Below are 57,671 nucleotides of genomic sequence, written 5' to 3' on the forward strand. Positions count from 1 at the left end.
GATTGGGAGAATGTTCCAGCGAAATATCATAATAATTTTCTTTTAATACTTTAATAACGAACGTTCATTCGATAAAATAAAGAGTATGAGGTGAAACCATGAAATTGAAAAAAGGCCTTCAAGAAATATTAGAGGAATTAAAAATAAATCATCAATTTAAAGAAAATATTGTCACCTGGAAGACCATTGAAGAAAAGCCAGCAACGATGATGCCATTTCCGGAGGACTTACATCCGTTGTTAAAAAGAGCTCTTCAAAATAAGGGAATTGAACAATTGTATACACATCAACAATCGGCATATGAGAAAATTATCAAAGGAAATAGTATCGTGGCGGTAACACCGACTGCCTCAGGAAAGACACTTTGCTATAATCTGCCAGTTTTACAAACTATTCTCGCTAATCCTGAATCAAGGGCCCTGTATATGTTTCCAACGAAAGCACTTGCCCAAGATCAAAAGAGTGAGATAAACGAGATCATTCAAGCTGCGGGCGTTGATATTAACAGCTATACGTATGATGGGGATACACCCGCAAATATTCGGCAAAGGGTAAGGCAGGCGGGGCATGTAGTGATTACAAACCCGGACATGCTACACTCTGCTATTCTGCCACACCATACAAAATGGGTATCCTTGTTTGAAAATCTTAAATTTGTGGTGATTGATGAACTTCATACCTACCGCGGCGTGTTTGGCAGCCATGTAGCCAATGTCATAAGAAGGCTAAAACGGATTTGCCATTATTACGGTAGTAATCCCGTGTTTATTTGTACATCGGCAACGATTGCAAATCCCTTAGAGCATGCGGAAATATTAACAGAAGAAAGAATGAGTTTAATTGATAATAACGGTGCACCGAGTGGGACGAAACATTTTCTCTTCTATAATCCGCCAATCGTCAATAAGCCGTTAAATATCAGAAGAAGTGCCACTCTTGAAGTTCGAAAAATTGCGGGGGAACTATTAAGAAATAAAATTCAAACAATTGTTTTTGCCAGAAGCAGGGTGAGAGTTGAAATTATCCTGACTTACCTTCAGGAATTGGTGAAAAATAAGTTAGGTGCGAAATCAATCATGGGATATCGCGGAGGATACCTGCCAACAGAACGAAGAAAAATTGAAAAGGGTCTGCGTTCTGGAGAGATCTATGGGGTTGTCAGTACGAATGCCCTTGAGTTAGGTGTTGACATAGGTCAGCTTCAGGTTTGCATCATGACAGGGTATCCGGGGACTATTTCAAGTGCCTGGCAGCAAGCCGGGAGGGCCGGAAGAAGGCATGGGGAGGCACTTGTCATTATGGTGGCAAGTTCGAGTCCGCTGGATCAATATATTATTCAAAACCCGGAATATTTTTTTAATAAAAGTCCTGAAACTGCGAGGATTAATCCCGATAATTTGATTATTCTAATCGATCATATGAAATGTGCCGCCTATGAGCTCCCATTTAAGGAGGGAGAGGAATTTGGAACTGTCGGAACGAAGGAATTACTGGAGTATTTAGCAGAAGAACGAGTTCTTTATCGAAATGGAGATAAATGGTATTGGATGAACGATTCTTTTCCGGCGCATAACATTAGTTTACGATCTGCCTCACAGGAAAATGTTATTATTGTTGACCAATCAGATGTAGCAAATGTAAAAGTTATTGGAGAAATGGATCGTTTTTCTGCAATGACGCTACTCCATGATGAGGCCATTTATTTACATCAAGGTACCCAATTCCAGGTCGAGAAGCTTGATTGGGAGGAGAAAAAGGCATTTGTCAGGGAAGTTGATGTTGACTATTACACTGATGCTAATTTAGCTGTCCAATTAAAAGTATTAGAGGAAGACAAGCTTCAAACAAGTGATGAAGCTGAAATCGGCTATGGAGACGTAAGTGTCAGGGCGATGGCAACCATTTTTAAAAAGATTAAATTTGAAACGCATGAAAATATCGGATCAGGACCGATTCATCTTCCAGAAGAGGAACTTCATACGAACGCAGCATGGATTTCATTAAATAAGCCGTTAACAGAACTGGGTCATGAACGGTTGGAACAGGGACTTGTTGGAACAGCACACGCCTTAAATCATATCGCACCGTTATTCGTGATGGCAGACCCGCAGGATATTCATGTTATCCCGCAAGTGAAAGCAGATCATAATGAAAAGCCAACTATCTTTTTTTATGATCGATATCCTGGTGGAATTGGATTAAGTGAAAAAATTCATAGCGGAATGCCAACGGTGTTTGTCGAAACGAAAAAAATGATACATCACTGTCAGTGTGAGACGGGATGTCCTTCATGCATTGGAGCAGATACAGTTAGTGAAACCGCAAAATTGGATGTCTTAAAAATAATTGATGCATTTTTACACTCTTCCAATCAGGATAAGGAAGTGCGGCATGTCGTTAAAAAGTAAGCTAGATCGCCTAAAGTCTCATATATCCAGTGGAAGCACTCCAGAAAAAAGGGATCAACCTTCTGTGACGCCGGGTATGGAGGTGCCTTTTCGTGAAAAATGGGAGCAGGAAAATGTTTATCCCTTTTTTATCGATGACCATTATTGCTTAATAAGGGAAGTGAAATATCCACTCTCACACCAGCACGGGAATTATTGCTTTCGGGATTTTCTAACCGCTGTAGATTTGTGGAATCACCAGCCACTCAGTCACCCTTTATCGGCAAAAGGTCATCAAGCTGAGGAATTGTTCTTTTTTGACACAGAAACTACGGGGCTCGGCGGCGGGGTTGGAAATACAATTTTTATTCTGGGATATGCCAGTGTTTTCGGTGATCATTTGGTCCTAAGACAGCACATCCTCCCGCATCCAGGCGGGGAAGTTCCTTTATATCAAAGTTTTTTAGAAAAAGTGAATTATCGTACGCTTGTCACTTATAATGGAAAATCATTTGATTGGCCCCAAGTGAAAACAAGACATACTCTTATAAGAGAGCATGTTCCAAAGCTGCCTGAATTTGGACATTTTGATCTTTTTCATGCAGCAAGAAGACTTTGGAAGCATAAATTAGACCGGATGAAGCTGGCAATTGTCGAGAAAGAAGTATTAGGGGTGGAAAGAATCGATGATATTCCAGGATTTTTGGCTCCTATGATTTATTTTGATTTTATTGAAAGTAAAAAGCCTGATGGCATGCTGGGTTTGCTTAAACATAATGAAATCGACATTTTATCACTCGTTACACTATATAGCCATTTAACCTTTCAACTTTACGGGATTGATCATAATCAAACTAGAGCAGAAACGTATGAAGTTGGTCGCTGGTTTGCCACATTAGGAGAGAATAAAGAAGCAGAACAAGTATTAAGCAAACTGACAAACGGCAGAGACATGACATCCTATCAGGCAAAGTATATTTTGGCATTTCAGCAAAAAAAAGAGCAGAATTGGGAAAGCGCACGGACATTGTTCCTTGAAATGATCGATTGTGGTGAGACACAGATGCGGGTAGAAGCTTTATTAGAACTGGCAAAAATTCATGAACATCGACTTATAGATTATAAGCTTGCTATAGTTTATTGTCAGAAGGCGATAGAACAAATAACACAATCTAAAACCACGGCTAAATGGAAAAGGCACATTACCTTAGAGCAGTTTGAAAAAAGGCTAAAACGGTTAGAACGAAAATATGTCACAAAATCTTAATAATTTTATGATGAAATCCAGTAATTCCATATTGTTTATCCTACATGAAAAATGTAAAATGAGAAATTGAGTTGCGGAAAAGCGATCATTAAAACCTTATGGAGCTGGTATTGTGTATAAAACGATTTTATTTTTATTTTTTATTGTCGTCTGTCTGACAGCCGTCGTTTTTACAAGCTTAAAAGATAGCTTTTATTCGATGCTGTAAGAAAATCAGGCGAAAGTTTTTGACCCTAAATCGTATATTGAATGAAAAATAGGTATTTTCCTTAGTACAAGAGTAACTCCCTTATCATAGGCTGTTAATGTAAACAGAATATTTGGAGGGAGAGTATAATATGTTTCTAGGAACTAATTTTGCACCGCCAGTCGTCCACCCGACACAGCAGATAGTGAATCACACCTTTTCAACAACGGTGGTGCCGCATATTCATCCAGTACACACCACAACGGTGAATCATCATATGTTCCAGCATAAACATTTTTGCCCGCAAACAGCTTCATGCTGTGAGGAGACGTGTAATCAGCACATTAACTGCTGTAACCCATGTCAGGGGGCAATGCCAATGCCAGCTTCTAATGCCATGCCGGGACCTAATGCCATGCCGGGATTTGGAGCAGGCGGTCCAGGGTTTGGAATGGGAGGCCCAGGTTTCGCACCGGGACCATTTATGGGACCTAGACCTTAAGTTAGGTTTATGTGGTTTGCAAGGGCTCTTTAGCCCTTGCTTTTTATTGTTGTTTACTTTTATGATATGCTTTTTTAAAAAAAATGTTTGTCCATTTTAAAAATATTTTTTAGTTAAGGGGAACATTCTTGAGAAAAGTGCTGGCCATTTCAGGTTATAAACCATTTGAATTAGGCATTTTTAAAAAAGATCATCCATCAGCTTTATTTATTAAGGCTGCACTAAAGAAATCATTATTGCCTATGATAGAAGAAGGTTTAGAATGGGTATTGATTAGCGGACAATTAGGAGTTGAACTTTGGGCTGCGGAGGTTGTATTTCATTTGCAGATTGAATTTCCTGAATTGAAGCTAGCGGTCATCACTCCGTTTCTTGACCAAGAGGCATCCTGGAATGAAAATAACAAGGAATGGTACGAGTCTATTCTTGCTGGTGCAGATTACATAGACTCCGTTTCGAAAAAAGGGTATGAGAAGCCATGGCAGTTTCGTTTGAAAAATCAATTCTTTATCGATAAGAGCGATGGACTCCTTCTTCTGTACGATCATGAAAAGGAAGGAAGTCCGAAATATCTATACGAAATGGCTGTCCAACAGCAAAGAAAAAAGTCATATCCGATTGAGTTGATTACATTTTATGATTTACAAATGATTGTGGAAGAAGAACAAAATAAATGGTCTGATTTTTAAAGCATGATGAAGCCGTATATTTTTTAAAACAAAAGAAATTGACAAAAGGAATAATTTTTGAAAAAATAATAGGTAATGATTGGCTAAACTTGAGGTGATTTGAATGTTGGCTGATAAAGTGAAATTAACAGCTAAGGATATTTTAGAAAAAGAGTTTAAGACTGGCGTAAGAGGGTATAAACAAGAAGATGTCGATAAATTCTTGGATTTAATCATTAAAGATTATGAAACGTTCCATCAAGAAATTGATGATCTGCAGCAAGAGAACCTTAGACTTCGTAAACAGCTTGAGGAGTCATCGAAGAGACAACCGGTGGCACAACCTGCAGGAACGACAAATTTTGATATTTTAAAACGATTGTCTAATCTTGAAAAGCACGTTTTTGGCAGTAAATTATACGATTGACAGATTGTACCGGTACTTCCTAATAAAAACTATTGAATAAACAGCAGGAAATACATATAATAGAAAAGTATCATTAATGACGTTCGGGTAATCGCTGCAATGAGCTTATATGCAAATTGTTGAGGAAAGTCCATGCTCGCACGGGCTGCGATGTCCGTAGTGTTCGTGCCTAGCGAAATCATAAGCTAGGGCAGTTGGGTTTAAATCCAGCTGACGGCCGGGAAAATACCTAAGTTCTTTTAGAATAGGGTATGAATACCTGTAAAAGTGCCACAGTGACGTAGCCTTTCTAGAAATGGAAAGGGTGGAACGGGTAAACCCCACGAGCGAGAAACCCAAATAATGGTAGGGGCATCTTCTCTGAGGAATTGAACGAGGGGAAGGACAGATTCCAATCGGAATCTGTAGATAGATGATTACCACCTAAGTACGAGGCGTTATTGCCGTTTGCAGTACTCTGGTACAGAACATGGCTTACAGAACGTTATTAATGGGATACTATGCTAGGATATGTAACGGCTCTCCTGATAGGGGAGCTTTTTTATTGGTCATAATTGCATCCCAAGGATGATTTTTGTCCATAATGGTAGCGAATATTCCTTTACAAAGGGAAACGAAAATATACATAACTTAATAGTAAAGGGTGAAGAAATGGGAAATTATCAAATAATTGCTACAGCAGCAATGGGGCTTGAGGCCTTGGTGGCAAAAGAGGTAAGGTCATTAGGATATGAATGTGAAGTTGAGAATGGCAAGGTTACCTATACAGGGGACGAAACTGCTATTGCCCGCAGTAATTTGTGGCTTCGAACCGCTGACAGAATAAAAATCAAGGTGGGCGAATTCAAAGCATATACCTTTGATGAATTATTTGAAAAGACAAAAGCACTGCCCTGGGAAGAATTCCTCCCTGAAGATGCTGAATTTCCTGTCATCGGGAAATCTGTAAAATCAACACTTTTTAGTGTGTCGGACTGCCAAGCAATCGTCAAAAAGGCAGTTGTGGAACGCCTGAAAAAACAGTATAAGCGGAGTACCTGGTTTGAGGAAACGGGTGCCCTTTATCGGATTGAAGTCGCCTTATTAAAGGATCTTGCCACTATCACCATTGATACAAGTGGTCAGGGGCTTCATAAACGTGGCTACCGTATTGACCAAGGTGAAGCTCCTCTAAAGGAAACACTCGCGGCTGCGCTCGTAATGTTAACCAATTGGAAGGCTGACAGTCCATTTATCGACCCATTCTGCGGCTCAGGAACGATTCCGATTGAAGCGGCAATGATCGGCCAAAATATTGCACCTGGTTTTAACCGGGAATTTGTATCAGAGGGCTGGAATTGGATTCACCAATCCGTTTGGGATGAGGCTAGGAATGAAGCCGAAGATTTAGCGAATTACGACCAACCTTTAGACATTACCGGCTCTGATATTGATCACCGGATGGTAAAAATTGCCCAAGAGAATGCTTTCGAGGCTGGTTTTGCTGATATCATTCAGTTTAAGCAAATGCAAGTCAGAGACATTTCAACAAACAAAGAATTTGGTGTCATTGTTGGAAACCCTCCTTACGGAGAAAGACTAGGGGATAAGAAGGCTGTTGAGCAAATGTATAAGGAAATGGGGCAAGCATTCAGTAAGCTTGACACCTGGTCGATTTATATCATGACTTCGAATGAAGGTTTTGAACAGCTGTACGGTAAACCCGCAACAAAGAAACGTAAACTGTTTAATGGATTTATCCGAACTGATTTATATCAATATTGGGGAAAAAGACCTCCACGTCAAAGTAATTAAACAATTAGATATAAAGGAACTTAGGATATAGTTTAGCGTTATTTTGACGCTATTTTTTTTAGGGGAGGGACTAACATGCAAAACCGGATGCCGTTTGAAGTTTCCAAAACTGAATCCTTTTATGATAAATTGGCTGAATGGATTGGTGATCTATTTTATGATATTTTGCCAGAGGCTGGATTTGAACTAAGGGATGAACAAATTTATATGGCTTTTCAATTGGAAAAGGCCTTCAAGGATAAACAAATAATGTTCGCGGAAGCAGGCGTTGGAACAGGGAAAACGATTGTATACCTGCTCTATTCTATCATGTATGCAAGGTATACAAATAGGCCCGCAGTAATCGCCTGTGCGGACGAAACGCTTATCGAGCAGCTTGTGAAAAAAGAAGGCGATATTGCTAAGCTTGAAAAGGTTTTGGAGTTAAATATCGATGTTCGTCTGGCAAAATCACGAGATCAGTATTTGTGTCTTAAGAAGCTTGACCAGGTTCGGAATCAAGACTTTTCAGATGAGATATCCGATATTTATCAAAAATTGCCGGATTTTATCCATATGGGTGGTTCGATGCAATCTTTTGAAAAGTACGGTGATAGACGTGATTATCCTCATTTAACGGATGAATTATGGAGTAATCTCAATTGGGATCCTCTTCAAGATTGTTTCTCCTGTGATAAACGCCATCGCTGTGGATTGACACTACACCGGGAATTTTACCGGCATTCGACTGATTTAATTATTTGTTCCCATGACTTTTACATGGAGCATATTTGGACGAAGGAATCAAGAAGGCGTGAAGGGCAGCTGCCGCTTTTACCTGAGCATTCTTCCGTTGTATTTGACGAGGGTCATCTTCTTGAATATGCAGCGCAAAAAGCGTTAAGTTACCGTTTTACCGATTATACGTTGGATACACTGCTTACAAGGTTAATGGAAAATGAAGTTCGTGAAAAAACATTGTACACGATCGAAGACGCTCTTCAAGACAATGAAGCGTTTTTTGACACTATTTCACAATTCTCCTTACAGCAAAAAGGTTCTGAAAAACAAATCATTACGAAGCATCCTCTGGTATTAAAGACCTGCAGGAAGCTACTCTCAACACTGCAAACTTTGGAAGAGGAGCTTGTTTTTGAAAGTGAATTATATGTCATTAATGAATATGATTTAAAAATTGTGGAGGAATATTTGGAGCAAATTACCTACTCCTTATCACTTTTCCTTCAAGAAGTGAACGGGATTACCTGGTTTGAAGAAGGCGGCGGAGAACGGACACTAGTTATCATGCCAAAAATGGTCGAAGAAGTGATGCGTGAAGAAGTGTTCTCACAGAAAAAACCGTTTATCTTCTCATCAGCAACACTGTCGAATCAAAAATCCTTTGATTATATTGCAAATAGCCTTGGGGTGAAGGATTACCTATCCTTTACGGTGGCCTCACCATTTGCCTATGAAGAAAAGATGGATGTCTTCCTCCCGAGGTTTCCAAAAGGCAGCATGGAAGAAAAAATTCATTATCTGATAAAAATGGTACAGCAATCAGAAGGACGGGCCTTAATTCTGTTAAATAATAAGGAAGAACTGTCACAGCTTAAAAAGCAGTTGGCAGGGGGCATTTCCTATCCCATTTATTTTGAGGGGGACGAGGAGATTAGCACCCTCGTTTCGAAGTTTCAAAATGAGGAGCATGCGATTCTATGTTCCATGCATCTCTGGGAAGGCCTAGATATTCCAGGAAGATCACTTGAAAATGTCTTGATTTTTTCACTTCCTTTCCCGCCAAACGATCCGGTTTTTACGGCAAAGAGAGAAGGGGTAGACAATCCATTCTTAGAGGTAGATTTACCGTATATGCTTCTCAGGCTGCGTCAGGGCATAGGACGATTAATTCGGAGTGAACATGACCGGGGAATGGTTCATATCATGTTGGATGAGGAAATCGATTCTTTTGTATTACAAAGTGTTACAGAAGCACTGCCAACGACGGCCAAAGATGCATAAAAAAGGAAGCCTTCCGTTTTTAGAGGGCTTCCTGCTTTTTTGTCTAGCTTCACCTTATCAGATTAACGCATTCCTAAATAACTTTTTCCTTCTGCCGACATTTTGTCAGGTGACCAAGCAGGCTCCCAGACTAGATTTACCTCAACATTTCTTGTTTCTTCAATTCCTTCGACACAATAGCGAACCCCTTTTGTAATGCTGTCATGAAGTGGACATCCAGGTGTTGTCAGGGTCATGGTAATGGAAACATCGTTATCATCCGTAATCCCAATACCATAAATTAAGCCTAAATCCACCACGTTAATATTTAATTCCGGGTCATAAACACTTTTTAATTCTTCAAGGATTTTTTCTTCTAAATTCATGATTAACACCTCATTATTTTTTTAGAACGCTTAAGATACTAATGGCAATTATGATAAACATGACAGATAGTATGAACTGTCCGATATTAAAGAGCAGTGCAATCTTCAAGGCCAAGGCAGAAAACACAATGAGAACCGCCGCAATAAAGATCGAGAGGACGGGGGTTATTATTTTTTCATTCATCATCTCTTTCAATGTTGGAACCTTTGCTTTTCCAATATCATTACTGTATTTATACGTCCACCATAAAAATGGAACGATTTTATACAAATACCCGACAATACTTAGGACAATCCAAAGTAAAAGATAAAGGTAGACGAGTGGGCCAACAAATGAACTAAAATGTTGAAACCACACTAAAATAAATGCCGCCAAATGGATGACAGTACCTAACACAATGGCAATCAAAGAAAACGTGAACGGTTTATCCAGCTTTTTCTTTAATCTTTTTTTGATGATGATCCTTATATGCCAACTAAAAATGGAGAATCCTGCAAAAAGTAAAAAGAAACCAAGCTTCAACAAGATACTGCTATCCGTAAAGAATGAAATTAATGAAGTAACAAGACCGGCAACATAAAACCCATATACATATCTTGCGTGTACCATTGGGAATCCATGGGACAAAGAAAACATCGGTACCATCTTATAGGAAAATCCAAAAATTAACAGAGTAAACCAGCCAGTAATCCCCATCAATAAATGACTTTTAAAGATAGATTGATAATACTCTGCACCTATCCCTGTTTTTAAGCAATAGACCAATGTAATCCCTAATGAAATCGTCATGAACAAACAAATCAATGCCGTTCCTACAAAGGCGGTCAATATAGTTGGTTTGGATTGCGCCTTTAGTGTCATAAACATTTGAACTAAAAACATTAATATACCAATAAGGGTAAGGATACCAGGAATGAATGCATTTTGTGGTGACCAATAGAGCATTCCTGAGAATGTCGCAATGCCAATGGCTGTTACAAAAAATTGGACAAACCCGAATTTCTCATTCCATATTTTCGTTAGGAACGCTACCGGAACAAGCTGATACATCGCACCCATTGCTACCATTAACGCCCAGCCCAGCACTAATAAATGGGCTGAAGACCAGATTTGAGGAATTCTAAAACTTCCATCTGCCATCAATTGTCCATTTACCAGTAATAGAATTTGTGAAAGAACCAGTGCTATTACACTAAAAAAGATAAATGAAAAAGGCAGTTTAATATTTGTTTCACTCCCCATACTTTGAGGAACCATAATAGTACACCTTCTTAGCGAAAGATCTCAATTTTAAAGCTTCCATCGTTTTGTGGTTCTGTACGCTGTTTGTAACCTAATTCCTCTAGCTGTTCATATAGGAACATCGGTCTTCTATCATTGATGATCGTCAATACCTCATTTTCCCCAAGGGTCTCTAGGGCGGCTAAAGTTCTCATCATCGGCTGTGGCGGCTCTAATCCGCGATTATCTAATATCACCTTAGGTCATCCTTTCTTTGTAAATGTTACTTTCCAATGCTTCTTTTCAAGTTCTTCTTCCTCGTGGGTAAAGCCCTTTGCCTTTAAAACGGCGAATAGGGGAACAGGCTTAAACGGAGCATGAAGAATAAAAATATCATTCTCCTTACATTCCTTTACAGCTTCCATAATCCTTTGAAACGGTTCAATTTTATTTTTTAAATCCTCACGTACATCTATTTCAATGATTCTTTGTTCCATTTGCTTAACAGCTCCTTCTATTTTTAGTCGAAAAAAATTTATTAATAGAATAACTCTTGTTGCAATGCCTCACGGTTGATTAAATAAAAACCCTCATCATCTTGAATCACAAATTCCTTCTTTTTAACATGATTCATCGTTCTGCTCACAGTTTCCCTTGAAGTGCCAATCATATTAGCTAATTCCCGGTTGGTGAACTGGGTTGTCAACTTGTAACATTCTCCCACCTTTTCACCATTTGATTTACATAGCCTAATAAGAAGTAAAATAATTTGTTCATATGTGTTATGAAGAACTTGTGCTTCCAATCTTCCTTGAAGGTCAACAATTTTTTCTCCCAATACTTTAAAAAGCTTGATGCAGAGTTCCGGATAGGAAATAAGGATATTTTCAAATTTGTCAATCGGAATGACAATGAGAATAGCATCTTCCGTCACCTCGGCATGCGCTGGAAAATTCCCTTGTCTAAAAAAACCAGCATGTGGGAACATTTCTCCTGGTTCAAGGATGGAAATTAATTGCTCTTTGCCCGATTGATCGGTTTTGTAAATTTTGATTTTCCCACTATGAATAAAGAATACGCGGTCAAGCCTGTCTTCCTGCATAAAAACATACATCTTATGTTTATAGAAGCGGGTTTGTGCAATTTTTACGATTGGATCAAGCTCTTCAGCAGATAATTCCTTGAAGATTGGGACATCGGACAATCGTTTTACTATGTCCTCCTGCTTCATTAACATCACCTTCATATTATTAATTCAATTTAGTAATATTGTAGCAATGATTTCTCAAAGATTATGTGACCACAATCATAGTAGGTTAAAATTTTTTCTTTGCAACAAACTTTATGGAGTGTAACGCTTGTAGTTTTGAAGATTAATAACAAATTTCCTGCTTTAAAGCGATTCGATTGACTAAATATAAACTTTTAGTACTTGAGATGATATAGTTTTTCTTTTTTAAATGATTAATCGTTCTGCTGACAGTCTCTCTGGAAGTACCAATCATATTTGCCAGTTCTTTATTTGTAAAATGGGTTGTCAGCAGGTATTGTTCTCCTATTTTTATTCCATTTGATTTACAAAGCCTAATGAGTAATAAAATAATTTGTTCATATGTGTTATGGAGAACTTGTTCTTCTAATCTTTTTTGTAAATCATTTACGTTTTCTCCCATCAATTTAAAGAGTCTAGCACAAAGGTCAGGGATTGTAAGAAGGATTTCCTCAAATTGAGCTCGTGGAAACGTAATGATCCTTGCATCCTCCATTACTTCTGCGTGTGTCTCATGCTTTCCATCCTTGAAAAATACTGTTTGTGGAAACATATCCCCTGATTCTAGAATGTATAAAATCTGTTCCTTCCCGGATAAATCAGTCTTACATATTTTGACTTTTCCGCTATCAAGGAAGAATAATTTATCTTGAGAATCATTCTGCATATAAACGTACATTTTTTGTTTATAAAAGCGAGCCTGGATAATTTCTAAGAATGGTTCCAAATCATGATCCGACAAATCCTTAAATAACTTGAAATGTGACAACTTCATTTCAATTTCTACTTTTTTCATTTCATCACCTTCGTTTAAAAAATCCTACTTATAGAAATTTTAACAATGCCATCATTAGAAAAAATTGACCTATGTCAAGAAATGAATCTCTTAAATAAATCTTTTATTTTGTGATAAAAGTCACACCGATTTGATGAAATGCTTCACTGTGTGATGAAGTGAACAAAGATAAGATAACTAATGTAACAAAATAAGAAAGGATGAATGTAGCATGGAAATACAACATGGGACGTCGACCAATAAAGTGTTGAAGACCAATAAAAATGGACTCTTAAAATCCGTTCTAATTGCAACCATTTTAATTACCTTCACGGTTTTACTAGTTGGCGGCTATTGGATATTTAAAGAACAAGCACCAAGACCCGTGGAGGTTACGAATGAAAAAGGTGATGTTCTGTTTACGAAAGCTTCCATTATGGGGGGGCAGGCTGTTTTTCAAAAGTACGGTTTAATGGATTACGGCACCGTTTTAGGACATGGATCCTATATGGGACCTGATTATACAGCTGAATCTCTTAAGCTTTATACAGAAGGTATGCAGGATTTTAAAGCGAAAGACAAGTATGGAAAAGATTTTTCAACTTTAAATGAAGATGAAAAAATTGTTATTAAAAATAATGTTATTAAAGAAATGAAAAAAAATCGCTATGACAGTGATAAAGATACAATGGTACTAACGGATGCTCAAGCATTTGGCCTTCAAAGGGTAAGAGCGCATTATAAGGAAATTTTTACGAAGGGTGACGATTGGGGATTAAAGGCAAATCTTATTAAGGAAAGCGATTTGCCGAAAACAGGCCGTGCGTATGTTGCAAAAGGTGATCAAATTACACAAATATCTGATTTCTTTTTCTGGACAGCTTGGCTTTCTAGTACAGTCCGTAAAGGAGATAACATCACCTATACAAATAACTGGCCTTACTATGAGGATGCAGGCAACCATTTATCCTTCTCTGCAGTATGGTGGAGTGGTGCAAGTATCACCATTTTTGTTTTAGTGTTGGGAATTATTTTATTTGTTTTCTATCGCTATCAATTTAGCATGCAAGAGGCATATAAAGAAGGAAATTTCCCGCGAATTGATCTACGAAAAATGCCAGTGACCAATTCTCAGGTTAAGAGCGGAAAATATTTTGTGATCGTTTCGGCCTTATTTCTTGTCCAGTGTATGTTTGGGGCATTACTAGCACATTATTACATAGAACCAGATAGTTTCTTTGGAATAAAGTGGATTCATGATATTCTTCCGTTCAATATTACAAAAGGGTATCATTTGCAGCTTGCTATTTTCTGGATTGCGACAGCGTGGCTTGGGATGGGTATATACATTGCTCCACTTGTCGGTGGCTATGAGCCCAAAAAACAAGGCTTACTCGTCGATATTTTATTCTGGGCATTGGTGGTCCTTGTGGTCGGAAGTATGGTTGGTGAGTGGCTTGGAGCTAACGGCTACTTAGGAAACAATTGGTTCCTATTCGGACACTCTGGATGGGAATATATCGAACTTGGACGCATTTGGCAGCTGATCCTGATTGCCGGTATGTTCATATGGCTGTTTATTGTTTACCGAGGAATTAGGGCAGGTCTAAAGAAAGAAACTGATAAGGGTGGACTGATTCACCTATTATTCTATTCAGCGATAGCCGTACCTGCATTCTATGTCTTTGCCTTGTTTATTAATCCTGGAACAAGCTTTACCTTTGCAGATTACTGGCGCTGGTGGATCATCCACTTATGGGTTGAAGGTATTTTTGAAGTATTTGCGGTTGTCGTTATTGGCTTCCTTTTAGTTCAATTAGGTTTAGTAACAAAAAAATCTACAGTACGACAACTTTATTTCCAATTAATCCTGCTACTTGGCAGCGGAGTTATTGGCATCGGCCACCACTATTACTATAATGGATCTGCGGAAGCGTGGATTGGCCTTGGGGCGGTATTCTCTGCGATGGAAGTCATTCCATTAACGTTGCTAATTCTTGAAGCGTATGAGCAATATAAAATGATGCGTGCCGGCGGTGTCGATTTCCCTTACAAAGGAACGTTCTGGTTCTTAATTTCTGTTGCCATCTGGAACCTGGTTGGGGCGGGAGTTTTAGGATTTTTAATTAATTTGCCAGCAGTAAGCTATTTTGAACATGGACAATTCTTAACACCAGCACATGGGCATGGATCCATGATGGGTGTGTATGGAATGTTTGCATGTGCAGTACTTCTATATTCATTACGGAATATCGTAAAACCTGAAAGCTGGAATGATAAATGGCTCAAATTCAGCTGCATCATGTTAAACGTCGGCCTAGCAGGGATGGTCTTCCTATCCTTACTACCAGTCGGGATTATCCAAATAAAAGAAGCATTTAATCACGGCTATGCCGCATCACGTTCAGCATCCTTCCTCCAAAAGGATCTTGTGCAAACATTGTTAACTTGGCGTGCGGTGCCTGACACCATTTTCCTTATTGGTGTAGTAGTATTAGTGGTTTTCTGTATAAAAGCGCTCTTCAATTTACGGAAACCAACGCATCAGGAGGGAGAAAAACTTCCTGTTCGCGATTTATCAATTGATGAGGAATAACTTGAAAAAAAATCCGCAAAGCTTAGCTTTGCGGATTTTCTTTTTCTTCTTTATGATTTTCATAACATTCAAAGCAATGAATCTCTTTCTCTTCCGTAAGAATCCCGTTTAAAAAGCCATCTAAACAATAGATATCTTTGTTGCAGCATTTACAAATTCCGACTAATTCTCTCAAAAGCCATTCCCCCTGCCACAGTACTAGTATTAATAAAATCATGTTCTAGGTGTGATACGTTGCACTAAAAAGAAGTAATTGGTTCCTTATAATAAAGGAGAAGTTAACAAACTAAAAGGAGTGATTATCATGCAAACATACGCAAAAGTGATCAATGTTCCAGATTTTCCACCACGAGAAAAACATTCTACCATCTTTAAAGGGTTTGATGAATTACGTTCTGGTGAAACAATGATGATTGTAAATGACCATGATCCAAAGCCGCTTTTATATCAATTCATGATGGAAAGACCTGAGCAATTTTCTTGGGAGTACCTTGAAGAAGGCCCGGAAACATGGAAAGTCGCTATTAGTAAGAAGTAATTTTTGGTTCGTGTGTCTTTGAATTAACGAGGCACTTGACCCTCTCCAATCATTTTACGTGAATTTTATTTTCCAGGTAACATCCTCTTTTTCCTATATATATATTTTACAACAGAAATCCGTTTCTGTTGTTTTTTTTATCCCCATTTAACCTATTCTATAATTACTTTTCAGAAAAATGTGATAAAATTTGTCTGAATGGAAAAGGGGGATTTATATGCGAATGGACCAATTAGAAAAAGAATTCTTAGAATATGTGAAAAAAATGTCCGCTTATAATGAAGCACTGGGATTGATTTATTGGGATCTGCGAACAGGTGCCCCAAAGCAGGCAGTGGAACAGCGCTCAGAAGTAATTGGAATGCTATCATCTGAGGTCTTTAAAATGTCCACCTCCGAGGAAATGGCAGCATACATAGCCAATTTATCAAAACAACAGCTATCCGAAACAACAAGCAAAATCCTTGAAGAATGTAAGAAGGAATATGAACGAAATAAGAAAATTCCGGCCGAAGAATATAAAGAATTTGTCATTCTCCAATCAAAGGCAGAAAGTGTCTGGGAGGAAGCCAAAGAAAAGGCCGATTTTGCTTTGTTTAGTCCCTACCTAGAGAAGTTAGTAGCGATGACAAAACGATTCATTTGCTATTGGGGTCATGAGGAGAAGAAGTATAACGTATTATTAGATATGTACGAACCCGACATGACAATGGAAGTATTGGATCAGGTGTTTAGTGAATTAAGAGGTAAAATTGTCCCACTGGTTAAACGGATCTCGGAGTCAAGCCATAAACCAGAAACTGATTTTCTATTAAAAAAATTCCCAAAGGAAAATCAGCGTGAATTTAGCTTGAAGATCCTTGAAAAAATGGGTTATAACTTCAATGCAGGCAGACTGGATGAAACCGTTCATCCATTTGCGATTGGATTAAACCCTGGTGACGTCCGCGTAACCACAAAGTATGACGAAAACGACTTCCGTACCGCTGTTTTTGGCACAATTCACGAAGGCGGTCATGCCTTATACGAACAAAATATTTCAACTGACCTAATTGGAACTCCGCTCTGCTCCGGCACATCAACGGGAATTCACGAATCGCAGTCCCTTTTCTATGAGAATATTCTAGGGCGCAGTTTTTCATTTTGGAGGAATAACTACAATCTATTGAAGGAATATGCAAATGGTCAGTTTGATCAAGTTCAATTGGAGGAATTCTATCGGTCGATTAATGAATCAAAGCCATCATTGATTCGCATTGAAGCGGATGAATTAACCTATCCACTCCATGTGATTATTCGTTATGAAATTGAAAAAGGCCTATTTAATGATGAAATAGAAGTGAAGGATCTGCCGAAAATTTGGAATGACAAATACGAAGAGTACTTAGGTATTCGTCCTGAAAATGATGCGATGGGTGTCCTTCAGGACGTTCACTGGGCAGGAGGCAGCTTTGGCTATTTCCCTTCCTATGCCTTAGGGTATATGTATGCAGCACAATTTAAGCATAAAATGCTTGAGGATATCCCGAATTTTGATCAATTACTAGAGGAGGGGAATTTACTCCCAATTAAGGAATGGCTGACCAAAAATATCCACCAATATGGAAAAATGAAGAAGCCACTTGAAATCTTACAGGATGTCACCGGAGAGGGTCTTAATGCACAGTATTTAGTAGATTACCTTTATGAGAAATACGGAAAGGTATATCAGTTAAATTAAAATCCAGGCAATTGGCTCATCCAAAATACAGGGAGAAATCATACAGAAAAAGGCTTCAATCTAAAAGATTGAAGCCTTTAAATTTATCACCACTTACTCCAAGTCTGGAATCCCTTTGACCCTGGAGGTGCATTTTGAATGATATCGATAAACGGTATCGTGTATGCGAATAAAATGAGAGCGGCAGTAATGCCAAGCCATAATTTCCAGTTTTCGAATACCATTGGTGCTTTTTCTTCAAGATTCTCTGCTTCTGCAACAGGGAATTCCTCTTCCCCTTTAGGAGCAAAGAAGGCAAGGTTTACAAATATGATCAGTACTAAAATGATGCCAAGGAATAAAATCGATCCGCCAACTGCCTGAGCGATTTGATAAGGAATCCACTCAGCCGCTTGCTTGGCCCCGCCGTAAGTAGAGAAAGCGGAACGTCTTGGTCCACCAAGCAGGCCCTGGATATGCATCGAACCTGACATAAATGCCATCCCAATGAACCAAACCCATGCCTGAATAATGCCTAATTTATTCATTGCTTTCGTTAATTTACGCCCTGTCAAATGTGGAACTAACCAATAGGAAATTCCAAAGAACGTTAACACAACGGAAGTTGCTGCTGTTAAATGAAAGTGACCTGTAATCCAAATGGTGTTATGGACAACTTGGTCCATTTGGTTAGAAGCATTAATGATCCCGCCGGCACCTGCAGGGATAAAACAAGCCATCCCGATAAATGGAACAATAAAGCGGGCATCTCCCCATGGAAGTACTCTAAACCAGCCAAACAAGCCTGTAGCCCCTTTAGAACGTCCATATCTCTCAAAGGTTGCGAAAAGTGAGAAAGCAGTCATTAACGATGGAATAACGACCATGAACGTTAGGATTACTTGGAAAAACTTCCAAGCAGGATCAATTCCCGGTTCTGTTAATTGATGGTGGAAACCAACCGGAATAGAGAATAGTAAAAATAAGATAAAGGACAAACGTGCTAAAGAATCTGAGAATATTTTTCCGCCAATAATCTTTGGAATAATAGCATACCAACACATATACGCAGGTAATAACCAGAAATAAACTAATGGGTGACCGAAATACCAGAACAATGTTCGGCTGACGAGCACATCAACTGTATCAACTAATCCAAGTGACCATGGAAGAAGCTGGAATAAAACGGTTGCGGCTACACCTAATGTTGCGACAATCCAGAGAACTGTATTGATCACAGCCATAAAGCTTAATAATGGGCTTGGTTGGCCTGGATTATTCTTCCGCCATCTAGCATATGTCATAATTTGTGCAGCACCGTCAATCCAACTACCGACAACGACGAAGGTAAGCCCTAAGTAAAAGATCCAATGTGCTTTAAGTGGGGCATAAAAGGTATATAGAACAGATGCTTCTTTAAGTAAAACCATGGTAGCAGCCATTAAAGTACCAATTAACATGACCCAAAAGCCAATCCAGCCGGTTCGTCTAGCGGCATTTGAATGGCCTCCGGTTGTTCTGCTTACAGCAGCATATTGAAATCCCATAATAAAGAAGGTTGTTAATACAAGGCCCATTAAGACACCATGAACCGTTAAAATTTGATAATAATCAATTCCCCATGGAAGTTCCCATTTTCCAGAACGGACAAGGGTTTGCAGGAGACCCATTAATCCGCCAAGGGCAAGTGCTGAAAAGGCAACAAAGAAATGTGCCATGGAAAGCTTTGCATCACGTGGGTCGACTTTTACTTTTGCAGCTGTACTGTTAACCATTATTTAACCACCTCAATCATCGAACTCATTAAATGGTGCCCAGCACCACAGTATTCATTACAGACTATTAAATATTCGCCAGCTTTATCAAAGGTTGTCGTATATTCACTGACATAACCAGGTTCAAGCATCATGTTAACATTTGTTCCCGCCATTTCGAACCCGTGAACAACGTCTTTTGTGGTGGCAATCACTTTTACCTTTGCACCTAGAGGCACTTCCACTTTAGCAGGATTATAAGAGAATGCGGATGCAACATATACTAATTCATAATCCCAGTCTTTTCCCTCGACTTTATGTAGGCCCGGTTTATCAAATGGTTTCGTTTCATCCACTTTTTCAGGATTTACCGTTGTTAAACAACTTGGTGGTTTGTTGCCGAGATAGAAGGCACTTACACCAATGACTGCCAAGAAAATAACAAGGCAGGTTATACCGAATGTCAGCCAAATCTTTTCTAATTTATGCATGTGCATCATTTTTTCCCCCTTCAATCAATTAAAAACGGTCTACGAATAGGTAATAAACGCCTACCCATGTAACAATAATAAATGCTCCCAACATGAAAACGGACGCCAATGTCCCTTTGAGGGAGGAGCTGTCTTCCAATTCTGTCTTTTGCTTTGTTTTCAGTTCCGCTTTTGCCATCCTAAAAGACCCCCTTCTAAAAATGGATTTAAATAAGTAAGTTCTCTTTCATAATACAAAACAATTGCGAAAGTAAAATATCAAATTTCAAAGTTCACAAATTGTTCATTCCTTAGGTATCTACTATGTTAATGTTATAAACTTGATACAACAGTGATTTATGTCACAAAACTCGAAGGGGAAATGTGAAGAAAATGTGAACTATCACACCCACGCTGTGATAAAAGTAATTGATTAATGGTTCACAATCTAAATTGTCTTAATTTAGAAATACATTCACACTATTGAATATCAAAAATAAAATAGAAGCATATCCGATAATTTTCATTAGAAGTGAGTGGATTTTTGTGGAAAAATATTATTGTGAACAATGTCGCCTTTTATATAATAAAGTAGAATACTGTAATGTTTGTGGTTCATTGGCAAGTAATAAAATTACGATTGAAGTTCAAACGCAATCAGAAAAAAGATAATCACAATTGGAAATGATTATGTAATGATGAAAAACAAAAACCGCGTTATAATTTAAATGCACAACAACAACCTTCAAAACGTTTGCTTCCCTGTCATGTCATTGGGAAGCTTTTTTTTTGCCTGTAGACATGTTTACTATCCAGAATAATTTGCTTGAAGTTGGTAAAAATAGCGGTACATATGTCTAAGGAGAATGATGATGCCTGCCATTATTTCCATTTCAGAGGTTAGCCCCCCTTTTGAAATTACCCAAAACGATGCAACTGAGTTTGCAAGAGAACTCTTTGCAGATTCATTTAAAGATATTGACAGACTGCTAAAAGCCTTTCAAAACGGGCAAATTGAAAAAAGACATTTTGTCAAAGATTTAGAATGGTTTAAAGCTAATCGTTCCATTGAAGAGAGAAACAATGCATATATTGAATGTGCCGTGGAATTGGGAAAAGAAGCAATTATGGCCTGTTTAAACAACCAAAATTTCCTTATAAAGAACATTCCTTTCGAAGAGATTGATGCGATTTTTTTTATCTCCTCCACTGGTATTTCAACCCCTAGCATTGATGCAAGAATTATGAATCAATTGTCATTTAACCCACATACCAAACGGGTGCCGATATGGGGCCTTGGCTGTGCCGGCGGGGCTGCGGGATTAACAAGGGCGTTTGAATATTGCTTAGCCTTTCCAAAGGCAAAAGTGATTGTCCTTTCCGTTGAGCTCTGCAGCTTAACGTTTCAAAAGAATGACCTGTCAAAAAGTAATCTGATTGGAACCTCTCTTTTTGCCGATGGAGTTGCCTGTGCATTGGTTTGCGGTGATGAAGCTAAAGCCGTGGGGGGGTTCAGGAAGGCTGCATCGCCAGAAATCATCGCAACACAATCGACACTGATGCCTGATTCCTTGGATGTGATGGGCTGGGAATTAAAAAATACGGGATTATTTGTTGTCTTTTCTCGTGATATCCCGCATATAGTCGAGGGTTGGCTAAAGCCAAATGTAATGGGATTTTTAGCAAAGCACCAAATCGAACTTGATCAAATAGATTATTTTATCGCCCATCCCGGTGGAAAAAAAGTACTGGATGCCTATGTAATGGCATTGAATATTTCTCCATCTATGAATGATATTTCTTTAGAGGTTTTAAAACAATTTGGAAACATGTCTTCAGCAACCATTCTTTTTGTGTTAAAGCGTTATATGGAGATGGCCGTCCCAAAAAACAAGATTGGTCTTGCAACCGCACTTGGCCCAGGCTTCAGTTCAGAATTACTATTACTGAGGTGGAACTAAATGAATGATTTCATCCCATTCGTTCTACTAGTATGCTTTGTTATCCTTCAGCGTGTAGTGGAATTATTTATCGCAAAGGGAAATGAAAAATGGATGAAGCAAAAGGGGGCAGTTGAGTTTGGTGAAAGGCACTACAAATATATGGTCACGATGCATATACTGTTCTTTCTTGTTTTCATAACAGAAAAGCTCTTACTGGAACGACAACTAGCACTAGTTTGGCCGATTTTCCTTTGCCTTTTTTGCTTTGCTCAGTTTATAAGAATCTGGGCACTTGCCTCCCTTGGAAGGTATTGGAATACAAAGATACTTGTCATTGCGGGTGCAGAAGTAGTTAGAAAAGGGCCATATCGCTTTTTAAAACATCCCAATTATTTTGTGGTCGCGATTGAACTGCTCGTTGTGCCATTACTATTTACTTCATACTATACGGCTATCTTGTTTACTTTATTAAATGTCATCATGCTTATAGTCCGTATCCCTGAGGAGGAAAAGGCACTTAGCACATTAACAGAATATGACGGGGTCTTTATGGACTGCCATCGCTTTATTCCAAGGATTGTTAAATAAATGTGACAGTTCCACGAAGAGGATTGAAAATGATTATCAATCGTGTTAGAATAATCTCATCATTGAAAATCATTCTCAGGTGAGAGTCTGATAAGGGGTGTTACATATGGCTTTTGCGTTTGTCGGCGGTACGATTATTATTTATGCATTTGTCATGAAGCACGTTTTAAAAAACGTTACACAATAAAAGAACAATTCTTTACGCGGCCAAGGTTACAGACCTTGGTCTTTTTGTGTTTATCTTGTTTTTTTGTAGTGTCAAGATAGGAAAAGTTTGAATTATCGTATAAAATAAAAATTATTACTATGTTGTTAAGGGGAATTAATCAAAAATGGTGCAAACAGCCAATCAGCAAGAAACTATACAATCTGTAAAACAAAAAATCGCCTCATTATATGAGTATTTAAATGAACACCATGATCCAAAACAAGCAAATAAAGTAAAGCAACTTGCAAATAAGTTGGAAAATCGAGAATTTCTTATTGCGTTCTGCGGGCATTTTTCCGCAGGGAAATCCACCATGATCAATCAAGTTGTCGGTGAAAAATTATTGCCCTCAAGTCCGATACCGACGAGTGCAAACTTAGTGAAAGTGAAATCGGGTGAGGATTATGCGAAAGTATTTTTTAAAAATGATAAGCCTAGGCTTTATTTAGCACCATACGATTTTGAATTAGTGAAAAATTACTGTAAGAACGGAGACACAATCAAAGAATTGGAGATTAGCCATAGCGATTCACGGCTGCCTTCGAATACCGTGATTATGGATACTCCTGGAATCGATTCTGCCGATGATGCCCATCGAATCGCTACGGAATCGGCGATCCACCTGGCCGATTTAATCTTTTATGTAATGGATTATAATCATGTCCAAGCAGAATTGAATTTTTTATTTACCAAGGAATTGGCAGAGGCAGGAAAAGATGTTTATTTAGTCATTAACCAAATTGATAAACATAAGGATGAGGAATTAAGTTTTACAGACTTCCAAAAGAGTGTGGTGAATTCATTTGCTTCCTGGGGAGTCAAACCCCCTAAGATTTTTTATACAACATTAAAACATAAGGATCACCCTCATAATGAATTTGAGCTGCTAAAGACATTTATTGCAGAGAAGTTGGCGGTAAAGGATCAATTACTGGTGCCATCCATATTGCATTCTCTAAGAAAGATTGCGCAAGACCATGTGGATCTAGCAAATAAGCTAGAAGAAGAAAAGCTCTCCCCCAGTTTTGAAATAGTAGATGAATTAACCGAACAAGAAAAGCAGGATGTAACGATTTCTTATCAAAAAATAAGGTCTGTACTTAGCATGATAAAAGAAGGTTCCATGAATAAAGAAAAGGAATTTGATCATTCCATTGCCGAAATCATGAAAAATGCCTATCTTTTGCCGTTTCAAACGCGAGAATTAGCTGAAAGCTATTTGGAGGCTTACCAGCCGGAATTTAAAGTGGGTCTCATATTTACAAAGCAAAAGACTGCAGAAGAGAAGAATAAAAGGCTGGACTGTTTTTATCGGGATTTGCTTGAAAAAACAAAATTACAGCTAGAATGGCATATACGAGAATTTCTGCTTAAAACCTTAAAGGAAACAGAACTGAATCATGGTGAGCTTCAAAACTTAGCACAATCCTACTCAATCCCTGTCCCAATCGAGATTGTAACAAACACGGTAAAACCGGGAGCCCGTGTAACGGGAGATTATGTCCTCCATTATACTGAGGATGTTGCCAATGAGATTAAAAGAATCGGCAGAAATCAACTTGTAGAAATAAAAGCGAGCTTCTTTGAAGCATTAAAAAGTCAAACGGCCAGGTTAAAAGAACAATATGAAATAGAATTTAGTAAAGTTGAGAGATATGTAAAGGCATTAGAAGCGCTTAAAAAGTATGAACAAACTATTTTCTTACGGGAAAAAACAATCGATGATCTTTTTATCCAATCAAACGCCCCTTTAGAAACTGACGTCAATAACCTTTTTATACAAGAAGAGGACGAATATGAAGTGGTCAATTCTATTGGAGAAATAACAGCTATAATACAAGATAAGAAAAAGGCTGCTAAAATCAGTGTTGTTCCAAATGCACATGAAACGGTGTCAGGTAGCATCAGTCATGGTGGAGGAAGATCGAAAAATACAACTAATCGACTTCTTCGAGTATCGGAATTAGTAAAACCATTGCCGGGTTTTCAGAAGCTGGCAATGGAATTAATGGATAAAGCTGACAGGCTAGAAAATAAAGGCTTTACTGTTGCTTTATTTGGTGCCTTTAGTGCCGGGAAATCTTCTTTTGCTAATGCATTAATGGGCGAAAAAGTTTTACCCGTTTCGCCAAATCCGACAACAGCTGCCATCAATAAGATTAAGCCTGTTTCAGCAATACATCCGCATGGAACCGTACTTGTGAAGTTCAAAGACAAGGATATAATGCTTGATGATGTAAATCGAGCCTTAAAGGTTTTTGATTTACATGCCAAGGATTTTGCGGCGGCTGCTAAAATGATTGATCAAATTTTGCTTGAGAAAGGGCAGGAAGGGGTGCTGGAGAAGACTCAGTTTGCCTTTTTACAGGCATTTAAAAGAGGAAATAGCGCCTTTGTACCAGCACTTGGAACCTTACTGAAAACGGATTTAGAAGATTTCCATGAATTCGTAGCAAAGGAAGAAAAATCCTGCTATGTTGAATGGATTGAATTGTATTATGATTGTGAGTTAACGAAAAGAGGAATTACGCTTGTCGATACTCCTGGAGCGGATTCCATTAACGCCCGCCATACTGGAGTGGCTTTTGATTACATTAAAAACTCAGATGCGATTCTATTTGTTACCTATTACAACCATGCCTTTTCAAAAGCAGACCGTGAATTTTTAATACAGTTAGGACGTGTGAAGGAATCGTTCCAAATGGATAAAATGTTTTTCATCATTAATGCCATTGATCTTGCTGAAAACGAGGAAGAACAGGAAACGGTTTCTGAATATGTTGCAGAGCAGTTAATGAAATATGGAATTAGGAATCCACACCTTTACCCTGTATCAAGTTTGCGGGCGATTCATGAAAAGTTGAATCTTACACCTGCCGCAGATTCTGGAATGAGTCAGTTTGAGGATAGGTTTTATCACTTTATTTCGAATGATTTAACAGAAATGAGTATTTCAGCAGCTGAAAGAGAATTGAGCCGAGTAAATGAATTGGTAGGCAAACTTTTTCAAAGCGCAAAAGATGACCAATCAATGAAGGAACAAAGACGTACCGAGATGGAAAAGCAAAAGGCACAGATCAAGGTATTAATGGAGAAACAAGCAGATGAGCCATTGCGAAAACGTTTGCAAATGGAAGCAGAAGAATTAGTTTTCTATATTAAACAAAGGGTTTTCCTGCGTTTTGGTGATTTCTTCAAAGAGTCCTTTAATCCTTCAACGCTTCGGGAAGATGGCCGGAATCTGAAAAAAGCGCTGCAAACTGCACTTGACGAATTTCTTGAAAGCCTAGGCTTTGATTTTGCCCAAGAAATGCGGGCTACTACCGTCAGATTAGACCGTTTCATGGGTAGGCTACTAATGGATTATCAAACAGGGCTCCATCGAAACCTCTTGGAAATTAACCAAGATCTTTCCTTTTCGGCATTTGAAAAAAGCGAGAGTAAGGAAATTCATTTTTCAAGTGCCTTTATCGATATTGATCAGCAGATATTCACCAAAGCCATGTCCTATTTTAAAAATCCGCGTTCCTTTTTTGAAAAAAACGAAAAGAAATTTATGAGTGATGAATTATATCAGATTTTAACGGACCTTGCAGATGGCTATTTGAAAGAGGAATCCGGCAGATTAACTATGCATTATGCAACAGAGCTACATGATGATTTCGTCCGTTTAATAAAGGAAACAATCGAGCAGGCAGATGATTTTTATGTAAGTCTTCTTACGGCTTTGGAAGGCGGGGTCTCCATCGAACTTTTAACTGAAATTCAACAAAGGCTTACTGAGGAATTTGGGAATTGAGGGGAGTATGGTCATGAAATACGTAAAAAGTAGGGAATGGTTATTAAAAAATGTAAACGAACAAAATGTTAGAATTGTCGACTGCCGATTTTCTTTGGCAGAACCTGCAAAAGGTAGAGAGGACTATGGAAGGGGTCATGTTCCCGGTGCCGTTTTCTTTGATTTAGAACAAGATTTGTCAGCTCCAGTTGAGGAACATGGCGGACGGCATCCAATCCCAAATGTAAATGGATTAACGGTGAAACTAGAGAAGGCAGGTATTAGCAATGACACAACTGTTATTGCCTATGATAATGGAGAAGGATCATACGCTGCCCGGTTTTGGTGGCTCCTTCAATACCTCGGCCATGAACAGGTATTCGTACTTGATGGCGGTTTTAAAGAATGGTTAGAAAACAAACATCCCGTAACAGTAAATATTCCTGCCTTTGAAAAAGGGACCCTCCATGTCGAACTTAGATCGGACTTACTAGCGAACGTCGAAGAAGTTAAAGCAACGGTTGAAAAACAAAACAAAATCCTAATCGATTCTCGCGAAGAAAGGCGATATCTAGGTTTGGAAGAGCCGATTGATAAAAAAGCAGGTCATATTCCTGGCGCGGTCAATAAGCCGTGGATGAAGGGAATTAAGGACAACCAATATTTACCTGTCGGTGAACAAAAACTGAGGTTTTCTGATATTAATCCTGAAAGTGAGATCATTGTTTATTGCGGCTCAGGCGTAACGGCTGCACCGAATTTTCTTGCACTAAAAGAGGCGGGATTCAAAAAGGTTAAGTTATATGTTGGCAGTTTTAGCGACTGGATCTCCTACGATGAGAATAAAATTGAATAATTCTCAGACTCATCTTGTGATATAATGGAACCCGTATTGTTTTTAATATAGGGGGGACTAAGTAGATGGAAAATCAAAAGCCTTCACTTATGCTTGTTGATGGAATGGCCCTGTTATTCCGTGCCTTTTATGCCACGGCCGTGTCAGGTCAATTTATGATAAATTCTAAAGGAATTCCGACGAATGGAATCCATGGCTTTATAAAACATTTATTTACAGCGGTATCTTCGTTTAAACCGTCACACCTGGCTGTTTGTTGGGATATGGGCAGTAAAACCTTTCGCACAGAGTTATTTGCTGACTATAAAGGAAATCGCGGGGAGGCTCCGGTCGAATTAATTCCGCAATTTGATCTCGTAAAAGAAGTCGTCGCTTCATTTGATATTCCTAATATTGGATTAGCAGGCTATGAGGCGGATGATTGCATCGGCACCATTGCCAGTCAAATGAAGGATCATGCACATGTATCAATATTAACGGGTGACCAAGATATCCTTCAACTGCTCGATGAAAGTATCTCTGTTATTCTATTGAAAAAGGGGTATGGGAATTATCTTGTTCATACACCGCAAACCTTCTTCGAGGAGAAAGGCATCACACCTCGGCAGATGATTGATTTAAAAGCACTAATGGGTGATACAAGTGATAATTATCCTGGAGTTAGAGGAATAGGTGAAAAGACTGCATTGAAACTTTTACAGGAATTTGACCATGTTGAAGGAATCATTTCGAATTTGGATCGTTTATCAAAGTCCAATAAAACGAAAATTGAGCAGGATTTAGATATGCTACACCTTTCAAGGATGCTTGCTGAAATAAAGTGTGATGTTCCCGTCAGTTGTGCTTTAGAAGAGGCATGGCTGAGAATTGAAAAAGATAAAGCGGTAAATAAACTGATGGAAATTGAGCTTCGCGGTATCCAGCGGCTGCTCCCGTTTGATGAACTCATTATTTCATAATGGTAAAGGTTGTCTCGAGAAGGAGGCAGCCTTTTTTAAATAGGCAAAATTACGAGAACTATTATTTTACACATTAATAGGATATTAGAAAAAGATCACTAATTATAGGGATGTATGATCGACATGGAAACCATCGTCTTTATCGGATGTAATAAATCCGGGTCGAGCAGAGAAGCGTTAATTACTTCCACTCAAATGGGCTATTGCACGATTCTATTAACGAACAGAATTGGCTTTATCACGCAAAAAGAGGATTTTCCGGAAGTTCACCAGATGATTTACGAAGAGGATTTAGGGAATGAAGAAAAAATCCTATTGATCATTGCTGCCTTACAAAAAGATAAAAAGCAAATATCCGCCATATTAAGTCTTATCGATCCATTTGTGTCATTGGCAGCGAGAATTGCAAGCAAGGTAGGACTTGTTACATTAACGGCACCAGCTTTAGTCATTATGGAAGACAAAACGCGCTTTCGTGAACAGTTAAAATCGCTCCCCATAACCCCAAGATATTTAATTCTTACACACGATCAACCGATCTCTTCGTTTGTTGCCATGTATCAAGATGAATTGCCGTTGGTCATAAAATCTCCAGCTTCAAACGGTTCAAAGGATGTAATTCTTGCTTCCACAATTTCAGAATTAAAAGAAAGTCTTCACTTTATTAGGAGAAAATTCCCGAAGACCCCCATATTAGTGGAAGAATATTTGGAAGGAACGCAATATTTGATTGAGGTAATGGTTTACAATGGAGAACTTACCATGGTAGCCGTCATAGAGCAAGAAATTCAGCAAGGTGAACGATTTATTATCACGGGGTATTTATACCCAGTTGAGCTATCGGAACATGACTATGATGAACTAAAAGCTGCTGTTACAAGTGTTGTCCAGCAACTCGGATTAATAAATGGCACATGTCATTTAGAAATGCGGCTAGTGAATGGGAAATGGAAGTTGATAGAAAGTAACCCGCGAATGTCAGGCGGGGCAATGAACCGAATTATTCAGGAGGGTACAGGCATTCATTTAGTAAAGGAAGTAATAAAACTCTCCTTAGGTGAGATACCATCATTAGAAAAAACAAAAGCAAGGCATGTGTATGCCAAATTTGTTACGATAAATTTTAGTGGGAAATTAATAAAGGTATCAGGTCAAAATATCGCATCTGCATATGAAGGGGTAGTGGAGGTATTCGTAAAGCCAAGAAAAGGAGCAATCTTAACAAAACCCTATTCACTCGGTGACCGCTATGCATATGTCATAGCTTCCTCCATTACTCCAGAACTGGCAAAACAGATTGCTACTGCTGCCTCCTTGGAAATAAAGTTTTACCTTGAACCCTTATAATTTACATTTGCTGGCTGCCTCAGGCAAGGGGACAGCCAGGACTACATAAGTATTATTTCGTATTCTTTTTTTTTGCCGCATTTTCCAATTTACTTTTTGGTTCCTCCGCAAATTCCGCATCTTGTCCATATCCTTGTGGATTTACACCAGGGGCTTTCACGCCGCGGTTTCTCTTGGCATTCTTGCTCATGACAAATCACCTCCCATTATAGGTAGTATTTCCATTAGGAATAATCCAACTCCCGTTCTCTAACAATAATGGCAGAGGTGATGAAAAAATGAACAAAGGTGTTTATTTAGCCCTTTTTAGTATTGGACTTGCCCAAGGGGTGAAAATTCCCATTCATTATATTAAAAAGAAAGAGTGGCGACCAGAACTACTTTTGGGAACGGGTGGAATGCCTAGTTCGCATTCCGCCGGGGTCTCCACGTTAACCACCTACATTGCTCTGCAAAGAGGGCTGCCAACATTTGACTTTGCGCTATCACTTGTCTATGGCTTAATTGTCATGTACGATGCCCAAGGTGTCCGTAGGCAAACAGGTGAGCTAACTCTAAAAGTAAACTCAATGAACGAATTAATTGAAAAAATCCATAAAGAGGAAAGTCTCAAATTTAAACAACAAAATGCTCCTAAAAAGTTGAAAGAAATGTTAGGCCACCAGCCTGAAGAGGTAATTGGCGGTGCATTACTGGGAATTGCTGTCGGGGTGATTGGCCATTTATGTACAAAAAAGAATAGAAAAGCCATGAATTTTAGGTTAAGATTTTAAAGGGATGTTTTAGTGAAATGGGAGAGAGGAATGGGTAATTAGTGCGGACAGTTGAAGAGTATTTGCACTACTTGAAAGGAAAGGGATTTCAATTTCAAGAAGATGCTATTGGCTTTATTTTCTTTGGGAAACATTATACAAACGCTCCCGATGAAATAATCAATATTGCAATTGAATTAACGTTAAAGGTACAAAAGAGTTTTGATGGCAGTTTCTATATGTCATTGCTGGAAACATTCATTTCAAACGAGATCGATACACGGCAAGCGGCGATTAATTTTGTAACGGAACAAGAATTACTTGTCATATAAATTAAAAACTCCCATGTACAGGGAGTTTTTTAATTAGCCTTCAAGTTCCTTATTTTTCCTAAGTAAAGGTATTCTATTAACCGGAAGCTCGGCGAAGATCATTCCCATAAAAATAAGGCTGCACCCGAATAGGGCGCCAATAGCTAATCGTTCCTGAGCCCATATATAGCCAGCAATTGCCGCAAATACTGGTTCCATTGCAAAAATTAATGCCACCCTTGTTGCTGATGTATATTTTTGGAAATTAGTTTGAATAAAGAAGGCAAGTGCAGTTGCAAACACACTTGTTATGATTAAGGCAATGATAACATTTTGTGATAAAAGGACAGCTGGCGTAAGTGATTTTTTCCAATCCTCAAATATAAAAGAGGAGCCCATCGAAAGGATTGCAACGGTTGTGATTTGAATAGCTGTCAATAATAACGTCGGGTACTGACTGCTAAATTTGCCTGTTAAAATTATGTGCATTGCAAAGCTAATTGCACAAATAAATACAAACCCATCACCTATATTTAATGATGATACGTCCGTCATAGTTAGTAAAAATAAGCCGATTGTGGCCGTTATAACGCCAATAATCGCATTCTTACTTGGATACTGCTTGAGTAAAAACATCGAGAATAAGGGTACTAAAACGACACTTAGACCAGTGATAAATCCTGCCTTTGACGTAGTGGTATATAAAAGGCCGATGGTTTGTGTGACATATCCAAGAAAAAGCCAAAATCCAATAAAAACCCCTGAACCAATTAATTTCAGATTCAATTGTTTAAACTGCTTTTTCTCGAAAATAAGCAGACAAAGGATGAGTAAAAGCGCTGCAATGAAAAAGCGGATTCCGTTAAAGGCAAAAGGCGGCAGAAAATCAATTGCATTTTGGACAAGCACAAAAGTTGTACCCCAGATAAAAGTGACAAGAAGCAGACTTAGATCTGCAAAAATGGGTTTTTTCATAACAGTTTATTGGACTCCTTGCTTGAGTTTTTTTGTATCGCCAATCGTGCCAGTTCATCGGCCACTTTGTTTTCACTACTTGGAATCCATTTCATAAAAAATAAATCGATCTCTTTCGTTAAATCTAGGGCTTCTTTAAGCAGGGGGGCATACAATTTGTTTTTAACAAACGCTTTTTCAACGGACGTATTGACTAATTGGGAATCCGTTCGAAAAGAGACAACCGAATGGATTAAGCCTTTTGTTAAGCAAATTTTCAAAGCTTCAATAAAAGCGTGAAATTCTGCCTCATGGTTTGTCATATTGCCAAGCGGGATTGAATATTTTTCTGATTTGCCGTTAGCCTTAATAAAAACCCCAGCACCGCTCTGACCAGGGTTACCAGCACTTGCCCCATCAATAAAGACTTCAATCAATGGTGATTCCTCCAATGAGTATGATAATGAAAGTTTATCATATTTTATCACATGAATGCGGGGAAATAGTTTCAGGTACCTTAATTGGGTATGATAAATCATATATATTCTATTGGCTAAATGAATAAGCTAGTTGGTAAAAGCTTGAAAATTATTCTTGAGAGGCTGAAAACAATGAAATATAGGCTTGAGTGGAACTATAAAGTAAAGAGTAATGAAAAAATACAATGTTCATCTGAATGGATTTCAGGAGAATTAGCATTACAAATGGGTGAAGAGCTCGAGGGAACCGGCAAAGTCAATGATTTATATTTTTATGATGATAATGGGACATCTTGGATTATAAAAGAAATGAAAAAACTATTGGCAGAGATTGAAGAGGATCCTCATGAGATTACCGTTTTTTTTGACGGAGGATTTAATAAGGAAACAAATCAGGCAGGGCTTGGAGCTGTAATCTTTTTTAAACAAGGAAAAAAGAAATACCGTATCCGTGCCAACGAACGTGTGTTTGAAATGGAAACCAACAATGAAGCGGAGTATGCTGCATTTTATTATGCATTAAATATTTTAGAGGATTTGGGTGTTCATCACCTTTCATGTGAATTTAAAGGGGATTCTCAAGGGATATTAAAGCAGCTCGAAGGAGAATGGCCTTGTTATGAAGAAGCACTTAACCGCTGGTTAGATCGGATTGAGGAGAAAATGAAGCTGTTAGGATTGCTGCCAAAATTTACGGTAATTCCTAGAAAGGATAACAAGGAAGCAGATAAATTGGCCACCCAAGCTTTAGAAGGGAAAGAAATCTTCGCCAAAACGTTAATTCTATGAAAAGAGGGTGCCGATTAATAAATGAAGCATTCAGTTAGAAAACAACTATTTAGCCAAGTAGAGAGCATGATTAATCAATACTGTGATGGCTGTTTTTTGCATCAGCAGCTTAAGAAAGATGGCGGACGAAGAGTAGCACATCGTTTTTGTATTACTCAATGCACAGTAGGAGAAAAGCTTCAAGAATACGGGAATAAACTAAAATGAATAAAAAGGCTGACGAGATTCGCCAGCCTTTGATTGGTTCATTATCATTTAGGATTATAGTTTTACTACGTTAGCTGCTTGTGGTCCACGGTTTCCTTCAACGACTTCGAAAGAAACTTCTTGACCTTCTTCTAATGATTTGAAGCCTTCACCTTGGATCGCGCTGAAATGTACGAATACATCGTCGCCGCCTTCAACTTCGATAAATCCAAAGCCTTTTTCGTTGTTAAACCATTTTACTTTACCGTTTTGCATTTACTTCTTCCTCCTAAGCCTTTCAAGACACCACCGGGTGGTGCCAAAGATAAATATTACCATGCAGCTAATCAGCCAACATTGTGAATTGGTTGCATGATGCTTTAAATATACAATAATGAAAATGGACAGTCAAGAAAAGGTAAGCGGTTTTTTGCCGAAAATATGCAGGTTTTAATAAATTTTTGAAAGAGTCAGAATTTAACCCTTCGTTTAACATATTAATGCCTCTTCCTCATATCTTTAATTAATATAGTTACCATATTAAGAGGTGAGGAACCGCATGTTCCGATTTTCAATTGAAGGGGAGGATTGGATTTTAAGATTCTCTCCACAAGTTTTCATCGAAGCAGACGAAAAACAGGCAATTATGATGTCTTTGCTCCATATCGGTAATGATTTAGCCCATTTTTCTCATGGAGATGCCTTTATTATGTTTACCAAGAAAATTGGAGCTATTGTCTTCGATGTAGAAAGAATCCCATCATTAATCGTAACGGTCTCTAATATCGTTCCTAAGGAGAATTGGTATGCCCATGGGGAAACGATCGATGGCTAACTATAATCAATGTGATGGTATAAGTTCATTAAAAGGGGATGGCTATTTGCCGCCCCTTATTTCAATTAGTAAAGGCGAAATAACTGAAGGGAATGGCTAGAAAAATTTGTCATAATCTTGACATATATTTACGTTTGGGCTCCGGAAAAGTTTGTTATTATAAAAGTGAAATACTTTTTATAGCAATTCTAATAATATAATTATTATTTAATCAATATTTTTTTTGGTAAGTTTGTGAATAATTGAACATAAAAAAGTAAAGGAGTGGTAGGTAATGGATCCAATTATGCTGGCAAGAATCCAATTTGCTGCGACAACGATTTTCCATTTCTTCTTTGTGCCTCTTTCGATTGGCCTTGTCTTCATGGTGGCATTAATGGAAACCCTGTACGTCGTAAAGAAACAAGAGCTTTATAAGAAGATGGCGAAGTTTTGGGGACATTTGTTTCTAATTAACTTTGCGGTTGGGGTTGTAACAGGGATTATTCAAGAATTTCAATTTGGGATGAACTGGTCCGATTATTCAAGATTTGTTGGCGATGTCTTCGGCGCCCCACTTGCGATTGAGGCACTGCTGGCCTTTTTCATGGAGTCCACGTTTATTGGTCTGTGGATTTTTGGTTGGGAACGTCTTTCAAAAAAAGTTCACCTGGCTTGTATTTGGCTTGTGTCACTTGGAACAATTTTGTCCGGTTTTTGGATTCTCTCAGCTAATTCCTTTATGCAGGTACCTGCGGGATTTCAATTGAATAATGGTCGTGCAGAAATGAATGATTTCTTTGCTTTGATTACGAACGGTCAATTATTGGTAGAGTTTCCTCATGTGATGACAGGTGCATTCTGTACAGCAGGCTTTTTTGTCGCTGGTATCTGTGCATACCAATTATTAAAAAAGAAACATATTGAATTTTATCTTCAGTCAATAAAAATCGCGATTATCATTGGCTTAATTGGCAGTATCGGTGCAGCGTTTAGCGGACATACCCAAGCACAATATCTGGTGAAAACCCAGCCGATGAAAATGGCCGCGGCAGAGGGAATTTGGAATGATACGGCTGACCCCGCGCCATGGTCTTTTTTCGCTTGGATTGATACAGATAACAGGGAGAATAAATTCGAAATAAACGTCCCTTATGCGATGAGCTTTTTAGCGTACTCAAAATTTGAAGGCAGCTTAAAAGGGATGGAAACATTGCAAAAAGAATATACAGGCCAATATGATGCAATTGTCGGTGAAGGGACAAACTATATTCCGCCCGTTAAGACTACCTATTGGAGCTTTAGATTGATGATTGGCTTTGGGGTGACGATGATCGCGTTGTCAATAGCCGGTGTTTTTCTATGGTGGAAAAATTCACTAAGCAATAGCCGTTTGTTCTTTAAACTCTTATTACCTGCGATATCATTTCCGTTCTTGGCCAATACCTTCGGTTGGGTCATGACGGAAATTGGCAGGCAGCCGTGGACCGTATTCGGCTTGATGACAACAGGTGATTCGATTTCACCGAATGTATCGGCAGGGACGATTCTGTTCTCCATCATTATGTACATGTTAATCTTTACGATTCTTGCGGGGGTCATGATCTACTTATTGGTCCTTGAAATTAAAAAGGGTCCTGAACTTCACGAAGGTGCCCTATTAAAGGTATCCACAGATCCGTTTAGTAAGGTAGGTGCTTAAGATGGAATTGAGCGAAGTATGGTTTTTCTTAATCTGTATTGTGTTCATTGGCTTTTTCTTTCTGGAGGGTTTTGATTTTGGTGTGGGAATGGCAACGCGGTTTCTAGCCCGCAGTCAAACTGAGCGAACTGTAATGGTCAATACAATCGGCCCGTTTTGGGATGCAAATGAAGTTTGGCTGCTGACCGGAGGTGGTGCTATTTTTGCAGCGTTCCCACATTGGTATGCTACCATGTTTAGCGGCTATTATGTACCACTATTAGCTGTACTTCTTTGCCTAATTGGCCGCGGCGTTTCATTTGAATTTCGCCGAAAAATTGACAAGCCAAAATGGACTAATATCTGGGATTGGGTCATTTTCTTTGGCAGCCTATTACCGCCTTTTTTGCTCGGTGTTTTATTTACAAGTATGTTAAAGGGAATGCCAATCCAGAGTGATATGAACATGCGGGCAGGATTTACAGATTTTATTAACGTCTATTCCCTGTGGGGAGGGTTAACCATTACATTACTTTGTCTCCTCCACGGCCTAAATTTCATGACATTAAAAACGGAAGGCGATATCAGGAAACGTTCGGCTAAATTGGCTCAAAAGGTAGTGTTAGCCGTTTTGGCAGCGTTGGTCATTTTTGTCGTCCTATCCGTAGAGATGACGGATATTTTTGAAGTACGTCTGATTCCGGAGTTGTTACTTGTTGTCTTAATTGTCTTATCATACGGTTCGGCCTGGTATTTTATTGCGAAAAAACAGGAAGGCCTAGCCTTTGCTATGTCGGGAATAGGTTTAGCGGCAACTGTTTCGGCTATTTTTGTCGGGCTGTTTCCAAGGGTGATGATCAGCTCCATTAATAAAGCATTTGACTTAACTGTTTATAATGCGTCAAGCGGGGCCTACTCCTTGAAAATCATGACCATTGTAGCGTTAACCATTTTACCATTTATTTTAGGCTATACGATTTGGAGTTATTATATTTTCCGGAGAAGGGTGACGGATAAGGAGCACTTGACGTACTAATGGATAAGACATTGTTCGACTATAAAGAAATGAAACTACTAGCAGGAAGGATCGCCATCTTAACTATATTTCAAGGCGCGATGATTATCGTTCAGGCCTATGCCCTCGCAGATGCAATCTCCTCCCTTTTTGGGGGAGATTTGTTTCGTGATGTGATAAAAAAATTAATAGGATTTCTTTTGGCCCTTCTTTTACGCCGATTCATTGCTGTTTGGAAACGAACTATTTCCTTCCAATTTGCTGCTGTAAAAAGTAACGAACTCCGTGAAAAATTGCTACAAAAGTTATTTCATCTTGGGCCTCGTTTTGTGAAGGAAGAGGGTTCAGGGCAGACCATAACCCTGGTGATGGATGGCTTACTAAAGTTTCGTCACTATCTTGAGATCAATTTTATAAAATTAATTAACACAGCCATCATTCCAACCACTATTTTACTTGTCATCTTTTATGTGAATATTCGTTCAGCTATTATTCTTTTGCTCGCTCTGCCCATTCTAATCGTCTTTATGATTCTCTTGGGAGTCACGGCAAAAAAGAAAGCCGATCGCCAATATGAATCCTATCATTTATTATCTAATCATTTTGTTGATTCGTTAAGAGGTCTAGAAACGCTTAAATACCTAGGTTTAAGTAAACCGCATATCACCAACATGTACACAGTCAGTGAAAACTATAGACGGACAGTAATGGATACATTGAAAATTGCCTTTTTGTCCTCATTTGCTATGGATTTTTTTACAATGCTCTCGATTGCGACTGTGGCTGTCTTTTTAGGCCTGGGATTAATTAATGGTACGATCGAGCTGCAGATTGCGTTAACGCTGCTAATACTAGCTCCGGAGTATTTTTTACCTATTAGGGAGCTTGGTGCCAATTACCATGCAACTCTTGACGGAAAAAATGCCGGAAAAAAGATAGGGGAAATCCTTAGCACTCAAACACCGAATTTAATGCAAGTTCAGGTTCCAAGCTGGAGTGCAACAAGTACATTGAAAGTCAAAGGGGTAAATATACAGTATCAGGATAATAATCAGACATCCTTAAAAGAGATAAATCTAACCGTTGATGGGGCGAAAAAAATTGGAATTATCGGGGGGAGCGGTGCTGGTAAGTCAACATTAATCGATATTTTAAGTGGTTTTTTAATCCCATCATCCGGCGAGTTTCACCTTAATGATGTACAGCTATCATCTCTATTTGTTGAAGAATGGCAGAAGCAAATCAGCTATATTCCCCAGCATCCATTTATTTTTAATGACACGATTGTAAACAATATTCGCTTTTATCATCCGAGGGCCACAAAGGAAGAGGTGAAGTTAGCTGCAAGGCATGCAGGTTTAGTCGATCTGATGGAGGAATTGCCAGACGGTATGGATACCATCATTGGTGATGGCGGCCGCACACTTAGCGGCGGGCAGGAACAACGAATTGTTCTTGCACGTGCTTTTTTAGGGAATCGGCCCGTCATTATACTGGATGAACCGACCGCCCATTTGGATATAGAAACTGAGGCTGAATTGAAACCAACAATGCTGCAGCTATTTAATGAAAAACTAGTATTCTTTTCAACCCATCGGCTTCACTGGATGCTCAACATGGATCAAATTCTTGTCCTTGATAATGGGCAGCTGGTGGAAATGGGTACACATGGACAATTGATGGCCTGCAAGGGGCACTACTATCAGCTTGTCCATCAACAAATGGAGGGAGTCTTATGAATAAAGATAATCGGATTTTCTCCTATTTACGGAAGTATCGTTGGACGTTTCTCTCTGTGATTTTACTGGGTTCTTTAACCATCCTTTTTGGAGCCGCGCTGATGTTTACCTCCGGCTACCTTATTTCAAAAGCAGCGACACGACCAGAATCGATTTTAATGGTGTATGTGCCTATTGTTGGGGTTCGCACTTTTGGAATTGGACGAGCGGTACTAAGCTATGTAGAGAAATTGATAGGTCATAATTTAATTTTGAAGATTCTTTCAAGAATGCGCGTAAGCTTATATAAATCGCTTGAACCCCAAGCCTTGTTGATCCGCTCGCGGTTTCAGACGGGTGACATGCTAAGTGTCCTCGCAGATGATATTGAACATTTACAGGATTATTATTTAAAAACATTGTTCCCAGCGATTATTTCATTAACCATCTACACGGTAATGATTATTTGTGCAGGGCTGTTCTCGATGCCTTTTGCGATAATGTTAGCCATTTTTATTGGGTTGTTAATTTTTGTGGTGCCATTTTTTTCTCTTGTATTGAACAGAGCAAAAAACGAGCACCTAAAAAGAGGAAGAAATCGATTATACCGTCAATTTACCGACGCTATATTTGGTATAAGCGACTGGATTTTTAGCGGCCATTATTCGGGCTTAATTATGAGGCTTGAACAACAGGAGGATAAACTACTTGAAATAGAAAAAGAAAAGGCTTCTTTTGTAAACTGGCGTGATGTGGTGAATCATGCCATCCTTGGATTCATTGTCGTTATCACTATTTACTGGGCAAAAATCTTTACAATAAATGGTGAAGTACAGCCAACACTTATTGCTGCTTTTGGGCTCGTCATGTTAACGTTACTGGAAAGCTTTTTACCTATTGCCGAGGCAGTCAGCGAAACATCTATTTATCAAGAATCATTTAAGCGTCTAGATTCTATTCAAAACACTGAGTCTCTACATGAATTGATTACGGAAATGCCACATCCGCTGCAACCGGGATCGTCCATTTCGATCGACCTACATCATGTAACATTTGGCTATTCGGGAAAAAAGCTACTAGATAACATTATGTTAAATGTTAAACAGGGGGAGAAGATCGCGATTATTGGGCGCAGCGGTTCGGGAAAATCAACACTGCTGAAACTAATTTATGGAGCACTCGTTCCAACAACTGGTGAAGTGACTATCATTGATCTACCAGCAAATAAACTGGAACCCTTAATGGCAAAAATGATGGCAGTACTAAATCAAAAAGCGTACTTGTTTAATACAACTGTCCTTAATAATATCCGCCTTGGTAACCAAGCGGCGACAGTTGAAGAGGTGTATAAGGCTGCAGAGATGGTGCAATTAAATGAGATGATAACGAAATTGCCTGATGGGTATGAAACGAATATACAGGAAACAGGTCAGCGTTTCTCCGGGGGCGAGCGGCAAAGAATTGCCTTAGCAAGAATCCTATTGCAGAATACTCCGATTGTTTTATTAGATGAACCAACCGTTGGTCTTGATCCAATAACAGAGACAAGTCTGCTTAATACTATCTTTGCAACCCTTGAAGGTAAAACGATTATATGGGTGACACATCATTTAATTGGTGTTGAAAAAATGGATCGAATCCTGTTCCTCGACCACGGGAAAATTGTCATGGATGGAACCCACCAACAATTACTTAAGAATGAGTCAAGATATCGCCTGCTATATACATTAGATCGACCATCTTTTTGAATCGGCAGAATACAATTGCCTAATTTTTAGTCTTTACGAATACGGTTTGAAGTGGGAAAATGAATCCGGGATGCACGAAAAAGGAGCAAATAAGATGAAATTAATTATTGCTGAAAAACCCGATCAAGGTTCAACGTTAGCTTCTATTTTTAAACATAAAAAACAAAATGGCTTTATTGAGATTTTTCCTAATGACATGTTTACGAAAGGTGCTTATGTTACATGGGCCATCGGCCATCTTTGCCAGCTTGTCGCTCCGGAAAAGTATGAACCAGGCTGGAAAAAATGGTCTTTAGACAATCTGCCGATTATTCCGGAGCACTTCAAATACGAAGTAACCAAAGACAAAGCAAAACAGTTTGCTATTATTAAAAAATTGGTTTCTAACCCTGAGGTTACGGAAATTATCCATGCAGGGGATGCCGGACGTGAAGGCGAATTAATTATACGTAATATTCTAAGATTAACCAACTGTAAAAAACCAATGAAACGGCTTTGGACCTCCTCTTTAACACCTAATGCGATTCGTGAAGGATTTAGTAAATTACTAGATGAAAAGGAGACGAAAAGTTTGTACTTCGAAGCCTATACGCGTGCCTGTGCGGACTGGGTGGTGGGTATGAACGGTTCAAGGCTTTATAGTTTGCTGCTGCAAAAAAAGGGCTTTTCCGATGTGTTTTCAGTTGGCCGGGTACAGACCCCGACATTAGCGCTTATTGTAAAAAGAGAACTAGAAATTGAGAATTTTAAGTCCGAGCCATTTTGGGAAGTGATGGCTCAATTTGCAATCAATGGCAAGAAATATAGTGGGAAGTGGCAGAATGATGGCGAGACCAGGGTAAAGACGAAGGAAATGGCAGAAAAAGTGGCCGCCTTTTGTCGCGATAAGCCGGCAGAAGTGGCAGAAGTGCTTTCCGAAAGAAAGGAATTTTTACCACCTTTACTTTATAATTTATCCGCACTACAAGCCGAGGCAAATAGGCGTTATAAATTCCCACCCAAAAAAACGCTGGATGTCCTGCAAAAACTCTATCAAAAAGGGAATGTATCCTATCCCCGCTCCGATTCGCGGCACGTAACGAAAGAAGAGGCCAATACCTTTCCTGATATTCTAAATAAACTCAGTCATATAAACGACTATTCAAGTTTTTTTCCATTACCGATACTTTCAATTGCGGATAATAAACGCTACGTGAATGAAAAAAAGGTAACCGATCACTATGCGATTATCCCAACGGAACAAATCCCAAATGTCGCGAAATTAAGTCCTGATGAACGGCAAATCTATGATTTAATCGTGACAAGTTTAATTGCTGCACATTACAATAAGTCCGTTTCAGAATATACAACTGTTACCACTTTAGTTGATGGCAGGGCAGCCTTTATCTCAAAGGGTAAGGTACAACTAGAAGAGGGCTGGAGAAAGGTTCTGAACCAAAAAGAACGTGAGGATGAACCAGAGCTTCCTTCCTTCACAAAGGGAGAGCAAGGGAAAACAGTGAAAGTTGACATAAAAGAAAGTCAGACGCAGCCGCCTAAGCGATATACCGAAGGGCAACTAATCACATTAATGAAAACAGCCGGCAAGCATATAGATGATAAAGAGCTTGAGAAGGTCTTAACAAGAACGGAAGGTCTTGGTACTGAAGCCACACGGGCTGGTATAATCACAATGCTTAAGGACCGCCTATACATTGAAGTGAAAAAGAATATTGTTTATGCAACCGCAAAAGCCAAAATATTAATTGAAGCGATTGGAACGGAAATCCTTGCTTCACCGGAAATGACTGCAAAATGGGAACAAAAATTGAAGGAAATCTCAGAGGGTTCAGCGGTACCTGGTCATTTTATGGACCAAACAAAAAAGATGGTTGTTCATTTAATCTCTTCTAGCGTTGATAAGTCTGGCAGCTGGTCATTTTCTGATGAAGTTACCGAAAACTTCATTCCCGGAAAACAATATACTAGAAAAAAAACAATGACAAAGCTAGGCCCATGTAAAAAATGTGATGGGGCCATTGTGGATAAAGGCAGCTTTTATGGCTGTAGTAATTATAAAAATAATCAATGCAATTTTACGATTTCCAAACAAATCCTCGGTAAGAATATTACTCAAAAAAATGTGAAACTACTGCTTACAGAGGGGAAAACGGAGTTGATTGAAGGCTTTACCAATAAGGACAAAACCTTTAATGCTAGGCTTTTCCTTGATGAGAAGGAAAAAAGAGTAAAGTTCTTATTTGAAGAAACAGCAGCAAAATAACTACTAGTTGTTTTTAAATAAGTGATAAAGAGCCTTGTCACTCATTTTTATCTATAGTAAACTTTGAATGGAGTAATTTTTTGGAGGTTTCGGGATGCCAACACCTAGTATGGAAGATTATATTGAACAAATCTATATTTTGATTGAAGAAAAAGGATACGCTCGGGTATCAGATATCGCCGAAGCACTGTCTGTCCATCCCTCCTCAGTAACGAAAATGGTGCAAAAACTGGATAAAGATGAGTATTTGGTCTACGAAAAATATAGAGGACTTGTGCTAACAACGAAAGGGAAGAAGATCGGGAAGCGTCTCGTCTTTCGGCATGATTTGTTAGAGCAATTTTTAAAAATTATTGGCGTTAAACAGGAAAATATTTATAATGATGTCGAGGGAATTGAACATCATTTAAGCTGGGATTCCATCGATCGCATTGGTGACCTTGTTCAGTTTTTTGAAGAAGACGAGAACAGAGTAGCGGTTTTGAAAGAAATTCAAAAACAAAATGAACAAGAATGAAAAGAAAAGCGCAAGTGCCCTGGTCACGGCGTATGGCCTCCTCGAAAAAGTTAACGCTTTTTCTTCGTGCGATGCCAATGCTGCCGAAGCTTTCCTTATGGAGCACTCCAACTGAGATAAAGGAAACACGGAGAGCGAAGGACACTAGCCGCTAGGGCACTGAAGCTGGACAATTCTCAAAGTTGAAAATTTTATTCTATTGTATCTTAAAAGAGCACCTAGGGCGACTAGGTGCTCTTTAAAATAAATTCGGATATTGGTCAAAAGATTGGTCAGGTTCCGGCATTAAGGCCATGTTTCCGTCTGTATCAAGGGTGGTCTGTACTCCTTGGATGTGGCCATTTTCCGCTTCGTATAAAGCCTTGCGGTACGAAATAACCCGCCCGCCGGAAGTAACAAAACTAATAATATCTCCGAAATGATTGCGATGGACTGCAGTGATTGTCTCCAATGCCATTCCCCCTTTTTTATTTGTATTATTTCTAAATTGCATAAATAATAAACTAGGAAGATGATCATTGGCATCAAAAAAACATCGGGTGGATCCGATGCTTTTTTTCATACCCAAGTATAAGGGGTTTCTTGGTAGACATAATAATTGAGCCAGTTTGAAAAGAAGAGATGTCCATGGGAACGCCAGCGATTAATGGGGGGCTGGGTTGGGTCGTTGTTAGGAAAATAATTTTCTGGCATATGGATTTCGAGACCCTTTTGTAAGTCTCTTTCATATTCTTGGGCCAGTGAATCAGATTCATATTCCAAATGGCCGGTAATCATCACGTGCTTGCGATCCTGGGAAGCAATCATTAATGCGCCGGCATCTTCCGAGGCTGCCAACAATTTTAAATCGGGGTTTTTCAAAATCGCTTCAATCGATACATCCGTATAGCGAGAATGTGGTGCATAAAAATGGTCGTCAAAACCCCGTAATAAAATATCATTTTGTTCGAAAATCCGGTGGGCGTATATACCGGAACATTTTCGCTTCAACTCGAATTTTCCGATATCATAATGGTAGTAAAGTGCCGCCTGTGCCCCCCAGCAAATATGTAAAGTTGAGATGACATTGTGATCGGCCCAATCCATAATTTCGGTTAATTCGCCCCAATATTTAACTTGATCGAATTCCAATAGTTCCACAGGGGCACCGGTAATGATCATCCCGTCATACTTCTGATTTTTTATTTCCGGAAAGGTTGTATAAAACTGCTCTAAATGCTGTTTACTCGTATGAGTAGATTCATAGGATTTTGTTTTTAAAAAATTGACATTTACCTGTAATGGTGAATTTCCCAATAATCGTAATAGTTGGGTTTCCGCTTTCTCTTTTTCAGGCATTAAATTCAAAATCAGTATATTTAAAGGCCTGATATCCTGGCTGGTTGCCCGTTCATTGTCCATGATGAAAATATTTTCCTGTTCAAGAACCTCTCTCGCAGGTAAAAGTTTTGGAATGTTAATTGGCAAGTGATCCTCCCCCTTTTTTAATCTATTATAAACATTATTATAAATTCAGAAAAGATAATAATTTGTTCATAATTAATAATCGGAATGAAAGCGCTTTTTTGATACAATGTAAAAGTAGGTGAATTATTAATGCTGAATGTGGGGGATTAATGTGGCTATGAAGACATCAGTGAAATCAGACATTGAAATTGCACAAGCGTCAACAATGAAACCAATCGTAGAAATTGCAGAAAAAGTTGGTTTAACGGAGGACGATCTCGAGCTTTACGGGAAATTCAAAGCGAAAATTTCCACGGAAGCACTTAGTAAAATGAAGACAAAGGAAAGTGGGAAAGTAATTCTTGTTACCTCGATTAATCCTACGCCTGCGGGTGAAGGAAAATCAACGGTTACTGTTGGACTGGCGGATGCCTTAAATCATATCGGCAAAAAAGCAATGATTGCGATGCGTGAACCTTCGTTAGGTCCGACAATGGGGATTAAAGGAGGAGCAACCGGCGGCGGCTATTCACAAGTATTGCCAATGGAGGACATAAACCTTCACTTCACTGGAGACCTTCATGCGATTACGACTGCAAACAATGCCCTTGCTGCCTTAATTGATAATCATCTCCAGCAGGGGAATGAACTGCACATTGACCAGCGCCGTATCGTCTGGAAACGGGCTGTCGATTTAAATGATCGTGCCTTAAGAAAGGTGATAATAGGTCTTGGAGGCCCGCTTCAAGGTGTCCCAAGAGAAGACGGCTTTGATATTACGGTCGCATCGGAAATCATGGCTGTATTATGTTTAGCAACTGATTTAAAAGATTTAAAATTGCGACTGGCGCGGATGGTCGTAGCCTATAATGTGAATAAGGAACCTGTTACAGTAGGCGATCTTGGGGTTGAAGGAGCCTTGACATTATTATTAAAAGAGGCAGTTAAACCAAATCTTGTCCAAACAATTGAACATACCCCGGCACTCATTCATGGTGGACCATTTGCTAATATTGCTCATGGCTGCAACAGTGTGATTGCCACTACGGCAGCAGCTAAATTAGCTGACTATGTCATCACCGAAGGAGGCTTTGGGGCGGATTTGGGGGCTGAAAAGTTTTTACATATAAAAGCGAGAAGTGCTGGGATTAAACCGGAGGCAGTCATCGTCGTTGCAACCATACGAGCCTTGAAAATGCATGGAGGTGTTCCGAAAACAGAGTTAGCCAAAGAAAACATTCCTTCACTTACACTAGGATTTGCTAATCTTCAAAAGCATATTGAAACAGTTAGAAGCTTTGGCCTGCCAGTTGTCGTTGCCATCAATAAATTTATCAGTGATACCGATTTAGAAGTGCAGACATTATTAGAGTGGTGTCACAGAGAGAATGTGGTTGTTGCCTTAACGGAAGTTTGGGAAAAAGGCGGTTTAGGCGGCATTGAGCTTGCAAATAAGCTTTTGGAAGTAATCAATAAGGAAGAAAATAATTTCCATCCGTTGTATGACTTATCTGATTCACTTGAACAAAAGATTCAAACGATTGTGCAGAAGGTATATGGCGGGAAGGATGTCGAGTTTTCACCAAAGGCTAAAAAACAATTAATTGAGTTTGAAAAGTTTGGCTGGTCTAATTTGGCTATTTGTATGGCGAAATCCCAGTATTCCTTATCGGATGATCCAACAAAGCTCGGCAGACCCACGGATTTCACCGTGACAATAAGGGAATTTAAACCATCGATTGGGGCTGGTTTTATTGTTGCTTTAACAGGCGAAGTCATGACCATGCCGGGACTTCCTAAAAAACCTGCTGCCTTAAATATGGATGTGGATGAAAACGGAAATGCTGTAGGACTTTTCTAAAGGAGTAGAGGTACAGATGTTTGATCCAACAGCCTTCGATAATATGAAGGTGGTTATCGAAGGGGCGCTTTATGATAAGGACATAGGCGGCGAAATCGTTATCACAGATCGTAATGATGTTATCAATATGGCTAAAATGTCCCGTCAGTTTGATGTGTCTTTTCAATTACCTAATCGTCCTGTCATGGCAAAATTTGAAATGGAATCAAGACTTGCTAATTTGGCTGCGGAACTTCTGCCATTTGGATTACAAGAGCAACATGCCGGTTGTTTTGTGGGGCTCGAGTTTTCACTGGAACGCGTCCAGGAGATTGATTATCAAACCATAAAAGGGGTTCTCCAGGATACATGGGGGACAGATAGAAAAATTTCTTTTTCAGTCATTCAACATCCATTAGAAATGAAAAAGACAAAATCTATCATTATGAAAGTGGAATTTGACCGATTAATTACAGAAGATCAATTAGATGACTTGGATGAAATGGTCAATTTCATGAAGATAAGCTTAGAACAGTTATACCTGCATATTTTTGTGCAAATGGAGTAAAGCCAGCTTTTATTAGCTGGTTTTATTTCTGCATGATTTAATATTTACAATATTTAAAATAAGGGGTACGATGATAGTGACTAGATATTGAGACCACATACTAAAGAGGGGGAGATGTCAGTGATTAAAACAGCCTGGGTTACCGATAGTACAGCATTTTTAGATGATGAACTTAAGAATCATCCTGATTTATATACGATTCCCTTAACGGTTTTGCTTGATGATGTGGAGTTTTCTGATGGGATTGACTTAACACCAAACCAGTTATTTGAGCGATTAAAACAATTAAAAAATCCACCTTTGACTTCACAGCCCTCTGTTGGCGCATTTCAAACATTATTTGAAAGACTTGCGAAAGATTACGACCAAATTATCACTGTTCTCATTTCAGGGAAACTAAGCGGTACGGTATCTTCAAGTATGCAGGCAGCAAAGCTCGTCGACATTCCTGTCATAACTTTTGATTCGCAAATTCTTACCTATCCGATGTCGGCATTACTGAAAAAGGGAATGGAGTTACTAGCCATGGGCCATGGTGTTGAATGGATAATAGAAGAGCTGGAACAAATAAGGGATACGAATGAAACCTATGTTTTGGTTGGCAGTTTGGAGCAGCTCCACCGCGGCGGCAGGATGTCCGGGCTGCAATTTTTCCTTGGCAGTATGTTAAACGTGAAACCGATCATTTCAATTGTTGCGGGAGCACTAGAGGTAAAGGAAAAGGTTAGAGGGGAGAAAAAGGCCAAAGAAAAAATACTCGATTACTTCCGTATAGCCTATGAAAAATATCAGTTTAAAGAAGTGTATATCTTGTATGGGTTGCATGAAGAACATGCGGAGGATTGGCAAGTGGAACTGAAGGAACAATTCCCGCTAGTTCGAATCATCTGTTGTCCACTAGGAGCGGTAATCGGTGTGCACGCCGGTGAGAACACTCTTGGGATCAGCTGGTTTAATGGATTTAGCTAATATACGATAGTAGATTCCGCGGAATTCAATGATGATTCCGCGGATTTGCTATTTTATGATAAAATAGCAAGGATGAGAGCAGGTGTTTACAATTGAAAAATGAATTAATAGTAACTACAGAAAAATTTGTCCGAAGCGAATTAGGGGAGGATGCAACCGGTCATGATTGGTATCATGTCGACCGTGTCCGCAGAAATGCTCTACATATTTGTAAAAAAGAAATGACGGGAGACCCGTTTATAATTGAAATAGCAGCCCTTCTTCATGATATTCCGGATGAAAAATTAAACGAAAGTGTTGCAGCAGGGCGGGCGAAATTATCTTCGTATTTCCAGACAATTGCCCTCCCGGAAAAGGACAGGAACCATATTACAGAAATTATCGAATCGATTTCATATAAAGGCGGCAGAAGAACGGCGCTTCTATCGGTGGAAGCAAAAATTGTCCAGGATGCTGACCGACTAGATGCGATAGGGGCGATTGGCATTGCCAGGGCATTTGCCTATGGCGGTAAAAAAGGACAGCCGATCTATGATCCTTTCATCGCTGTCAGAGAAGAAATGACAGTAGAAGAATATCGCAAAGGAAAGTCAACCAGCATTCATCATTTCTATGAAAAACTGTTGAAATTAAAGGACCTAATGAACACAAAAACTGCAAAAAAACTGGCAGTGAGCCGGCAACAGATGATGGCTGAATTTTTAGAACAATTTTATCAAGAATGGGATGGACAGGACTTATGAAAATGATCTCGGTGGAAAATGTGTCAAAAACATATGGGGAGAAACAGCTTTTTAATGAAATTTCCTTTACGATTAGTGAAAAAGAGCGTGTAGGCTTAATTGGAATCAATGGGACTGGTAAATCTTCTTTATTAAAAATTATTGCCGGCCAGGATGCGCCGGACGAAGGAAAAATCATCACCGGTAAAGATTATTCGATTTCATTTTTAGATCAAAGACCAGAGTTAGATGAAGATAAGACTGTATTAGAACAAGTTTTTCATGGGGAAGCGCCCATATTAAAATTAATGCGTCATTACGAAAAGACATTACTAAACCTAAATGAGTCTCCTAACGATGTGAAGATTCAAGAGGAACTTTTTCAATTGCAAAAACAAATGGATGCATTAAATGCCTGGAATGCCAGTACGAATGCCAAGACTATTTTAATGAAATTAGGGATTGAGGATTTCTCCAAAAAAATTGGTGAGCTCTCAGGGGGGCAAAAAAAGCGGGTGGCACTTGCACAAGTATTAATAGCCGAGCCGGATTTACTCATCTTAGACGAACCGACGAACCATCTCGATTTTGATTCAGTCAAGTGGCTCGAAGACTTTTTAAGTAAATATAAAGGCTCCATTTTGCTTGTTACCCATGACCGCTACTTTTTAGACCGGGTAGCCAACCGTATGTTTGAATTGGACAGCGGCAATCTTTATAGTTACAAAGGAAACTATGCGGACTTTTTAGAAGCAAAGGCAATTCGTGAGGAAAATGAAGCGGCCACATTCGAAAAAAGAAAAAACCTTTTCCGCAAGGAGCTAGAGTGGATGCGGCGCGGTGCACAGGCTAGAAGCACGAAACAAAAGGCGCGAATCCAGCGCTTTGAAGAGTTGGATGACAAGATTGCAGGCGGGAAGTCATCCGGAGAAAAATTGGATATTTCATTAAATGGCAGCAGGCTCGGGAAACAGGTTTTTGAATTGAAAGATGCTTCTAAGCGCTATGAGGAAAAAGTCATTCTACATCATTTTGATTTACTAGTTAAGCCAGGGGACAGGATTGGGATTATTGGCAGGAATGGTGCCGGAAAGTCAACATTATTAAATATCCTTGCAAAGAAAATTCCGCTTGATGAAGGCGAATTCGTTATGGGACAAACCGTTAAAATTGCTTATTATACGCAGGAAAGCGAAGATATGGATGAGAATAAGCGAATGATAGAATATATTAAGGAAACCGCTGAGATTGTTGAAACCTCGGATGGTAAGACCATTTCCGCAGCGCAAATGCTTGAGCGTTTTCTTTTCCCTCCGTTTACACATGGGACGCCCATTCGCAAACTTTCGGGAGGAGAAAAGCGACGTCTTTACTTGTTAAAACTGTTAATGTCTGCACCAAATGTCCTCTTATTGGATGAACCGACAAATGACCTTGATACCCAAACATTGACGGTACTAGAGGACTATCTGGAAGAATTCCCGGGGGTAGTTATCACCGTTTCGCATGACCGTTATTTCCTTGATAAAGTGGCCGAACAGCTGTTGATTTTACGTGGAGAAGGTATAATCGATCCTTTTTATGGGAATTACAGCGAACACCTTGAAAAAGAAATAGCCATAGCGGCGCAAAAGCCTGTCACAAAACCTACTTCCTCTTACAAAGCTCCCGAAAAGGAAAAGAAGAAAAAGCTGAGCTTTAAAGAGCAAAAGGAATGGGAAGAGATTGACGATGTAATTGCAGCGACGGAGGCCAGCCTTGAAGCGGTATCGGAAGAACTAGGAAGAGTTGGCAGTGATTTTACAAAGGCGCAGGAATTAATGAAACAAGAAACAGCCTTGAACGAAAGGCTCGAACAATTAATCGAGCGTTGGTCATATCTTGCGGAGATTGCTGATTAAAGACTTAGTAAAGCATATCAAATGAAGGTACCTTTACCAATATGATAAACTTGTAAAAGAAAACATAAGAATAAGGTGATTATGGTGATAATTAAGGCAATAGAACCAACGCCAAGTCCGAATACCATGAAAATAAATTTAGATCAAGAGCTGCCAATGGGGAAAAGTCATAATTATAAGAAAGAAACAGCTGTGGATGCCCCTGCAATTATACAGTCTATTTTACAAATTGATGGAATAAAAGGGGTATACCATGTAGCAGATTTTCTGGCTGTGGAAAGGAATGCAAAATATGACTGGAAGGACCTATTGCCCCAGGTTCGTAAGGCATTTGGAGAAAAAGTGGATGAAGCTGCTTCATCTAAAATGGTGGATGAACATTTTGGTGAGATAAAGGTAGAAATCCAAATGTTTAAGGAAATTCCCCTACAAGTGAAACTGACAGATAGCTCAACGGAACGCAGATTTGGCATGCCGGAATACTTTTTAAAGGCAAGGGAGCGTGCACAGCTTCCCGAAGACAACTATATTTTATTAAGAAAATGGCAAAATCAAGGTGTCCGCTATGGTGAGTTTGAACAAATTGGCCAAGAGGTTGTCGAGGAATTAATTGCAGCCTATCCAAGTGAACGTCTAGAGGCACTTGTAACAAAAGCGCAAACGAGCGATTCAGCTTCTGCTCCAAAACCGAAAAGAGTTCGTAAAAAAGTAACGAGCGCCGATCTCGAAAATCAAGACTGGCAGATTCGCTACCAGCTGCTCGAGCAAATGGAGGATCCTGAGCTTGAAGATTTACCTGCTCTTGAAAAAGCATTATCAGATGTGAAGCCATCCATTCGCAGACTGGCTACAGTCTATTTGGGTATGATCAAAGAACAGGAAGTATTGCCCCTGTTATATCGAGCATTGAAGGATAAAACCGTAACTGTGAGGAGAACCGCGGGCGATTGCTTATCCGATTTAGGTTTTCCGGAAGCAGCCCTCGAAATGACAAAGGCATTGCAGGATTCCAGCAAATTGGTACGCTGGCGGGCAGCCATGTTTTTATACGAGGTAGGAGATCAGGCGTCCTTACCAGCATTAAAAGCGGCGGAAAATGATCCTGAATTTGAAGTGAGCATGCAAATCAAAATGGCGATTGAAAGAATTGAAGGCGGCGAGGAAGCAAAGGGTTCTGTCTGGAAACAAATGACCGAAGTAAGAAAATTAGACAAGTAATTTTGTCATTACCCAATCGTATTGTATTCTAAAAAAGAGAAATGGAGTGATCTTACATGTCAAATGCCTATGAAGAATATATGAAACAAATGGTGCTGCCGATGCGTGAAGAGCTAACAAAGGCAGGATTTGAGGAGCTGGCAACAGCAGAAGAAGTAGAGAATTTTATGGATCAGACAAACGGAACAGCACTTGTAGTTGTGAATTCTGTTTGCGGTTGTGCCGCTGGATTGGCACGCCCCGCTGCGACACAAGCAGTGTTAAATAGTGAGAAAAAGCCGGAACGTTTAGTAACTGTTTTCGCCGGCCAGGATAAAGAAGCGACTGCGAAAATGCGCGAGTATTTTGATGGAATTGAACCTTCATCGCCATCGATGGCACTAGTAAAGGATAAAAAGGTCGTCCATTTTATTCCCCGCCACGATATCGAGGGAATGCCAATGGAAGCAGTTATGCAAAATTTAATGAGAGCATTTGAAGCTCATTGCGAATGAGGATGTCATCTGACGTCCTTTTTTTTTGAGATTTTTTTGCATAGAACCTTGTAGTAGTGAATGAAATATTTTGAAAATAGTTCAAACTGATTTTTCCATTTTTTCAAAAAAAGAAGTATAATATTTTGTAAGAAACATTAAATTGTATCTTTCGCTAGAAAAAGGTGTGATGTTGTGATGAATAAGTGGCTTCGGAAACCACTGTTTGTATTGATTTCCATTTTAACCTTCGGCTTAGTTACACCAACACAATTAATGAACTCAGTAAACGCCGAGAATCTTCAGGATCGGGATGTCTTTGAGGCTCCGGCGGTGGAAAATAGTTTCACGCAAAAGAATCGATTTTTCGAAGAATCAGAGTTTAACAGAGAAGCGTTTATGGAAGAACTAATAAAGCAGGCTGAAATTCAATCCTATCAAAAGTTCGGTACACGTATTAAGCCTATGATTGAAAATGAATTCCGTGAAATAATCCTGCCAAATATCGAAGAGGCACTGGTTGAAACAGCATCTCAATTTCCGGAAGAGGATTTGAAAAATCTAACAATTACAGAGCAACCGAGTGCGGGACTCTCTGAGAAAATTTTTAATATTAAAAATAGCGAAGAAGGAAAAGATATATTACGTTTCCATGTTAGAAGAGATAATCCGCCAAAAGAAGGATATTGGTTTAATTTTCATTACCATACCTACCATGATGATTTCCAAAGTCACCATGATCTGGGAACCATTTATTGGGCTAAAAATACACCGCCTAAATGGATGAGTTAGTTTTGTGTTCGTGAATGGGCGAGGAAATATTTAATTATAATAAAATGAAACCTTTTTAAGAGAAGCTCGTAAATAAACTATTACCAAAAATGGAGGAATGAAAAAATGGCAGTAAGTTTATCAAAAGGACAAAAAGTAGATTTAACAAAAACAAATCCAGGACTTACGAGTGTTGTGGTTGGACTTGGCTGGGACACGAATAAATATGATGGAGGAAACGATTTTGACTTAGATTCATCCGTATTCCTTTTAGGCGAAAGCGGAAAAGTTTCGAGCGAAGCGGATTTTATTTTTTACAATAATCCACAAGGAGCAGGCGGCGCTGTAGTACATACCGGAGACAATCGCACGGGAGCAGGTGACGGTGATGACGAACAAGTAAAAATTAATCTTACTGCGATTCCAGCAAACGTTCAGCGTATTGCATTTACGATTACAATCCATGAGGCTGACACTAGAAATCAGAACTTTGGACAAGTCAGCAATGCATATGCTCGTATTTTTAACGATGCTACAGGTGAAGAGCTTATTCGTTATGACCTGGGAGAAGACTTCTCGATTGAAACAGCAATTGTTGTTGGTGAACTATATCGCCATAATGGTGAATGGAAATTTAGTGCAATCGGCAGCGGTTACCAAGGTGGATTAGCTGCATTAGCAACAGACTTTGGTTTATCGATTGCTTAATAAGTAGAAAAGGAAAGACCTGGCCAAAAGGGTCTTTTTAAAAAAATGGAGGAATACACTTAATGTCGGTTTTACAACATATTTTAGACACCTATGCCCAATTCTTTAACTGGGAAATGTGGGGCGAAGTGTTAACTAATCCGGTCAGCTGGGGTCTGATTGGCACCTTAGTCATACTGGAAGGTCTTCTTTCTGCCGATAATGCGCTGGTCTTAGCGGTCATGGTTAAACATTTGCCATCAGAAAGGCGGAAGAAAGCCCTTTTCTACGGCCTGTTGGGCGCCTATATTTTCCGCTTTATTGCGATTGGGATTGGTGTTTTACTCATCAAACTTTGGTGGGTGAAAATATTGGGGGCAGGGTACCTCGCTTGGTTGTCCATCAAGTATTTCATAGATAAGAAAAAAGCAGCTGAGAATGATGAGGATGATGAAGCGGAGGGCATGAACCAAACCGGATTGCTGATTCGCTTATTTGGAACCTTCTGGGGTACAGTGGCAGCTGTTGAATTAATGGATATTGCCTTCTCTGTTGATAGTGTTCTTGCAGCATTTGGTGTAAGTGAACAGGTTTGGGTATTATTAATTGGTGGTATGCTTGGTGTGCTGATGATGCGTGGTATTGCAGGTGTATTCTTAACATTGATAGACCGCGTGCCTGAGCTGGAGACAACAGCCTATATTTTAATCCTTATTATCGCTTTGAAAATGCTTCTTGCCGTAGTAGGAATTGATATGGGGCATGTGATATTCTTTATCATTCTATTAGTAACCTTCGCAGCTACTTTTGTTGTTCACTTTATGAATAAGAAAAAGGAAGGCAGTAAGGAAACCAATTAATCATGTTTAAAAATGAGGAGCTGACGAGAGTCCGTCTCCTCTATTTTTTACCTTTCGAAGAGGAGAAAAGGTTATGGAGTTTTTTACCTATTTATACGAGGACGAAATTGAACAATTTTTTTATCGAAGGCCACAAGTCTTCAATAAATATTCCGATCGTGAGTTGTTGTCATATGGTTTAGGGGCGACACTCTATATGCCTGCCACACGCCCAAATATTCATCAGGAAATCCTCTCAAAGAAGCACGAAGGTCTAACCTCACTTGTGATAGACCTTGAAGATGCGGTTGGCGACAATGAAGTTATTAAAGCTGAAGAACTCCTTACCAGGGAAATGTTACAGTTAAAGCTTGAGTTAAATAAGGGATTTTTAACCTTTGGGGATTTGCCGCTCATGTTTATCCGCATTCGAAGTCTGGAACAGTTAATACGAGTAACTGAACGATTGGGTCAAGCGACAAACCTGTTGACGGGGGTCGTGCTGCCAAAATTTAGTGCTGAAAATGGTAAAGAATTACTAGAAACGGTTCGTCGGATTCACACGGACGAGCATCCGTTTTATGCCATGCCGATTTTGGAAACAGCGGGTGTAATCCAGAAAGAGACGAGAATAGAAGAATTAATGAGGAGCAAGCACCTTCTCGATCAATATAAGGAACATATTCTAAATGTACGGATTGGGGCAACCGATTTTTGCGGCTTGTATGGGATTCGCCGGAGTGCCGATACCACCGTATATGAAATTGCTGTTTTAAGAGATTGCATTTCTGATATTATCAATGTCTTTCAACGGTATGATAGTCCATATGTCGTTTCGGGCCCTGTTTGGGAGTATTTTTCTACAAAAAATAGGATGTTAAAGCCACAACTCCGCCAAACTCCATTTCGCGAACGGTATGGGGCTGATGGACTTAAATGGAGAGCGAAATTAATTGATGAAAATATGGATGGATTCATCCGTGAGATTCTTATGGATATTGCCAATGGAATAACGGGCAAAACGATTATCCATCCTTCGCATATAAAAATTGTTCAGGCACTTAATATCGTTTCGTATGAGGAATACATAGATGCCAGCACTATTGTCCAAGCAGCTACTGGAGAGATCGGGGTTATGAAGAGTATGTTTGCCAATAAAATGAACGAAATTAAGCCTCACTATTATTGGGCAAAAAAAATATTACTAAAATCGCAGCTTTACGGGGTGTTACATGAAGACTATACAAACATTGACCTTATCAAAAAAGAAGTATACGTTTAATATCCTTGATTCCATAGAAACCGAAATAGAGGTAATGGAAAATCCCTATGATCTTCCCATCGAGGAACTATTTACGATGGCAGCCAGGATTAATAAAAAGCGCTCGTTTTTGTTTGTGAGTAAAGTATTAGGGAAGCATTTACCGATTAATCCTACTAAAGGGCTGTTAACAGCTGCTCTTTTAGCAGCTAGATATGAAGAATCGGTGATGGGATTAGCATGTATGGAAACGGAAAGATTGTTGTCCGCCTTTTTGGAGGGTGAATCTATTTCCGCCCATGCCTTCATTCCGGCTGCCATTAATCCTGTTGTGATAGGTTTTGCCGAAACAGCAACAGCATTAGGTCATGCTTTTTTTGATTGTTTTCAAGCGGCTGAATATTTCCACACGACAAGGGAAGAACTCATGGATAAAATACCGGAAATAACCTTTGAAGAAGAGCATTCCCATGCGACATCGCACCGCTGTTATATTCCATTAGAAATGATTCAAAATGAGCGGGAAATCATCCTTGTCGATGATGAAATGACGACGGGAAAAACAGCGTTAAATATCATTCAATCTATTCATGCTAAATTTCCTAGGCGGAAATATACGGTAGTAAGTATTTTGGATTGGCGTTCACATGAACATAAACAAAACTTCTCGAAGTTGGAAGAGAAATTTGGAATAAAAATACATGTTGTCAGCCTGCTATCTGGTAATGTAAAGGTGAAGCAACGAAAAGAAATCATCAAGAGACTTGAAGATAACGAATCAAGCAATATTTATCCACCGTCAGTAGCTTTACTGCATCTTTCCTCCTTTTTTAGTGGCAGCGGCATTTTGTCCGAAAATCTAGTAACGAAGGCAGTATTTATCGAAGAGACTGGACGGTTTGGCTTAAAGAGTGTTGGGAATCCTTCACTGCACAAAAGGGTTTCTGCTGCCGCTGAGTTCTTAAGGCAAAAAAGATCGGGTGAAAAAACCCTTTGTCTTGGCACTGGGGAGTTAATGTACCTGCCAATGAAAATAGCTTCGGAAATGGGCGATGGTGTTTATTTTCATTCAACCACACGGAGCCCAATCTATATTGAAAACAAAGAAGGCTACGGAGCGCGATTTGGGGTGAACTTTCCTAATCCCGAGGATCAAGACATTTCACATTTTGTTTATAATATTCCACCAGGTTATTACGATGAATTATTCATCTTTTTTGAAAGAGAAGTAGAGTATGAGAATCTACTGGCAATGCTGAATGAACTGGGGAAGGTAGAAATTAAATCAATTAAGATCGTCTTTTTTTCGAAAATCAGAGGTGAATACCATGCAAAAAGCAATGAACAAACCAGCCAAGATAGGGACCTATCTTGATGAAGATGTACAATTTTTATTAAAGGATTTAAGTGATATTAAGCTTGAGGATTCCGCTATGAATCGGGAATCGAAGATCCAATCAGGAGGACATTATAGCGAATCCTTGCCAATCGAGTACCAGCCGCCAAAGGATTATGTGGATTTATTCTGGAAAACCCTTCACGAATACAAACAAAAAGTGGCCTTATGTGTGGGGATTGTCGCCGAACAAATTTATCAAGTGAAAGGGGATAACGCTATCCTTGTTTCTCTTGCACGGGCCGGTACACCAGTCGGGATTCTAATCAAAAGATATATTAAACTGCGCTATGGTGTTTCCTTAGCGCACTATAGTATTTCAATCATTCGTGATCGCGGAATAGACGAAAACGCGATTCAATATATTCATCGTGAGCACCCTAAAGGAAAGATTCAATTTATTGATGGCTGGACAGGCAAAGGTGCGATCTCGATTGAATTAAAAAAGGCCTGTCAGGACTTTGAACAAAAACATGGCATTTCCCTTGATGATACACTTGCTGTAATTGCGGACCCTGGTTACTGTACCACTCTTTTTGGGACAAGGGAAGACTTTTTAATCCCAAGTGCTTGTTTAAATTCAACTGTTTCCGGGCTCGTAAGCCGGACGGTTTTAAATGAACATTACATCGGTAAGGATGATTTTCATGGGGCAAAATATTACCGGGATTTACTTACTGAGGATGTTTCGAATGAGTTTATTGATGTCATTACAGGTGAATTTCCAACAATTATGAATGAGGCAGCGGCAA

The 57,671-nt window shown here is 39.2% G+C and carries 56 protein-coding genes and 1 other RNA gene (1 of these 57 running past the window's edge); 41 read left to right on the forward strand and 16 right to left on the reverse strand.

Annotated elements, in window-relative coordinates; all coding sequences use genetic code 11:
• The first annotated feature begins 98 nt into the window (after positions 1-98).
• The 8 genes from G6554_RS05870 (at position 99) to G6554_RS05905 (ending at position 9,233) form a co-directional block, all read left to right on the forward strand.
• On the forward strand, positions 99-2,408 hold the full coding sequence (locus G6554_RS05870) for a DEAD/DEAH box helicase (RefSeq protein ID WP_166239730.1): 2,310 nt from the start codon (positions 99-101) through the stop codon (positions 2,406-2,408).
• Entirely contained in the window at positions 2,392-3,654 is a 1,263-nt protein-coding gene (locus tag G6554_RS05875) for a ribonuclease H-like domain-containing protein (RefSeq protein ID WP_166239732.1), read from the forward strand. Before G6554_RS05870 ends, G6554_RS05875 begins: the two co-directional genes overlap by 17 nt.
• A 338-nt stretch (positions 3,655-3,992) precedes the next feature.
• Positions 3,993-4,343 (forward strand): CotD family spore coat protein, encoded by a 351-nt coding sequence (locus G6554_RS05880; protein ID WP_166239734.1) that lies wholly within the window; start codon positions 3,993-3,995, stop codon positions 4,341-4,343.
• 128 nt (positions 4,344-4,471) lie between these two features.
• Positions 4,472-5,032, forward strand: a complete 561-nt coding sequence (locus G6554_RS05885) for an SLOG family protein (protein WP_166239736.1) — start codon at positions 4,472-4,474, stop codon at positions 5,030-5,032.
• Between the two features lie 103 nt (positions 5,033-5,135).
• Positions 5,136-5,438 (forward strand): cell division regulator GpsB, encoded by a 303-nt coding sequence (gene gpsB / locus G6554_RS05890; RefSeq protein WP_166239738.1) that lies wholly within the window; start codon positions 5,136-5,138, stop codon positions 5,436-5,438.
• A 79-nt stretch (positions 5,439-5,517) separates the two neighbouring features.
• An RNA gene (rnpB, locus tag G6554_RS05895) (RNase P RNA component class B) lies at positions 5,518-5,920 on the forward strand.
• A gap of 169 nt (positions 5,921-6,089) precedes the next feature.
• The gene (locus G6554_RS05900; RefSeq protein ID WP_166239740.1) at positions 6,090-7,232 is read left to right on the forward strand and encodes a THUMP domain-containing class I SAM-dependent RNA methyltransferase; all 1,143 of its coding nucleotides are present in this window, start codon (positions 6,090-6,092) and stop codon (positions 7,230-7,232) included.
• A 75-nt stretch (positions 7,233-7,307) separates the two neighbouring features.
• Positions 7,308-9,233, forward strand: coding sequence for an ATP-dependent DNA helicase (locus tag G6554_RS05905; protein ID WP_166239742.1), 1,926 nt, complete (start codon positions 7,308-7,310; stop codon positions 9,231-9,233).
• Positions 9,234-9,295: 62 nt separating this feature from the next.
• Here G6554_RS05905 and G6554_RS05910 read toward each other — a convergent pair whose 3' ends face one another.
• The 6 genes from G6554_RS05910 to G6554_RS05935 all read right to left on the reverse strand — a co-directional run bounded on the left by G6554_RS05910 (position 9,296) and on the right by G6554_RS05935 (position 12,886).
• On the reverse strand, positions 9,296-9,598 hold the full coding sequence (locus G6554_RS05910) for a metal-sulfur cluster assembly factor (RefSeq protein ID WP_166239744.1): 303 nt from the start codon (positions 9,596-9,598) through the stop codon (positions 9,296-9,298).
• Positions 9,599-9,611: 13 nt separating this feature from the next.
• The gene (locus tag G6554_RS05915) at positions 9,612-10,856 is read right to left on the reverse strand and encodes a hypothetical protein (protein WP_166239746.1); all 1,245 of its coding nucleotides are present in this window, start codon (positions 10,854-10,856) and stop codon (positions 9,612-9,614) included.
• Between the two features lie 14 nt (positions 10,857-10,870).
• The gene (locus G6554_RS05920) at positions 10,871-11,077 is read right to left on the reverse strand and encodes a DUF2249 domain-containing protein (protein ID WP_166239748.1); all 207 of its coding nucleotides are present in this window, start codon (positions 11,075-11,077) and stop codon (positions 10,871-10,873) included.
• Positions 11,078-11,083: 6 nt separating this feature from the next.
• Entirely contained in the window at positions 11,084-11,317 is a 234-nt protein-coding gene (locus G6554_RS05925; protein ID WP_166239750.1) for a DUF2249 domain-containing protein, read from the reverse strand.
• A gap of 41 nt (positions 11,318-11,358) precedes the next feature.
• The gene (locus G6554_RS05930; RefSeq protein WP_166239752.1) at positions 11,359-12,051 is read right to left on the reverse strand and encodes a Crp/Fnr family transcriptional regulator; all 693 of its coding nucleotides are present in this window, start codon (positions 12,049-12,051) and stop codon (positions 11,359-11,361) included.
• Positions 12,052-12,193: 142 nt separating this feature from the next.
• On the reverse strand, positions 12,194-12,886 hold the full coding sequence (locus G6554_RS05935; RefSeq protein ID WP_166239754.1) for a Crp/Fnr family transcriptional regulator: 693 nt from the start codon (positions 12,884-12,886) through the stop codon (positions 12,194-12,196).
• A 211-nt stretch (positions 12,887-13,097) separates the two neighbouring features.
• On the opposite strand from G6554_RS05935, the gene G6554_RS05940 reads away from it, so the two are divergent.
• Positions 13,098-15,461, forward strand: a complete 2,364-nt coding sequence (locus G6554_RS05940) for a nitric-oxide reductase large subunit (protein WP_166239756.1) — start codon at positions 13,098-13,100, stop codon at positions 15,459-15,461.
• Positions 15,462-15,483: 22 nt separating this feature from the next.
• Here the strand turns inward: G6554_RS05940 and G6554_RS05945 are convergent, their stop codons facing one another.
• Positions 15,484-15,636: a hypothetical protein gene (locus G6554_RS05945; protein WP_166239758.1), complete on the reverse strand. Its 153-nt coding sequence runs from the start codon at positions 15,634-15,636 to the stop codon at positions 15,484-15,486.
• A 129-nt stretch (positions 15,637-15,765) separates the two neighbouring features.
• Between G6554_RS05945 and G6554_RS05950 the strand changes: the two genes are divergently transcribed.
• Both G6554_RS05950 and G6554_RS05955 read left to right on the forward strand, forming a co-directional pair.
• Positions 15,766-15,999, forward strand: a complete 234-nt coding sequence (locus G6554_RS05950; protein ID WP_166239760.1) for a DUF2249 domain-containing protein — start codon at positions 15,766-15,768, stop codon at positions 15,997-15,999.
• Positions 16,000-16,216: 217 nt separating this feature from the next.
• On the forward strand, positions 16,217-17,719 hold the full coding sequence (locus G6554_RS05955) for a carboxypeptidase M32 (RefSeq protein ID WP_166239762.1): 1,503 nt from the start codon (positions 16,217-16,219) through the stop codon (positions 17,717-17,719).
• A gap of 86 nt (positions 17,720-17,805) precedes the next feature.
• On the opposite strand, the gene G6554_RS05960 is transcribed toward G6554_RS05955, so the two are convergent.
• Genes G6554_RS05960 through G6554_RS05970 form a run of 3 tightly spaced genes read right to left on the reverse strand, consistent with a single transcriptional unit; the run spans position 17,806 to position 20,121 of the window.
• The gene (locus tag G6554_RS05960; protein WP_166239764.1) at positions 17,806-19,473 is read right to left on the reverse strand and encodes a b(o/a)3-type cytochrome-c oxidase subunit 1; all 1,668 of its coding nucleotides are present in this window, start codon (positions 19,471-19,473) and stop codon (positions 17,806-17,808) included.
• On the reverse strand, positions 19,473-19,949 hold the full coding sequence (locus G6554_RS05965) for a cytochrome c oxidase subunit II (protein ID WP_166240076.1): 477 nt from the start codon (positions 19,947-19,949) through the stop codon (positions 19,473-19,475). Before G6554_RS05965 ends, G6554_RS05960 begins: the two co-directional genes overlap by 1 nt.
• 22 nt (positions 19,950-19,971) lie before the next feature.
• Entirely contained in the window at positions 19,972-20,121 is a 150-nt protein-coding gene (locus G6554_RS05970) for a cytochrome c oxidase subunit 2A (RefSeq protein WP_166239766.1), read from the reverse strand.
• 673 nt (positions 20,122-20,794) lie between these two features.
• Between G6554_RS05970 and G6554_RS05975 the strand changes: the two genes are divergently transcribed.
• The 6 genes from G6554_RS05975 to G6554_RS06000 all read left to right on the forward strand — a co-directional run bounded on the left by G6554_RS05975 (position 20,795) and on the right by G6554_RS06000 (position 29,601).
• On the forward strand, positions 20,795-21,883 hold the full coding sequence (locus tag G6554_RS05975; RefSeq protein ID WP_166239768.1) for a type III polyketide synthase: 1,089 nt from the start codon (positions 20,795-20,797) through the stop codon (positions 21,881-21,883).
• On the forward strand, positions 21,884-22,453 hold the full coding sequence (locus tag G6554_RS05980; protein ID WP_166239770.1) for an isoprenylcysteine carboxyl methyltransferase family protein: 570 nt from the start codon (positions 21,884-21,886) through the stop codon (positions 22,451-22,453).
• A gap of 332 nt (positions 22,454-22,785) precedes the next feature.
• Positions 22,786-26,460 (forward strand): dynamin family protein, encoded by a 3,675-nt coding sequence (locus tag G6554_RS05985; protein ID WP_166239772.1) that lies wholly within the window; start codon positions 22,786-22,788, stop codon positions 26,458-26,460.
• Between the two features lie 13 nt (positions 26,461-26,473).
• Positions 26,474-27,295, forward strand: a complete 822-nt coding sequence (locus G6554_RS05990) for a sulfurtransferase (RefSeq protein WP_166239774.1) — start codon at positions 26,474-26,476, stop codon at positions 27,293-27,295.
• Between the two features lie 65 nt (positions 27,296-27,360).
• A complete protein-coding gene (locus tag G6554_RS05995) occupies positions 27,361-28,254 on the forward strand; it encodes a 5'-3' exonuclease (RefSeq protein WP_166239776.1) in 894 nt (297 codons plus the stop codon).
• A gap of 123 nt (positions 28,255-28,377) precedes the next feature.
• The gene (locus G6554_RS06000; RefSeq protein WP_166239778.1) at positions 28,378-29,601 is read left to right on the forward strand and encodes an ATP-grasp domain-containing protein; all 1,224 of its coding nucleotides are present in this window, start codon (positions 28,378-28,380) and stop codon (positions 29,599-29,601) included.
• Positions 29,602-29,653: 52 nt separating this feature from the next.
• Here G6554_RS06000 and sspL read toward each other — a convergent pair whose 3' ends face one another.
• Entirely contained in the window at positions 29,654-29,791 is a 138-nt protein-coding gene (gene sspL / locus G6554_RS06005) for a small, acid-soluble spore protein L (RefSeq protein WP_166239780.1), read from the reverse strand.
• Positions 29,792-29,879: 88 nt separating this feature from the next.
• On the opposite strand from sspL, the gene G6554_RS06010 reads away from it, so the two are divergent.
• Both G6554_RS06010 and G6554_RS06015 read left to right on the forward strand, forming a co-directional pair.
• Positions 29,880-30,374: a divergent PAP2 family protein gene (locus tag G6554_RS06010; RefSeq protein WP_166239782.1), complete on the forward strand. Its 495-nt coding sequence runs from the start codon at positions 29,880-29,882 to the stop codon at positions 30,372-30,374.
• A gap of 41 nt (positions 30,375-30,415) precedes the next feature.
• Positions 30,416-30,685, forward strand: a complete 270-nt coding sequence (locus G6554_RS06015; protein WP_166239783.1) for a DUF6123 family protein — start codon at positions 30,416-30,418, stop codon at positions 30,683-30,685.
• Between the two features lie 33 nt (positions 30,686-30,718).
• Here G6554_RS06015 and G6554_RS06020 read toward each other — a convergent pair whose 3' ends face one another.
• Both G6554_RS06020 and G6554_RS06025 read right to left on the reverse strand, forming a co-directional pair.
• Entirely contained in the window at positions 30,719-31,639 is a 921-nt protein-coding gene (locus G6554_RS06020; protein ID WP_166239784.1) for a DMT family transporter, read from the reverse strand.
• Positions 31,636-32,055: an RNase H family protein gene (locus G6554_RS06025; RefSeq protein WP_166239785.1), complete on the reverse strand. Its 420-nt coding sequence runs from the start codon at positions 32,053-32,055 to the stop codon at positions 31,636-31,638. The genes G6554_RS06020 and G6554_RS06025 overlap by 4 nt, the downstream gene beginning before the upstream one ends.
• Before the next feature lie 174 nt (positions 32,056-32,229).
• Here G6554_RS06025 and G6554_RS06030 point away from each other — a divergent pair, with 174 nt between their 5' ends.
• Together G6554_RS06030 and G6554_RS06035 are read left to right on the forward strand one after the other, a co-directional pair.
• Positions 32,230-32,886 carry a reverse transcriptase-like protein gene (locus tag G6554_RS06030; RefSeq protein WP_166239786.1) on the forward strand — a complete coding sequence of 219 codons (657 nt, stop codon included), beginning with the start codon at positions 32,230-32,232 and terminating at the stop codon, positions 32,884-32,886.
• A 21-nt stretch (positions 32,887-32,907) separates the two neighbouring features.
• A complete protein-coding gene (locus G6554_RS06035) occupies positions 32,908-33,093 on the forward strand; it encodes a zinc-finger domain-containing protein (protein ID WP_166239787.1) in 186 nt (61 codons plus the stop codon).
• Positions 33,094-33,147: 54 nt separating this feature from the next.
• On the opposite strand, the gene cspD is transcribed toward G6554_RS06035, so the two are convergent.
• The gene (gene cspD / locus G6554_RS06040; RefSeq protein WP_166239788.1) at positions 33,148-33,348 is read right to left on the reverse strand and encodes a cold-shock protein CspD; all 201 of its coding nucleotides are present in this window, start codon (positions 33,346-33,348) and stop codon (positions 33,148-33,150) included.
• A 283-nt stretch (positions 33,349-33,631) separates the two neighbouring features.
• On the opposite strand from cspD, the gene G6554_RS06045 reads away from it, so the two are divergent.
• The 7 genes from G6554_RS06045 to mntR all read left to right on the forward strand — a co-directional run bounded on the left by G6554_RS06045 (position 33,632) and on the right by mntR (position 42,828).
• A complete protein-coding gene (locus G6554_RS06045) occupies positions 33,632-33,907 on the forward strand; it encodes a hypothetical protein (protein ID WP_166239789.1) in 276 nt (91 codons plus the stop codon).
• 274 nt (positions 33,908-34,181) lie between these two features.
• Positions 34,182-35,588 carry a cytochrome ubiquinol oxidase subunit I gene (locus G6554_RS06050; RefSeq protein ID WP_166239790.1) on the forward strand — a complete coding sequence of 469 codons (1,407 nt, stop codon included), beginning with the start codon at positions 34,182-34,184 and terminating at the stop codon, positions 35,586-35,588.
• Between the two features lies 1 nt (position 35,589).
• Positions 35,590-36,603, forward strand: coding sequence for a cytochrome d ubiquinol oxidase subunit II (cydB, locus tag G6554_RS06055; RefSeq protein WP_166239791.1), 1,014 nt, complete (start codon positions 35,590-35,592; stop codon positions 36,601-36,603).
• Entirely contained in the window at positions 36,603-38,321 is a 1,719-nt protein-coding gene (cydD, locus tag G6554_RS06060) for a thiol reductant ABC exporter subunit CydD (RefSeq protein ID WP_166239792.1), read from the forward strand. Before cydB ends, cydD begins: the two co-directional genes overlap by 1 nt.
• The gene (cydC, locus tag G6554_RS06065; protein WP_166239793.1) at positions 38,318-40,048 is read left to right on the forward strand and encodes a thiol reductant ABC exporter subunit CydC; all 1,731 of its coding nucleotides are present in this window, start codon (positions 38,318-38,320) and stop codon (positions 40,046-40,048) included. Before cydD ends, cydC begins: the two co-directional genes overlap by 4 nt.
• A 94-nt stretch (positions 40,049-40,142) precedes the next feature.
• Positions 40,143-42,311, forward strand: a complete 2,169-nt coding sequence (locus tag G6554_RS06070) for a DNA topoisomerase III (RefSeq protein WP_166239794.1) — start codon at positions 40,143-40,145, stop codon at positions 42,309-42,311.
• 94 nt (positions 42,312-42,405) lie between these two features.
• Positions 42,406-42,828 (forward strand): transcriptional regulator MntR, encoded by a 423-nt coding sequence (mntR, locus tag G6554_RS06075; protein WP_166239795.1) that lies wholly within the window; start codon positions 42,406-42,408, stop codon positions 42,826-42,828.
• Between the two features lie 238 nt (positions 42,829-43,066).
• Here mntR and G6554_RS06080 read toward each other — a convergent pair whose 3' ends face one another.
• Together G6554_RS06080 and metA are read right to left on the reverse strand one after the other, a co-directional pair.
• Positions 43,067-43,279: a DUF3892 domain-containing protein gene (locus G6554_RS06080; protein ID WP_374049571.1), complete on the reverse strand. Its 213-nt coding sequence runs from the start codon at positions 43,277-43,279 to the stop codon at positions 43,067-43,069.
• Positions 43,280-43,386: 107 nt separating this feature from the next.
• Positions 43,387-44,295 (reverse strand): homoserine O-acetyltransferase MetA, encoded by a 909-nt coding sequence (gene metA / locus G6554_RS06085; protein ID WP_166239797.1) that lies wholly within the window; start codon positions 44,293-44,295, stop codon positions 43,387-43,389.
• Positions 44,296-44,452: 157 nt separating this feature from the next.
• Between metA and G6554_RS06090 the strand changes: the two genes are divergently transcribed.
• The 13 genes from G6554_RS06090 to G6554_RS06150 form a co-directional block, all read left to right on the forward strand.
• Complete coding sequence (locus G6554_RS06090; RefSeq protein ID WP_242637693.1) at positions 44,453-46,135, forward strand: formate--tetrahydrofolate ligase; 1,683 nt, start codon at positions 44,453-44,455, stop codon at positions 46,133-46,135.
• A 16-nt stretch (positions 46,136-46,151) separates the two neighbouring features.
• Positions 46,152-46,682: a hypothetical protein gene (locus tag G6554_RS06095; protein ID WP_166239799.1), complete on the forward strand. Its 531-nt coding sequence runs from the start codon at positions 46,152-46,154 to the stop codon at positions 46,680-46,682.
• 120 nt (positions 46,683-46,802) lie between these two features.
• Positions 46,803-47,651 carry a DegV family protein gene (locus G6554_RS06100; protein ID WP_166239800.1) on the forward strand — a complete coding sequence of 283 codons (849 nt, stop codon included), beginning with the start codon at positions 46,803-46,805 and terminating at the stop codon, positions 47,649-47,651.
• Between the two features lie 92 nt (positions 47,652-47,743).
• Positions 47,744-48,394 (forward strand): HD domain-containing protein, encoded by a 651-nt coding sequence (locus G6554_RS06105; RefSeq protein WP_166239801.1) that lies wholly within the window; start codon positions 47,744-47,746, stop codon positions 48,392-48,394.
• Entirely contained in the window at positions 48,391-50,274 is a 1,884-nt protein-coding gene (locus G6554_RS06110; protein WP_166239802.1) for an ABC-F family ATP-binding cassette domain-containing protein, read from the forward strand. Before G6554_RS06105 ends, G6554_RS06110 begins: the two co-directional genes overlap by 4 nt.
• Before the next feature lie 84 nt (positions 50,275-50,358).
• Complete coding sequence (locus G6554_RS06115; protein ID WP_166240078.1) at positions 50,359-51,492, forward strand: virulence factor; 1,134 nt, start codon at positions 50,359-50,361, stop codon at positions 51,490-51,492.
• Positions 51,493-51,548: 56 nt separating this feature from the next.
• Positions 51,549-51,986: a BrxA/BrxB family bacilliredoxin gene (locus G6554_RS06120; protein ID WP_166239803.1), complete on the forward strand. Its 438-nt coding sequence runs from the start codon at positions 51,549-51,551 to the stop codon at positions 51,984-51,986.
• Between the two features lie 177 nt (positions 51,987-52,163).
• Positions 52,164-52,757: a YpjP family protein gene (locus tag G6554_RS06125; protein ID WP_166239804.1), complete on the forward strand. Its 594-nt coding sequence runs from the start codon at positions 52,164-52,166 to the stop codon at positions 52,755-52,757.
• A 105-nt stretch (positions 52,758-52,862) separates the two neighbouring features.
• The gene (locus G6554_RS06130; protein WP_166239805.1) at positions 52,863-53,444 is read left to right on the forward strand and encodes a TerD family protein; all 582 of its coding nucleotides are present in this window, start codon (positions 52,863-52,865) and stop codon (positions 53,442-53,444) included.
• Positions 53,445-53,506: 62 nt separating this feature from the next.
• Positions 53,507-54,283, forward strand: coding sequence for a TerC family protein (locus tag G6554_RS06135; RefSeq protein ID WP_166239807.1), 777 nt, complete (start codon positions 53,507-53,509; stop codon positions 54,281-54,283).
• Between the two features lie 73 nt (positions 54,284-54,356).
• Positions 54,357-55,544 (forward strand): HpcH/HpaI aldolase/citrate lyase family protein, encoded by a 1,188-nt coding sequence (locus G6554_RS06140; RefSeq protein ID WP_166239809.1) that lies wholly within the window; start codon positions 54,357-54,359, stop codon positions 55,542-55,544.
• On the forward strand, positions 55,495-56,898 hold the full coding sequence (locus G6554_RS06145; protein WP_207342927.1) for a phosphoribosyltransferase family protein: 1,404 nt from the start codon (positions 55,495-55,497) through the stop codon (positions 56,896-56,898). The genes G6554_RS06140 and G6554_RS06145 overlap by 50 nt, the downstream gene beginning before the upstream one ends.
• Positions 56,852-57,671, forward strand: the 5' portion of a protein-coding gene (locus G6554_RS06150; protein WP_207342928.1) for a cysteine protease StiP family protein. 302 nt of this gene lie beyond the right edge of the window; 820 of the gene's 1,122 nt are visible here — the first part of the coding sequence; the start codon lies at positions 56,852-56,854; its stop codon lies off the right edge, out of view. Before G6554_RS06145 ends, G6554_RS06150 begins: the two co-directional genes overlap by 47 nt.

The sequence above is a fragment of the Bacillus sp. MM2020_4 genome (genome assembly GCF_011250555.1).
Lineage (GTDB): Bacteria > Bacillota > Bacilli > Bacillales > Cytobacillaceae > Neobacillus.

Bases quoted from the DNA above. Each gene is read 5' to 3' on its own strand.
- G6554_RS05870 (WP_166239730.1), top strand. From the start codon at position 99: ATGAAATTGAAAAAAGGCCTTCAAGAAATATTAGAGGAATTAAAAATA.
- G6554_RS05875 (WP_166239732.1), top strand. From the start codon at position 2,392: ATGTCGTTAAAAAGTAAGCTAGATCGCCTAAAGTCTCATATATCCAGT.
- G6554_RS05880 (WP_166239734.1), top strand. From the start codon at position 3,993: ATGTTTCTAGGAACTAATTTTGCACCGCCAGTCGTCCACCCGACACAG.
- gpsB (WP_166239738.1), top strand. From the start codon at position 5,136: ATGTTGGCTGATAAAGTGAAATTAACAGCTAAGGATATTTTAGAAAAA.
- G6554_RS05900 (WP_166239740.1), top strand. From the start codon at position 6,090: ATGGGAAATTATCAAATAATTGCTACAGCAGCAATGGGGCTTGAGGCC.
- G6554_RS05905 (WP_166239742.1), top strand. From the start codon at position 7,308: ATGCAAAACCGGATGCCGTTTGAAGTTTCCAAAACTGAATCCTTTTAT.
- G6554_RS05910 (WP_166239744.1), bottom strand. From the start codon at position 9,598: ATGAATTTAGAAGAAAAAATCCTTGAAGAATTAAAAAGTGTTTATGAC.
- G6554_RS05915 (WP_166239746.1), bottom strand. From the start codon at position 10,856: ATGGTTCCTCAAAGTATGGGGAGTGAAACAAATATTAAACTGCCTTTT.
- G6554_RS05925 (WP_166239750.1), bottom strand. From the start codon at position 11,317: ATGGAACAAAGAATCATTGAAATAGATGTACGTGAGGATTTAAAAAAT.
- G6554_RS05930 (WP_166239752.1), bottom strand. From the start codon at position 12,051: ATGAAGCAGGAGGACATAGTAAAACGATTGTCCGATGTCCCAATCTTC.
- G6554_RS05935 (WP_166239754.1), bottom strand. From the start codon at position 12,886: ATGAAAAAAGTAGAAATTGAAATGAAGTTGTCACATTTCAAGTTATTT.
- G6554_RS05940 (WP_166239756.1), top strand. From the start codon at position 13,098: ATGGAAATACAACATGGGACGTCGACCAATAAAGTGTTGAAGACCAAT.
- G6554_RS05950 (WP_166239760.1), top strand. From the start codon at position 15,766: ATGCAAACATACGCAAAAGTGATCAATGTTCCAGATTTTCCACCACGA.
- G6554_RS05955 (WP_166239762.1), top strand. From the start codon at position 16,217: ATGCGAATGGACCAATTAGAAAAAGAATTCTTAGAATATGTGAAAAAA.
- G6554_RS05960 (WP_166239764.1), bottom strand. From the start codon at position 19,473: ATGGTTAACAGTACAGCTGCAAAAGTAAAAGTCGACCCACGTGATGCA.
- G6554_RS05965 (WP_166240076.1), bottom strand. From the start codon at position 19,949: ATGCACATGCATAAATTAGAAAAGATTTGGCTGACATTCGGTATAACC.
- G6554_RS05970 (WP_166239766.1), bottom strand. From the start codon at position 20,121: ATGGCAAAAGCGGAACTGAAAACAAAGCAAAAGACAGAATTGGAAGAC.
- G6554_RS05975 (WP_166239768.1), top strand. From the start codon at position 20,795: ATGCCTGCCATTATTTCCATTTCAGAGGTTAGCCCCCCTTTTGAAATT.
- G6554_RS05980 (WP_166239770.1), top strand. From the start codon at position 21,884: ATGAATGATTTCATCCCATTCGTTCTACTAGTATGCTTTGTTATCCTT.
- G6554_RS05985 (WP_166239772.1), top strand. From the start codon at position 22,786: ATGGTGCAAACAGCCAATCAGCAAGAAACTATACAATCTGTAAAACAA.
- G6554_RS05990 (WP_166239774.1), top strand. From the start codon at position 26,474: ATGAAATACGTAAAAAGTAGGGAATGGTTATTAAAAAATGTAAACGAA.
- G6554_RS05995 (WP_166239776.1), top strand. From the start codon at position 27,361: ATGGAAAATCAAAAGCCTTCACTTATGCTTGTTGATGGAATGGCCCTG.
- G6554_RS06000 (WP_166239778.1), top strand. From the start codon at position 28,378: ATGGAAACCATCGTCTTTATCGGATGTAATAAATCCGGGTCGAGCAGA.
- sspL (WP_166239780.1), bottom strand. From the start codon at position 29,791: ATGAGCAAGAATGCCAAGAGAAACCGCGGCGTGAAAGCCCCTGGTGTA.
- G6554_RS06010 (WP_166239782.1), top strand. From the start codon at position 29,880: ATGAACAAAGGTGTTTATTTAGCCCTTTTTAGTATTGGACTTGCCCAA.
- G6554_RS06020 (WP_166239784.1), bottom strand. From the start codon at position 31,639: ATGAAAAAACCCATTTTTGCAGATCTAAGTCTGCTTCTTGTCACTTTT.
- G6554_RS06030 (WP_166239786.1), top strand. From the start codon at position 32,230: ATGAAATATAGGCTTGAGTGGAACTATAAAGTAAAGAGTAATGAAAAA.
- G6554_RS06035 (WP_166239787.1), top strand. From the start codon at position 32,908: ATGAAGCATTCAGTTAGAAAACAACTATTTAGCCAAGTAGAGAGCATG.
- cspD (WP_166239788.1), bottom strand. From the start codon at position 33,348: ATGCAAAACGGTAAAGTAAAATGGTTTAACAACGAAAAAGGCTTTGGA.
- G6554_RS06045 (WP_166239789.1), top strand. From the start codon at position 33,632: ATGTTCCGATTTTCAATTGAAGGGGAGGATTGGATTTTAAGATTCTCT.
- G6554_RS06050 (WP_166239790.1), top strand. From the start codon at position 34,182: ATGGATCCAATTATGCTGGCAAGAATCCAATTTGCTGCGACAACGATT.
- cydB (WP_166239791.1), top strand. From the start codon at position 35,590: ATGGAATTGAGCGAAGTATGGTTTTTCTTAATCTGTATTGTGTTCATT.
- cydD (WP_166239792.1), top strand. From the start codon at position 36,603: ATGGATAAGACATTGTTCGACTATAAAGAAATGAAACTACTAGCAGGA.
- cydC (WP_166239793.1), top strand. From the start codon at position 38,318: ATGAATAAAGATAATCGGATTTTCTCCTATTTACGGAAGTATCGTTGG.
- G6554_RS06070 (WP_166239794.1), top strand. From the start codon at position 40,143: ATGAAATTAATTATTGCTGAAAAACCCGATCAAGGTTCAACGTTAGCT.
- mntR (WP_166239795.1), top strand. From the start codon at position 42,406: ATGCCAACACCTAGTATGGAAGATTATATTGAACAAATCTATATTTTG.
- G6554_RS06090 (WP_242637693.1), top strand. From the start codon at position 44,453: ATGAAGACATCAGTGAAATCAGACATTGAAATTGCACAAGCGTCAACA.
- G6554_RS06095 (WP_166239799.1), top strand. From the start codon at position 46,152: ATGTTTGATCCAACAGCCTTCGATAATATGAAGGTGGTTATCGAAGGG.
- G6554_RS06110 (WP_166239802.1), top strand. From the start codon at position 48,391: ATGAAAATGATCTCGGTGGAAAATGTGTCAAAAACATATGGGGAGAAA.
- G6554_RS06120 (WP_166239803.1), top strand. From the start codon at position 51,549: ATGTCAAATGCCTATGAAGAATATATGAAACAAATGGTGCTGCCGATG.
- G6554_RS06125 (WP_166239804.1), top strand. From the start codon at position 52,164: ATGAATAAGTGGCTTCGGAAACCACTGTTTGTATTGATTTCCATTTTA.
- G6554_RS06130 (WP_166239805.1), top strand. From the start codon at position 52,863: ATGGCAGTAAGTTTATCAAAAGGACAAAAAGTAGATTTAACAAAAACA.
- G6554_RS06135 (WP_166239807.1), top strand. From the start codon at position 53,507: ATGTCGGTTTTACAACATATTTTAGACACCTATGCCCAATTCTTTAAC.
- G6554_RS06140 (WP_166239809.1), top strand. From the start codon at position 54,357: ATGGAGTTTTTTACCTATTTATACGAGGACGAAATTGAACAATTTTTT.
- G6554_RS06145 (WP_207342927.1), top strand. From the start codon at position 55,495: ATGAAGACTATACAAACATTGACCTTATCAAAAAAGAAGTATACGTTT.